This is a genomic window from Paenibacillus enshidis, from assembly GCF_042136365.1.
Taxonomy (GTDB): Bacteria; Bacillota; Bacilli; order Paenibacillales; family Paenibacillaceae; genus Paenibacillus; species Paenibacillus enshidis.
In genome coordinates, this window is the sequence record NZ_JBHHMI010000003.1 from 1 (window position 1) to 57,671 (window position 57,671).

A 57,671-nucleotide genomic window follows, 5' to 3' on the forward strand; every position below is an offset into this window, starting at 1 on the left:
CACCCCCGCATTCTGATCAAAAGGGATAATGGTGCAAGGCTGTATGGAGAGGCACCAAGCACCAAGCACCAAGCACCGGGCACCAGACACCACACACCAGGCACCACACCCAATAGACACCACCCAATAGACACCAATCTCACTCGGGCTACTAGACTCTGAGGGGGGAGAATCCCCTTCTTGCAAGAAAGCTAGCAAAAAGCGGTCTGCTTTGATTCAGCGTCAACTCCAGCAGTGGATCTCCGTTTTGCCCAGTTAAATCAAGGCCTGTTTGCCGATTTCATGCTGCGAAAGTTGAGATTTTAACAAGCGCGCCATCAGCCGCTGCGGACTGTAAAAGTTTCTCCGTTCTTCATCGTGAGTGATTTCGCCTCAATTTGCCCCATAGAGTGCCCTCCAATAAAATTTGTATCTTCACAAATTCTTCACTGGTTTTGGTTAAAATTTAATCAAACGGAAAAAAACTTAAACAAGGAGTGAAGTTGAATGTACATGAATAAGAAAAGTTATATAACTATCCTGCTTGCTACGGCAATGCTTGGATTAAGCGCATGCGGGAACAGTGCGGCCGACAATGCCTCGGGCAGCAACGCAGCAAATACATCTTCTCAGCAGGGAGAAACGAATCAATCCGGCATGAAAATGGATCACTCCGAGATGAACCACTCCGGCAGCGGTGAAGTTCCGGCAGGGCTCAAAGAAGCACAAAACCCGCGCTTTCCAGTGGGAAGCCAGGCTGTGATTCACGCGGACCATATGCCAGGCATGAACGGTGCGAAAGCCACCATCGTCGGAGCATATGATACAATAGCCTATACTGTCTCTTATACACCGACCACAGGCGGGGAGAGAGTCACTGATCATAAATGGATCATTCATGAAGAGATTGAGAATGCTCAAGCTGAAGCTTATGAGCCGGGTGCGGAAGTTACCATTACGGCCGATCATATGGAAGGCATGAAGGGCGCAGCCGCTACCATCGAATCCGCCGAGCCGACGACAGTGTACATGGTGGATTATATTTCAACGACCGATGGACAAAGGGTAACCAATCACCAATGGGTGACGGAAAGCGAGCTTTCAGCCAAATAAATACACAGAACGCGGCAGGATACCATCCCCCTTGAGCAGATTGAACGAGTAAGAAAGGCTTATCGGCAAAACCGATAAGCCTTTTCTGCGTTTGTTCATATTCAGTTCATAATTGTCAGTTACCCTCTCTATATAAATCGTTGTAGGGAGGAAATGAGAGTGGAACACGAAGACTGGGCAATTGAAGCACGGGGACTCGTTAAAACATTTGGCGATAAGCGAGCGGTGGATGGTGTCGATTTGAAGGTGCGTGCGGGTTCGATTTATGGTGTGCTTGGCCCTAACGGAGCAGGCAAGACGACCACCATCCGCATGCTGTCAACGTTATTGCGACCCGATGGGGGAGAAGCGCGTATATTCGGGCATGATGTAGCAAAAGAACCGCAGATGGTGCGCCAATTGATCGGGGTGACTGGCCAGTACGCGTCGGTTGACGAGTCGCTCAGCGCTACTGAAAATCTGATCATCTTTTCGCGGTTGCTCGGGCTGGGGCGCGCCGAAGCCCGGCAAAAGGCGGCTGAGCTGCTGGAGGAATTCGGTTTGACCGAAGCGGCCAAACGGCCCTTGAAGCATTTCTCCGGCGGCATGCGCCGCCGACTTGATTTGGCCGCAAGTCTCATTGCAAGGCCGCCGCTCATTTTCCTGGATGAGCCGACAACAGGACTGGACCCGCGCACGCGGGCACAGATGTGGGACACCATTCGCCGCCTGGTCAAGACAGGGTCTACCGTACTGCTGACAACCCAGTACCTGGATGAGGCGGATCAGCTGGCAGACCGCATCGCGGTTATCGATCATGGCCGGGTGGTGGCCGAAGGCACGGTCGATGAACTAAAATCGGCTGTGGGGGCATCCACTTTGCAGCTTAGAGTGCAAAATCAGCAGGACACGGAAAAGGCAGTAGGTATCGTGGAACAGGTGCTTACAGTCAAGTCCAACGTGTCGGCCGAGGCAGGAAAGATTATTTCTCCGATGGCCAATGCCGACCGGGTGGCAGACCTGCTTATCGAGCTGCGCACGGCAGGGATTGGCCTGGCGGTGGCGCTATCTCAGGAGATGTATTGAATTATTTGCCGGTCATTATTCCCGGTGTTCTCGTACAGACCGTGATCTCGTCTTCCGTCGTAACAGGCGTCCAGCTGCGTGAGGATATGGACAAGGGCGTGTTTGACCGTTTTAAGTCGTTGCCGATCGCGCGCATTGCCCCTTTGGCCGGAGCTCTGCTGGCTGACAGCGTCCGCTATACCATAGCGACTGTACTTACCTTTGCGATGGGGTATATTATGGGATATCGGCCAGAGGGAGGACTGGGCAGTATCGTCATTGCGGCGATCCTGGTCATCGCATGCGCCTGGGCTATTAGCTGGATCTTTGCCTTTTTTGGTGTGATTGCACGCACGGCTTCAAGTGTATCGGGCATATCGATGATTGTTCTTTTCCCGCTCACCTTTGCCTCCAACGCTTTTGTGCCTGTGGACACGATGCCTGGCTGGCTGCAGTGGTTTGTGAACATCAACCCGATTTCGCATTTAGTCAATGCCGTTCGGCAATTGGCGAATACGGGAACGATTGGCGGGGACCTGGCCATTTCTCTGCTTGGTGCCGCCGTCATTGTGGCGGTCTTCGCCCCGCTTACGGTGCGTGCTTATATGCGTAAAGCTTAGGATTTTGACTATTTTGGATTGATGGTGAAGGAACCATTGACAGGGCAGCTTAGAGGGGGATTGGAATGACACGGATATTGGTCGTCGATGATGATCCGCACATTCGTGAATTGGTCGGACATTTTTTGAGACTGGAAGGCCTCAATGTATCGGAGGCCGTAGATGGTCTGGATGCACTGCGCATTCTTGACGAAATCAAGGTTGATCTGGTTGTGCTTGATATTATGATGCCGGGCATGGACGGCTGGGAGCTGTGCCGCGAGCTGCGCGAGCGGACAGATCTGCCGCTGCTTATGCTTACGGCCAAGAGCGAGACGTCACAGATCGTGAAAGGTTTCGCGCTCGGAACGGATGACTATCTTGTCAAGCCGTTTGATCCCTTGGTGCTCGTCGCCCGCGTGAAGGCTTTATTGAAACGCTATCGTATTATGTCTTCCCAATCAGTGACGATCGCAGACCTTGTGCTGCGCAGCGATACATTCGAGTGTCGGGCTGGCGAGCAGGAGATTACGCTGCCGCGCAAGGAATTCGAGCTGCTTTTCAAGCTGGCCAGCTATCCTGGCAAGACCTTCACCCGCGAGCAGCTGATCGAGCAGATATGGGGTTATGATTATGAAGGCGACGAAAGAACGGTTGATGTGCACATCAAACGCCTCCGGGAACGGTTCCCGGAGGCAAGCCACTCCTTCCGGATCAGCACGATCCGGGGATTGGGCTACCGGCTTGAGGTGCAGCAATGAGGCGGGAACCGGGGTTTCTTGATGTCCTTGGGCGTACGGTGATGTTGTTATGCGCACTATATTTTAGCTGGGGCACCGCATTCTATATTACGAAGGCGATCTATGCGCGAATAGCGTGGGCTCCCCATGGACTGATCGATTTTTTTATTAATACAACTCTTGGTTTTGTCTTCTTCTTTATCATTGGCGTGATTGTAGTACGGTTATCCAAGGATAGAAATCAACACGTTTTTATGGAAATGATCGATGCGTTAAAACGCATTTCGCAAGGCGACTTCCACGTGAATCTGGATTGGGGCTTTGGCGACAGGAAGGAGAGACAGGGAAGGCCGCATCCGTATGCTCAACTGGCGAACAGCATTAATGATATGGCGGCAAACCTGAAAGCCATGGAAGAGCTGCGGGAGGAATTCATTTCTAACGTATCTCATGAAATCGGCTCGCCGCTGACCTCGATCATCGGATTTGCCAAGGCGCTCAAGGATGACCATCTGGATCGTGAGCAGCGGGATCGGTATTTGACGATCATCGAGACGGAGTGTACACGACTGTCCAAGCTAAGCGAGAATCTGATGAAGCTGGCGGTTCTGGATTCAGAGCGGCACCCGTTTCACCCATCTCCTTATCGGCTGGATAAGCAATTAATATCGCTTATTCTCGCCTGCGAGCCGCAATGGGAGGCCAAAAACATCGAGATGACCGTGGAGGCGGATGAGGTCGAGGTCAACGCGGACGAGGATCAGATGAGCCAGGTGTGGATGAATCTGCTTCACAATGCCATCAAATTTACGCCGGATAGTGGAAGGATCTCGGTTTCCCTTTCGCATAATGGCGAGGAGGCCGTAGTCCGCATCGCCGATACGGGGCCAGGCATCGATGAGTTGGATCAGCAGCGCATTTTCGAACGCTTTTATAAAGCGGACAAATCACGGATACGAACGGCGGGAGGCAGCGGCTTGGGACTTTCCATTGCACATAAAATTATTGAGATGCACCGGGGCACGATCTCTGTGAATAGCAGGCCGGGAGCAGGAGCGGTCTTTACAGTACAGCTGCCGTTGAACTGAATCGGATAGCCGAAAAGGCAGCAGCGACTACTGACTAAACCTTAGTCAACAGATCGCTGCTGCTTCTATCCATATATTCTCAATCTCGCTTGTTTTCCCGATACAAAATCATACCGGCATGATAGAGAATTCCGTCTCGAAACTCTCCGTCAGCGGTAAAGCCTGTATCATCGACATAATCGATATGGTTGCCCGTAATTGTATAACTGCCTGTGTAAGCACTTTTTCGGTTGCCGCGCGCCTCGTCATATCGTCCGTTCGGCAAAAGCTCATGGCGAATATATCCGTCTGCCGTTACCCACATCCCTACATACGGGTTGTTGTTCTCGGAGTTCATATTGTTCTCGGCGTGGATCTTCATAAGCGATCTTCTCCTTTGTGATATGTTGTCATTTACAGCCGTTATGGATATTATGGAGCATATGAGAAAATGACCGATAGAAGATTCATGGCAAAAGATTGCTCATTCCTCTCAAGCAACTAAACGAAACCGAATGAAAAGGTTATAATTACTGTAGCAAGTGTTCTGAGATGGAGGGTGGGGAAAACGTGGCGGAAACAACAAACCTTATACAAAAACAAAAAGAGCTCGCGGAGCTTATTGACCGGTTCTCACAAGGGGAAGGGGCTCACGCAACGGACATACCGTCCTTATACTGCATACGCGGTTCGAAGGTCACCGAGCCGATCTACATCGTTCACGAACCTGCTTTATGCATCATCGCCCAGGGAAAAAAAGAGGTCATGCTGGCAGAGGAGAGATATCAATACGGACCTGCGGATTATCTTGTGGTTTCCGTCGATTTGCCGGTATCGGGGCAGGTTATTGAAGCTTCATCCGAGGTGCCGTATTTGTGCTTCAGGCTTAATTTTAAACCTGCTCAAATTGTAGAGCTTCTGGAGGAAGCCGAGCTTCGCGCGGTTCAACCAGGGGATTCCAGGCGCGGGCTGTTTATCAGCGAAACCAGCTCTTCTCTGCTGGATGCGGTTATAAGACTGGTCCGGTTACTGGAAACACCTGAGGATATTAAAGCTTTAGCGCCGATGTACACCCGTGAAATCCTGTACAGGATTTTGAAAGGACAACAGGGGGTCATGCTGAAGCAGATTGCGGTGGAGGGAAGCAGCGCTTACCGGGTCAAGAATGTTATCGAGCAAATCAAGGAGAATTATGCTCAGCCGCTGCGGATCGAGGAGCTGGCCGAGCTGGCTAATATGAGCCCTTCGTCGTTGCATAGACACTTTAAAGAAGTTACAGCGATGAGCCCTCTGCAATATCAGAAAAGAATCAGATTGCAGGAAGCGCGGCGTTTGCTGTTAGCTGAAACTGCCGATGCGGCGGAAGCCGCTTTTCAGGTAGGCTATGACAGCCCGTCCCACTTCAGCCGTGAGTATGCCAAGATGTTCGGCCTGCCGCCAATCGCCGATATGAAGCGCCTGCGTGATGCTGTCACAGGAGAACAGCTTCATGGCTCTTTCGAGGCATTGTAGGTTTCGAAAGAAGTACCTCGGTGCAGTGAACCTTATTGGACAGCCTCTTCCTGAGCTTTTTTCCACTGCTCATGCAAGTGCCACACCCGTTTCCACAATTCATCCCTTTCTATTGGGCCATAATTCACCAGCTTCTCATGGAATATATCTCCCAATACCTCAAGCCACATCGATTTCGTTAAAATTTCTGTTTTCTCGATATGGTCCCCTTCCCTCTTTTTCCAAATGCATCCTCTCAGTTCATTGCTCCCTTCAGCGTGCCTGCTGCGAACGAGAAATAAATTAATCCAGGGGGAGTCCGGAGACAAGCTGTAGATTTCGTGGTTTGGTATAAACTCCTCGATCGTTTGCAGGCTTTCCCGTTCGTAATCCACACCGACAGATGAACCTAAAGGGTCGTGGACCATTCTCCACCCATTGGGGTCAATGGCGGAAGGGGTGACCTGGTATTGAAAAGGGCCCTGTGTATAAGAACCGGCGCGAATAGGAAGCGGTCCATATGGCATATCCCCAAGTCCCACGTCTGCAATCCAGATTTCCTCATCCTGCCGTTCATTTAATAAGGCTACTGTCAGACCAAGATGGAAGCCATTGATTCTCGGCTCCTGGCCGTGCGGCTGCACGCCTGCTCTATGCCAGGAAACCTGATAGCCAAGGGCCCGAAGAAGCTCGCCAAAAGCCCCGTTCAGATGAAAGCAGTAGCCGCTTCTATCATTGATCATGAGTTGTATGGAAGAATGAAGATCAATCGGTGCCGGGTTGCCGGATACGATATCGATCGTTTGCCAGGTGATATTTTCCACATGCGCTTGCTGCAATTTACACAGGTAAGAGAGAGTAGGCGGCTCTATTTCAGTGATGCCAAGTCTTTTTAAATAGGCTTGGGTTTCTTCCGGTTTTAACATCTGGTGTTCCCCCTTTTCATCATGCTCTTTGTCCGGATGCTATTCTATCCTGCTCGTGATCATATTAAACTGAACTCGTACTAAAAACCATTGATTTTTGTTCCATCTGTACCGGTACAGAAATGGTATTCTTGAACATGTATAAAAGTGGCACAAAGGAAGCAACTTACTTGTTATCTAGAATTGAAGGAAAAGGAGTCGTGATTTTGTGACAGATCAAACTCACAACAATCAGATGCGGAATTCCTGTGAAAATCAAAACAGCCGCCACTCCAAAGAATTAACTTCTTCACTTGAGCAGACTGTTTTGGTTTTGCAGCAAAAGATGGGGAAGAGCACAGACTTTATCATTCGGGAATTGAGCGCTCCTTTGTCATCTTCACCTAGCATTGCCGTCAGCTATATCGCTGGTCTTGTTGATCAGCAATTGTTGACAAAGCTCATGGAAGCTCTGGCACTTCAAGTAAGCGAAGGTGTGCCTTCAGTTCATATAGAAGCATGGTTAGGCACTCAGCTGCCAGTAGGAAGCTTGAAATCCATCTATTCAGAAGACGGTATGATCAGCTCTATTCTGGATGGAGAAACCATTATTATTGTTAACGGTTCAAACCGGGTTTTCGCTGTGGCCATTTCCGGCGGGGCCAAACGGGCCATTGAAGAGCCTACTTCCCAGACGGTGATCCGGGGACCAAAAGAAGGTTTTACGGAGGACATCGCCACCAATATCGCACTGCTGCGCCGGAGAATAAAATCACCTGATTTGTGTATTGAGTCACTCCGGATCGGCAAGTATACGCAAACGAAAGTTTACGTATCCTACATTCAGGGAATTGCTGATCCGGAAGTGGTAGCAGAAATCATGAAACGGCTGAATTCTATTGAGATTGACAGTGTTTTGGAAAGCGGTTATATCGAGGAATTTATCCAGGATGGGGGCATAGGCTGTTTTCCGACGATCTACAATACAGAACGGCCGGATTCCGTAGCCGGAGGATTGCTTGAAGGGGTTGTGGCTATATTTGTGGATGGAACTCCCTTTGTACTGCTGGCACCTGCGACATTCTTCAGATTCTTTACTTCAAGTGAAGACTACTATGAGCGATATGATCTATCCTCATTTTTGCGAATCATACGGCTTGCTTCATTTGCAGTCTCATTATTTCTGCCCGCTCTATATATCGCCACCACCACTTTTCAGCAGGAGATGCTGCCTACCACGCTGCTCATTTCATTGGCTGCCCAACGAGAAAACATCCCTCTCCCGGCGTTATTGGAGGCTCTGATTATGGAGTTGACATTCGAGGTCATACGTGAAGCGGGTATTCGCATGCCACGGGCCATCGGTCCTGCCATTTCTATTGTTGGAGCGCTGGTGCTTGGTCAAGCTGCTGTTCAAGCAGGGCTCGTGTCAGCGGCTATGGTTATCGTTGTATCTTTCACAGCCATTTCTAATTTTGTAATACCTTCCATTACGATGGCGGGCGTAGTGAGACTCCTCCGGTTTGTGCTTATGATCCTGGCGGGAAGTTTTGGAATGTATGGAATTCTGGTCGGCTTTGTGCCTATCTTATTCCGCATTGTCTCCGCTCAATCGTTTGGGGTTCCTTATTTTATGACCATTACCCCGATCAATAAAACGAATTTGAAAGACCTGGTGATTCGTGCACCGTGGTGGTTAATGAAAACACGTCCCAAGCTCATTGGGGATAACAACAGGCACCGGCAACCCGTCAAATCCAAACCCTACGCACAGCAAGCGATGGAGCATAAGCGTGACCCTTTGGAATAAGGAGTAATACCTATGCGAACAGTCAAATTTGTAACTACGCTTGTAATCATCATGCTTTTGTCCGGCTGCTGGAACCGCATAGAACTGAATGAACTGTGGGTTACTGTAGCTACCGGGTTAGACTACCGGGACGGCCAATGGGAGATCTCTTATCAATTCATCGTCCCCTCTGCCATGGCGAGTGGTACAGGCGGTGGCATGGGAAATGCTGCTCAGGCGGCTTCACATGTGCATACGGTAAGAGCAAAAACGATACATCAGGGATTAAATATAAGCAACCTGGAGACTTCGCGCCGTATTTATGTTGCGCACAACCGGGTCATCTTCATCGGAAAAAAAGCGGCAGAGAAGGGACTGAATCAACTCATTGATTATTATTACCGAAACAGCGAAGCAAGGGAAACGGTTCTGATGCTGTTCACAGAGGGGCGTGCTTCAGAAATATTAAAAAAGCTTGCTCCACCGGAAAAGCTGGCAGGGGCTGCTTATGCCGAGCTTATCAATAATGAGAACAAACGGGTCTCGATCTTCCCCTCCACCTCTGTGTATGATTTTTCACTCAGTTTGCATTCGGATGGCAAAGGAGTCGGTATGCCCGTAGCTGCTCTAATAGGTGAAAAGAGCGAAAAAAATCAAAAGGAGCTGGAGTCGCTGGATGCAGCCAAGAAAACTTCGACAGCGTTGAAAGTTGCATTGTCTAAACTGGCGGTGTTTCAAGAAGGGCGTTTTATCGGCTTTCTTAATCGTAAGGAAAGTCAGGGGCTTTCGTGGATCACCGACAAAATACAAAGTACGGAAATATCTTTTCCATGTGAGGATGAACATAAGAAAACACAGCTATCTACGTTGAGGATCAACCGTTCACATACTAAATTGATCCCAAGATATACCGGGTACCATTACACGATGCAGGTCAAGGTCAAGGTGGACGGGAGTTTGGTCGAAAGCGGTTGTAAAAAGGACCTGTCTAAACCTGAAGAAATTGAAAAGCTGGAAGAACAAATTGAAAAAGAGATTGAAAAAATCATTGAGGAGGGCTGGAAAGGAACTCAGAAGCTTGGTGTAGATGCAGTAGGCTTTGGTGATATCATACACAGAAAATTCCCGGAGAATTGGAAAAGCATGAAGCACAATTGGCCAGCTGAATTCAGAAAAATGGACATTGAGGTGCAAGTTGAAGCATTAATACGCCTTCCGGGATTGCTGCAAAAATAGTTCTTCGGAGGAGTCAAACAGAATGAAAAAAGCGACAACAGGATTGTCCCAACTTGCGTTTACATTGGCGGCATTTGAGATTGGCAGCACTACACTATTTTTGCTCGGAGCTAAAGCAAAACAGGATGCATGGTTAGCTATGCTTATAGGAGCTGCCGGTGGTTTCCTATTGCTTTTGTTGTACTTGGGGATCGTTCGCCTGGATTCCCAAAACGATTTGTTTGAATTGTGCAAGAAATATATGGGGAAATGGCTTGGCAGTGTCGTCGCCCTTGCTTTTGTTTTCTATTTTACATATGAAGCTTCCCGCAATTTGCGCGATATTGGTGATTTGGCTACCTTGACATTGCTGAATCAAACCCCTGAAGCCTTTGTAACTTTGTTAGCCCTGTTGGTCATGGCCGATAGTATTCACCTAGGTCCCAGAGCGTGGTTTCTGGCGGTTACGGTCCTTTTTTATTTGATCGTGCTCGGTTATGTCATGCTGCTCTTCATCATTTCATTCACAGGACTTGCTCACCTGCAATTTATGCTCCCCGTTCTGGAAAATGGTTTGAAGCCGGTGTGGGAGGCCGCAATTCCGGAAATTATTTCGTTTCCGTTTGGGCAAACCGTGTTATTTCTGGTTTTTTTTAAATGGGTTTCCCAACCCAGGAAACTGAACAGAAGCGTCATGTTTACCTACTGGCTGACTGCCATCTTTTTGACTGGGGTCAATCAATTATGCATCCTCGTTTTAGGTCCCGATCTTGCCTCAAACACGGTCTATCCGTTATTTGAAGTTACCCAACTGACCAAGGTGGAGAAGATTATTGAAAGAGCTGATCCGCTGTTTGTCATGATTTTATTTCTGGGAATAGGGATCAAATCTTCAGCCTTTTTTATAGGTGCTGTTATAGGAATGTCCAGAATTACTTTAATCAAGTACAAAGTATGGGTCATCGTTGTCGGTGCAGCCATATATTTGTTGACTTTTCTGTCGCCAACATTTACGGGGTTTCTTTGGATCGGCCTGCATGTTGCTCTGGAAAAAATTTGGCCGATATTTCAAATCGCCCTGCCGCTTTTGCTTTTCTTTACTCTGTTAATCCGTAAGAACAAACGGGCTTGAGAAATTCAAAAAATAATACCAGGGTCTATTAACAGCATTTTTACATTAGGCAGTGAAGCACTGTAAATGTATCTGTTGCCTCTCCATACAGCTTTGCACGATTATCCCTTTTGTTCAGAGGGCAGGGCTTAAAGAAAAAACGAGGCAGTTCAAATAGGATGTTTGACTTGTTTTCTGTTTTTCTATACCTGATCAAGCGGGATAATCGTGCAAAGCTTCAGAGCATACCAAAGGGGGAGCCCAGGTCAATAGACCTTTTAAGGCAACCCCTAATTATGTCATTGATGGAGGATGTCAGTTGGCGGGAAACACATCGATCAGATCAATCTCCCCGTATCCATTGCCTTTTGTAAATCGGACTATGTTTACTCCTGCCTGCAGGTGGACACGTTTGGTGGAGAGACCCCAGTTTTCCCAGCCTTTGTTGGTAATATAGAAGGGAGCGGGCTCCGCTCCGTTCACACTGATCATCAGGGTGGACCAGGCAAGATCCGTCGTTCCATTTGCCGTGCGGGCGGATAAAATATACTCTCCAGCGGAAGCAATGTCGATGCTGTATTCCACAAAGCTGTCTGCCGTATCAATATGGCCTGCCTTCATACCGCCCGAGCCGTTCGGACTCCCCGATGCGTAAGCCACGCCGCCAAACTGTCCTTCTTCTCCTTCAATCCGGATGCGCTCAGGCTCTCCGGAAGGAACGGGGATTTTGCTGTTCGGAGCCAGCGGGCTGCCCAAATTCGGCGTATTGTCGGCATTCCATGTAAATGGCTGCATGCGGATTTCCCGGTTCCAGCCTGACTGGTTATTTTTCGCGTTATGATACACGATCCAGTCCTCGGTGCCGTCCGGAGAGGTTGTAAAGGAGGCGTGGCCGGGCCCGTAGATTCCATTCGCTGATTTGAATATAGGTTCGCTGCGTTTATGCCAGGAAGAGCTTTGCAGCAGATCGGCATTGATATCTGCCGTGATCAGGCCAAGACAGTAATCATTGGTCCAGCTGCCGCTTGCGGAATAAATCAGGTTGATGACATTGCCGCGAATCACCACCTGCGGCCCTTCATTGACATGGGGGTTATGATTGGTCTCCCACGCATACTCCGGAGTTGAAATTTCCACACGGTCGGAGACGATCGTCCACGGATTGCTCATCCGCGCAATATACAGCTTTTGACTGACATTTTCATCACCTTCCCAGCCCGACCAAATGAAATAAAGCTGGTTGCCCACCTGCAGGACTGTGCCGTCAATCGCCCATTTATTGGTGTTGTCCTTTACTTGTCCCCGGTCTTGCCAGGTTCCCTGCAGCGGGTTCTGGGACTTGTTCTCCAGGACATACATGCGGTGGTTGGCGTTGTCCCCGTCATCCTTGGCGTAGTAGATATACCAGGCACCGTTCAGGTAATGAATTTCCGGAGCCCAAATATTTTTCCCTCCTGTTTCAACGCTTACGGATTCACCCGCATCCAGCCCGGATAATGTGCGTGATTTCCAGATCGTGACGTTGTTGCCGGTCGTTTTGGTAAAGTAGTAGTACCCGTCCGTATGCTTGTACGCCCATGGGTCGGCCCCGTCCTGAATCACCACGTTGTAAAAATCCTGCTGGATGGATGCCGCACCCGCATTTCCAGCCAGCCCCCAACTTAATAGCAGCATCAGCAGCAATCCTACGGTCCATTTTGATTTCTGTTTACGCATGGCATTCACTCCTTACTTGGAATATGAAGCGTTTACAAAATAAAGCTATCCTAAATGGATTTTTATAAAAAGGTCATATTTTTTGAAGCTGTGGGACATTTTTTTGGATGTGACGGGGATGGCAGCGGCATCCGTTTACAGAAGAAAGAAGAGAGAGTACATTAAATGTGAGCCAAGGAAAAAAGTAATGCCGGAAAGGAATGTAAGCGCATGCAATTCTATCGGATGGTCGTTGTAAAAATCGCAGCTTTTTTAATAGCGTCAATCTGTGCAGGATTAGCTGCAGGATGCGCGAACACTCCGGTTGAGAAGACAGATGGGGAAAAGAAGTCTGTTAGTCCTGTTACTATCGAGTTTTGGACACCGTTCAGCGGCGGGGACAGCTCTTATATGAATGAACTCGTCCAGCGCTACAACAAGGAAAATAAAGACGGAATTAAGGTCGTGATGAAAAATAACAAATCAGATGACTATTATATCAAGCTGTCCACGGCCATCGTCACCGAGGAGGGGCCCGACGTCGCCGTGGTGCATGCCTCCAAATTTGCACAATACGTGCCGGCAGGATTTCTGACGCCCATCGACGTAACGGATGCCGGGGCTCATATCCCGTGGGAGCAATATAATCCGGATATCGTGGAGCGGACGGCGGTCGGGGAACGCCATTATGCCATACCTCTTGATACCCACTTTACCGTTTTATACTACAACAAAAAATGGCTTGCAGCAGCCGGGCTGCTGCAAGATGGAAAAGTGATGATGGACCCGGGAGAAGATGGGTTCATGCAATTTCTGACTGCTCTGCGAGACCATATTCCGCCGGATGTTGCTCCGCTTGCCGTGCCCGATGTGCGGATTGATTCACTTTGGTTATGGTGGTCGCTGTATTCGCAGATGGACGGCGGCGGCGGTTTATATAGTGCGGACGAACATAAAGCCCGGGTGAACATGGCAGCTGCGGCCCAATCCTTGCATTTTGTAGCTTCCCTGTATGAAAGCCAGCTGATTCCGCCGGATATTTCCGATGCGGGCAGCCGCTTTATCAGCGGCAAAGCAGCCGTATTATGGTCAGGCACATGGTCCATAGGCTCATTCGAGAAGCTGGATGACCTGGATTTTGGCGTCATGCCCCTGCCGCAAATCTATGACAGACCCGGTACCTGGGGGGACGCCCATACCTTGGCCTTTCCATTCCACAGTGATACAGATCCGGCCAAGATGGAGGCTGCCGTCTGTTTTGCGGAATGGTTGTCCGATCAGGGGCAGGTGTGGGCACAGGCGGGCCACATTCCGGCTGAGCGGAACGCGCTGAATTCCGCGGCTTTTAAGGTGCTGCCCTACCGTTCGGATTATGCCGGTGCGGAAGAGGATGTGCGGTTTTTCCCAAGCCATCCGAAGCAGGGGGAAATCAACGATGCGCTGGTTTCCGAGCTGGAGAAGATTTGGCATGGCCAACAGACTGCAGATGACATGCTAAAACGTCTTGAGCCGCTGATCGACAGCATCCTGGGTGAATGAGATGAAAAAAAGAGCGTGGATGCGGCGGCTGATAGGCAAAAGACTTGCCGCCAAGCTGATCGTCGTCAACGTCCTTTTGATCACATTGGCTTTGACGATTGCCTCCATCATGGGTTATAAGGACTTTTCACAATCCATGCAGCGAAATGTCGGCAAATACCAGGCGGATGTGGTGCAGGGCCTTACAGCCAACATTGATGTATATATGAACGAGTTGAACCTGTTATCGGCGACGCCCTATCAGTCTTCCGAGATTATGGCCTATCTCGAGCAGCGAAGAGAAGGCGGACAGGTGCTAAGCTATGAGGAGAAGCAGAGGGTCAGTGGCTTCATGCGCAAAACGATGGCGAACGGCCGTGTAGACGTGGCAGGCATCACCTTGTACAGCTATCGCGGCCCTTCGTACAGGGAAATGGAGGACAGCCCCGGCCGGTTTATTACGGATTACGATGACAAGGAGATGTTCCTTCTTGCGGCACAGAGCGGGAAAGCCTATTTCAGAGGCCCGCACCCCCTCCATTCTTACTCTGGAGCGACCTATGAGGTGTTTTCGGTGGTCCGAAGAATTTCCAGTCTGGAAAGCGGAGGAATTCTGGGCTATTTCGTGATTGATGTGCCCCTTGCGTCCCTGACTCAGCGCATCGCGGGTTTGTCACAGCAAGGAAGCAAGCTGTTATGGATCGTTGACCAGACCGGACAGGACGTATATTACAGCGGTTCTTCGGCCTCGGCCAGAAATGAGGGGGAAGCAAGCAACTATCATGGAGAGGGCACCCTGACGATAGGAAAGGGGGTTGATGCCGATCTGCTGACCTATTATACGTCGCCGGTGACGGACTGGACCGTGATCCAGGCTGTTCCGCTGTCCGTACTGCTCAAAGATACGATGGTTATGAAAAACAAGACGATAGGGCTTGGTCTGTTCTGTCTCATGCTGGGAGCCGTTGTATCGGTATGGATATCATTGCGGATCACACGCCCTTTGCGCCTGCTGAGCAGTTCAATGAAAAAGGTGGAGCGTGGAGAGTTTGATGCGGCCATTCCAGTCGTGTCCGGGGATGAGGTCGGTCATCTCAGCCGCACCTTCAATGTGATGGTATCCAGACTTGAGACGTTAACCTACAGGCTGTATGAAACGGAAATCAGAGAGAAAAATGCCGAGATTGCCGCCCTGCAGAGCCAGATCAACCCGCATTTTCTGTACAATACGCTCGGATCTATCAGTCTGCACGCGGAGCTGCAGGATAACCGGGAGGTGGTGCAGATGACGAATCATTTGAGCGCATTGCTGCGCTACAGCATGAATGGCGGCAACAGCGAGGTCCGGCTGCAGCAGGAGCTTGAGCATATTCAAGGATATCTGGAAATCCAGCAAATTCGCTTCGAAGACAGGCTTATGTACCAGCTGAATGTGGAGCCTGAGCTGCTGGATGCGAGGATCGTTCGCCTTACCTTACAACCTATTGTGGAAAATTCCATTATTCACGGACTGGAAAAGGGGCGTGGTGATGTGCATATTGAGGTGAACGGCCGCAAGCTCGGCACAAGCATCTGTATTGAAATCACCGACAACGGGCCGGGAATGGCCAGGGAACAGCTCGAGCTGCAGATGAGCAACATGGAGGAAGGAATCATTCCCGGGTCCCCAGGAGGGCACGGTCTCGTGAATGTCCACCGTCGTCTGGTGCTCCGTTATGGAGCCGGATACGGGCTCCAACTGGAGAGTTCACCGGGCGAGGGGATGAAGGTAAAGGTGAACCTCCCGTCCGGAGCGACAGAAAACAAGTTACCGAGAGGGGAATAACATATGCCAACCATGATGATTGTCGATGACGAATCCATCTTCCGCAAAGGAATTGCCCATCTGGTCAATGGTTTTGATCTGGACTGGGAAGTGGTGGGGGAAGCCCGTGACGGGCTTGAGGCCTTGGAACAGGTGCAGCGGCTGCGGCCCGACCTGGTCATTACCGACATCCGCATGCCGCGGATGGACGGATTGGAGCTGCAGTCCGCTCTCGCTGAGAAAGCCCCGGATACGAAGTGTATTGTGCTTAGCGGTTATAATGATTTCAAATATGTACAGACTTCCATCCGGACAGGAGTACGGGATTATCTGCTGAAGCCGATCAACAAGGATGAGCTGTATCAGACCCTGGAACGGATGCTGGGTGAGTGGCGGCAAAGCCGGCGTGAAACGGATAAGGAATCGGTGCAGGCGGAGCTAGCCCTGCTCTCCCGTCTGACGGACGGGGGCAACCGTGTGCTGGCGTATGGAGAAGCCGCAGCGAATCCATCAGCAGTCCAGTCCGCGAAGAATTGGGATATTCCAGAGCTGATGATTGCGGAGGGCAATGCTGCGGTGCTGCGGCAGCATATTTGCAAGACTCTTCTTCAATGCTATGAAATGGCCGTTAACCGTGGCGTTGTGCAGGAATGGCTGGGCAACCGGGATATGATCAAAGTGCTGGAAGAAGCGTTATCCATCACTTCGCGTACAGAGCTCACCGGTTATTGCGAGCAGATGGTGCTTTCCCTGTCCGCCATTCTGCACGAGCAGGGGAGAGACCATGTCACACACGCCGTTGACAAGGTAGTGGCGTACATCGAAGCCCATTACGCCGAGCCTGTTACGCTCAGCATGATGGCCGACATGGTCTATTTGAATGCCTCATACTTGAGCAGCTTGTTCAAGGCCCGGCTCGGCCGCTCATTTGTGGAAGTACTGACCCGCAGACGCATCCGCGAGGCCTGCCACAGACTGGCACATACCGGCGAGAAGATCGTTCTTATTGCCGAAAGAACCGGATTTGCGAATCTCCGCCACTTCAATCGTGTATTCAAGACGGAGACCGGGCGCACGCCCAAGCAGTACCGTGAAGAGATGCAGAATAAAAACATGGCCTAAATATATGTCTACAGGTTCAAAAGAAGCGTCATGGGCGTGTGGTCCTCCTTCCTTTAAGCTATACATGTAAACGCAACCAACAAGGAGGTCTACTGATGAGAAAGACAAAAATCATCAAACTGTCCGCGCTTCTTCTGTCTTTTATGCTGATCTTATCTGCCTGTGCTGCAGAGAGCAGCACCGCGCCTGAAGGCGCTGGCGAAGGCAGCGGCGGAGAAAAAACCAAAATCACCTTCTGGACGCCATTCAGCGGCGGTGACGGCGAGTTTATGACCGCGATGATCGAGAAGTTCAATGCGGAAAGCACCGACATCAAGGTCGAACAGCTGAGCAACCGCTCGGAGGATTACTACACCAAGCTGCAGACCGCGCTCGCTTCCGACCAGGGGCCGGATGTGGCTGTCCTGCACTCCTCCAGAATGCCGCAGTACGTGCCTTCCGGTTATATGACCGAACTCGACGGTCTTGCGTCGGAAGCAGGCGTCAATTGGGATGATTTCAATCCGACCATTCTGGAATCCACCATTTATGACGGCAAGCATTATTCCATCCCGCTGGATACACATGCCATTGTCATGTATTACAACAAGAAATATCTCGAGGAAGCCGGTGTGCTGAAGGACGGCAAGCCGGTATATGAGCCATCGCCAGAGGGCTTCACCAAATTCCTGACTGCTATTAAAGATGCTGTTCCGGCAGATGTTGCACCTCTGGCCCAGCCGAATGTGCGCATTGACTCCTACTGGATGTTCTGGGGCTTCTACAACCAGCTGACAGACGGAGGTAAGTTCTATGATGCGAATGGCAAAGCGGAATTGAACAATCCGCAGGCGCTGCAGGCACTGGAATATGTCAACAGCCTCTATTCCTCCAAGCTGATTCCGCCCAACATCAACGATGCGGTAAAAATGTTCCAGGATCAAAAAGCGGCCGTATTGATCACCGGTGTCTGGAGCACAGGCTCTTTCGAAAATATTGACGGACTTGATTTCGGGGTCGTGCCGATGCCGCAAATTTATGACCAGCCTGCGACATGGGGCGATTCGCATACGCTGGCACTGCCGAAGCACAGCAAGGAAGATCCGGCGAAGCAGAAGGCAGCGCTTGTATTTGCCAACTGGCTCGCCCAGAACGGAGAAATGTGGGCCAAGGCGGGTCATATTCCGAGCGTAACGAAGGTGCTGGACTCCGAGGCCTTTAAAGCGATGGACTACCGCAGCGACTATGCGGAATCCGCCGATTTCGTTAAATACTGGCCACGCCACGAAAAGCAGGGCCAGGTGAACGACAATGTCGTCAAGGAATTTGAAAAAATGATGATGGGTCAGCAGGACCCTGCCACCACCTTGCAAAAAGCGGACGAAGTCATCAACAAAACAACGGGCAAGTGACGATGAAGGCCGGATCCGGAACCGACAAGGATCCGGCTTCTTCTCCTCTTTATGCAGACCTACCGGAAAGGAGAATAAGACATCATGCGTGTAAAATCGCTTGAAAGGCAAGGTTGGGCGGCAGGACTTCTGATGGTACTTCCTTATACACTGTTTTTTTTGGTATTTTCGCTGTTTCCCATTTTGTTCGGCTTGCGCATCAGCTTCTATGACTGGTCCTTGTTGGGAGATAAAACCTTTATCGGACTTGAGAATTACACCAATCTGTTAAGGGACGAGGAGTTCCGCAGCAATCTCCTGAATACGGTCCTGTTTACAGTCATCAGTGTGCCGCTGATCAGCGGAGCGGGGCTGCTGGCGGCTGTGCTTGTTCATCAGGTCAGAAGGGGGCAATCGTTTCTGCGGATATCGGTATTCATGCCGTATGTGCTGTCCGTATCCGTCATCTCCAGCATCTGGGTCATTTTTCTGCAGCCCTACAGCGGTTTGCTGAATCAGGTGCTTAAGGGGTTACGCATAATCAGCGCGGATATTTACTGGATTTCAGATCCGCAGCTTGCGTGGGTGTCCATTATTTTGGCTACCCTTTGGTGGACCGTCGGTTTTGTGTTTGTCCTCTTTCTCGCGGGACTGCAGGATATCCCCTCCTCCTATTATGAAGCGAGTCAGATCGAAGGAGCCTCCCGCTGGCAGACATTCCAGTACATTACATTTCCGTCCTTGTCCAAGGTCATCGTGTTGGTCATTGTGCTGCAGACGATCGCTTCCTTCAAAATTTTCGGTCAATCGAAGCTCATCACAGGCGGCGGACCGGCTGGAGCGACCAAAACGGTGGTGTTTTCCATTTACGAGAACGGCTTTCAGACGTTTGAGATGGGTTATGCCTCAGCCATTGCCTTTGTACTGATGATCGTGATTCTGGTCATTTCACTGCTGCAGACTCTGCTGCTGCGCAGATTGGACCGCTAGGAAGGAGAGAGGAGTAATGACGATGGACCGGTTGTATTATGTTTTTATCCGTGTGCTTGCCCTGCTGCTGGCCGTCCTGTTTTTGGTGCCGATCGTGTGGATGCTGCTGCTGTCGTTTATGCCTGAGGGACAGAATGTTTTCGGGGGCGGAGCGTTGCATTTTACATTGGATAATTATAAAAAAGTGCTGAGTCTTGCCCCCATTTTCGGCTGGATGGGGAACAGCATCATTGTCTCCACTGTCACGACGGTACTGGTGCTGTTGTTCTCTTCCATGGCTGCTTATGCCTTTTCACGCATCCGCTTTCCGGGCAGCAAGCTGCTGTTCTTACTGTTTCTGTCCGGCATGATGATTCCAGCGGAAGCGACGCTCATTCCCCTTTATTTGCTCATGCGTGATTTCGGGCTGCTGGGAACGCGCACATCGCTCGTGCTGCCGGCCGTTGCGGGCCCGATGGGGATTTTTATTCTGAAGCAGTTTTTTGACGGATTGCCAAAGGATCTGGAGGAGGCTGCACGTATGGACGGTGCCGGCTTTTTCAAAATCTGGTACAGCATTTTTCTGCCTCTGTCCAGGCCGGCTCTCGCCGCCCTTGGCATCTTCACGTTTATCGGCGCCTGGAACGATTTTGTGTGGCCGCTCATTTCCATCTCAGACAAAGCGTATATGACGATAACGCTCGGACTGCCCATGTTCCAGAGCTCGTATGTGCAGCAGTATGCCCTGCCGATGACAGCGAACGCCCTTGCCGCCATTCCGGTGCTGGTTGTGTTCCTTATTTTTCAAAAGCAGATTATTAAGGGTATTGCTTTTACCGGCGGCAAAGAGATGTAGCGATTAGCCCAGACGGTGCAAGGGGTCATCCTAACGGACTGTAATGCCGCTATTTAGGCGAAATCATCATTTGTGGAACATTAACGGACCCCATAGCCCTTATTTAGTATTTAAACGCAGTTTTCAGGCTGTTTTCGGGTAAATAAGATCTCTCCAGTCCGTTAGGACATTGAAATTCCGCCTTTTGGGGTAAATAAGAGCGCTCTGGTCCGTTAGCGGAAACGATGACGATTACTCATTCCAATGGCCAGTCGTCAAGCACCGATTTTCGGGTTGAGCCATCATCACTATAAGATTTCGCATGTAAAAATTCACATAGAAAGAGGAGAGAGCAATGAGTACCCAGCCAAGACCGGAATATCCGCGTCCGCAGTTCGCACGACAAGAGTGGTTAAATCTGAACGGGGAATGGGAATTTGCATTTGATGATGAGCTACGGGGTGACCGTGAGCGATGGTATGAGCCGGAGAACAGTGCAGCTTTCGATAAAAAAATTCAGGTTCCCTTTGCTTTTCAAAGCAAGCTGAGTGGGATCGGAGATCCGGACTTTCACGACCTGGTATGGTACCGCAAGCAGCTGACGCTGCCTGTGGAATGGAAGTCCAAGCGTATCCTGCTGCATTTTGGCGCTGTGGATTATTCCGCATCGGTATGGGTGAACGGCCGCTGGGCCGTGTCCCATGAAGGGGGGCACACTCCTTTTGAAGCAGACATCACCGATTTGCTTGCAAACGGAGAAAATACGATTGTAGTCCGCGTTGAGGATTTCAGCCGTGATGTAACGTTGCCGCGGGGCAAGCAGTATTGGAAGCAGGATTCGGCAAGCATCTTTTATACACGCACCACAGGCATCTGGCAGACTGTTTGGCTTGAGCCGGTCGATGAAGTGCGCCTGAACAGAGTGAAATTTACGCCGGATATCGACCGCAATGACATCCAAATCCGTATGTTTTATACGGCAGCAGCTGCAGAGCGCAAGGTGAGGGTGCGCATGACCATTTCCTTTGCAGGTGAGGCCGTATCAGAAGAGGAATTTACGGTCCGGCATACGGAAGAGGTGCGCACCGTCGGCCTGCATGACTTCAATGATCATGGACTGGGCCGCTGGTGGACCCCGGAGAAACCGAATTTGTACGACATCACTTTTGAGCTGTTGGACGGGGAGGAAGTTGCAGATACCGTGACCTCCTATTTCGGCATGCGCAAGGTTACGGTTGAAAATGGGCAGCTTCATCTGAACAACCGGCCTTATTTCCTGAGACTGGTGCTGGATCAAGGGTATTTCCCGGAAGGAATCTTGACGGCGCCTTCCGATGAAGCGCTCCTGCGCGATATTGAGCTGACGCAGGAGATGGGCTTCAACGGCGTGCGTAAACATCAGAAAACAGAGGATTCGCGCTTCCTGTACTGGTGCGACCGGAAAGGGCTGCTCGTCTGGGGCGAGGCGGCGAACGCCTATAATTATTCGGAAGAATATGTCCGCAAATTTACGAAGGAATGGCAGGAAATCATCGATCGCGACTACAATCATCCCTCCATTATCGTGTGGGTTCCGCTCAACGAAAGCTGGGGTATTCCGAACGCCCAGGTTGACGAGCGGCAGCAGCAGTATGGATTGACGATGTATCATTTGACCAAATCACTCGATGCGACCCGGCCTGTCATTTACAATGACGGCTGGGAAATGATGAGGACAGATATCGTGGCGATCCATGATTACGAATGGAGAGAGAAAGTGCTGACAGAGCGCTACGCATCGGTAGGGAGTTCGGTAAGCTCGCTGCCCGGCAGAAGACGCATTTTTGTGGGCGGAGCCGGATATGAGGGGCAGCCAATCATGATTACCGAGTTTGGCGGCATTGCCTATAAGAAAAGCGACTGGGACGGCTGGGGATATTCCGGCGCAAAGGACGACGAGGATTATCTGCAACGGCTGCAGGCTGTGATCCGGCCTATGTACATATCTCCTGTGATAGAGGGCTTCTGTTATACGCAGCTGACAGATGTGGAGCAGGAAATCAACGGTCTGCTGACCTATGACCGGGTACCAAAGGTGCCGCTGGCTGATATTCGTAAAATTGTTTGTCCAGAAGCTTACTAAGCCGCGCTTGCGTTTTCCTAAGTTAAAGAAGCAGCTCTTGGTGGCTGCTTCTTTGGCTTCATGAAGTTCTTAGCACATATAGCTGCGAAATCACCCGGTCGAGCCTTTCCTTGATAAGGATCGCTTCCGCATATCGGGCAGGTATGCCCTCGTATCCGTAATGTATACCTGCCAGTCCGCCAGCGATAGCGCCAATCGTATCGGAGTCTTCTCCCAGATTAGCCGCCTGCTGTACGACCTCTGCAAAATCCTGCGCATGGAGCAAAATATGCAGTACCCAACGGAAGGTATGTACCACAAAGCCGTTCGGCGGGCAATCCGGCTGTGCTTCAATGATATCTTCGTATTCACTTCCCGCCACCTCAGCCAGGATGGCTGCTCTTATGTTTTCGCCTTCCAAAAGGCGGTAGGCCATTCGGTTGTACATGACGCAGACTTCGGCGCACCTTGGATCGTAATGCGTCATTCGTGACTGCAGGACCGTCACTTGCTCCATTGCCGCCGGGTCCTTGTAAGCCATGACTGCCGGCAGGCATCGCATGAGGGAGCCATTGCCGCCGCTTTGCCCCAAATCCATGTGCGCAATAAAGGCAGCTTCGAACCAGTCTCCCTCGTACCTTTGAAAAACCTGACGGATGATATTGCCTATGTCTTTGGGCTGCGATTGGTACCATTCCATAAAAAAACGCCCGATTGCATCCATCGGCTCCACAGGATTGTCGAGAATCCCTTCCGCCACGCAAAGTGTCATCATCGTATCGTCGGTCACTTCCCCCGGCTGCAAGTGCCACACCCCGCCGCCGATGATCTCTGTCAAATAGCCATGCTTCGCCTCTATCTCCCGCGTGCTCATAAACTCGGTCGTTCCGCCAAGAGCGTCGCCCACAGCCACTCCGTACAGCCCGCCCTTAATGCGGTCCATTAAGTTGATCTCCATGCCAACACCTCTTTTTCTTTTAACTCTGTTAGATATCATTTCACTGGCTTTTACTCTACAAAACAAAAGACGCTTATCGCTTTTCGAGATACTATTATCTTACTTTAATTCATGTAGATTTTGGAATAGAGAAACCCCTGGGCAGTCTTCTTACAAGAGTTCCAGGGGCTGTTGACAATTAGACCAGATATTTATGCTGCAATACCGCTCTTTCATCCGCTGTGATGCCAAGTCCATCATGAAGATACCGGTCAAAGGAGCCGTAAGCTTCATCGATAGCTTCCAGCGAAGCCTGAATAAAGGCTGCTTTCATCAGCTCGGGAATTTCGTCGTCAAGATCGGGCATAATCCCGATATACTTGCCTCTATCCTTTAAGAAGCGCTGCATCAATCCGCCCACAGCCAGGTTGGTGAGCTCATAATCCTCAATGACAACGTCCTGCGGCACAATGGAATAACGCAGTATCACGCCCTTCGACTAACAGCTCGCGCAATATTAAAGCACATTTCTCTGTGTTCAGAATCATGGCTTTGTAACCAGCATTCAAATCCAATCCGGTGACTCGTTGCATTTCTTCCGGGTTAGCTTCAGCCATAAACGGAATGTTGGTATTGACCGCTTTGCCGATGGCTGGAGAAGGACGATCCACGACTTCAAAATCGCTGCGCAGATCACAGATCCAATCAATCCCCAGTGTATCCGCCGCCTGTATATCCCGCTGGCTCAGCTCATGAAGGTCGGCCGAGCGAAGCAGTGTCCCCCAGCGCACTGTACGCCCATCCCGGGTTGCGTAACCTCCCATGTCGCGAAAATTGATGATACCATCGGTACAGATCATCCGATCCGTTACGGTGGACACCAAGCCGTCTGTGAATTTTACATGATAATAATTGCGTCCATGAGATAACGGCCTCGTAAAAGATGCGCCACCCGGCTGAATTTGGGTATCCAGTAGCACGCTCTGGCTCTCATCAAATTCAGGTTGAGCGGAATGATAGACAGCAGCAATTTCGATATCGGCTGCAGTGTTCCACTGAAGGGTAATCAGGTTATTTTCGCTATACTTGGCCTGCACCAAGGGGCCTTGTTGTAATACAGGCTGTGAAGGTTGTGTTGACATGAGTAGCACTCCTATAAGTAATTTTTCAGTTTCATTTTGTACCTATCAGTTTCATTTTGTACCTATTAGATACATATTCCACACTGAACACCATAATGAAAATCACGAGCCACCTTTGATTCATTTAAGGATAAGCTGTGCATGTACTCCATGGTTCGGTTCAAGCTGACTCCGCATATCAAACATTACAGTGCGATTGGAGTCAATGGAGACATTCTTGCAGCTCTGGAGCGGAAAGACTACCGTGCAGCACAGGAGGTTGTCCTGTCGATGACTCGTTTCTCCAAGGAGAGAATGCTTGCTTTTGGACAGTTCTGATTGAGGCGGGAAGCGTAAGAGATCACGAATACATTCGGCATCAGGCTTGGGTGTGCAATCGTGGCCTTTTCTTTTCAGTTATGAGGGGAGGATCATTATGATTAAACCGAAAAAAATTATACCTGGCTCTAAAATCGCAGTCATATCTCCATCGAGCGGATAAAGTCCCTATCGTCGTTGACTTTGATTCCAGTCATACCGATCCCAAGCTCATTCTGCCGCTTGGCGGGAGAGTGGAACTGCGTCCCGGGACAAATGAAATTATCCTTTTGGATAGTCCGTGTACTGAATAATTCTTGCTAAGTTAAATATGAACGTCTTTTTAATGGGCGGTCTAATCACGATATTTCATTAGCGAAAGATTGCCTAGCTTTTTGAAATGTCCCTGCTTGTAATAAATCATGTATTCTTCTATCTTCTTAAAGTGCACCCCTATAATTGACATTGGACCCCCCTGGGTCAACCGATATAAGGGGTGTATTTTTCATGGAAACTAAAGCAAAAATGTATATCCTGATTGTCGAACTCTACATGCATTAATTTCCAATGTTCTTCCAGTTGGAGTGTTACTTTGAACAATTCGTAAATCATGGACCTACTATAGCGACGAAGCCCAATTATTGAAATCATTTTTCACTTGAAAACGCTCTCCGCCTCTTATATAATGTACTTACAATTTATATTAGGGTTGTTACTGCATTGCAGGCAAAGCCTAAACCAATCCGTGCTAGATTATATTTAGTTATGGATTAGTTTAGGCTTTTTTTTAGCAAAAAATATAAAGTGGGCGAACTCATGAGGATAAAAAAAATATTTAACAATAATGTTGCATTGGTTGAAGGACCTAATCGATCTGAGATCATTGTTATTGGAAAGGGGCTGGCCTATCAGAAAACTCCAGGTGAAGATATTGATCCATTAAAAATTGAGAAGACTTTTGTGATGGAGACCAAAGAATTATCTGAACGGCTATCTGCTTTACTTAGTGAGATTCCTCCCAAGCATCTAGAATTGACAGATCAGATCATCCGTTATGCAAAAAAAGATCTAAAGACCTCCTTTAGCAATAATATCTACCTGGCTCTTACAGATCATATTAGTTATGCAATCACTCGCTATTCACAGGGATTAAGTCTTAAGAATGCGCTGCTCTGGGAGATACAGAAATTCTATCCAAAAGAATATCACACGGCAATGCATGCTTTAGAGTTAATTGAAAAGGAAACAGGGGTCAAATTGCCTGTAGATGAAGCCGGTTTTATCGCAATGCATTTTGTGAATGGACAGCAGGATGGCCAGGAAATGGAACAAACCTTAATGGTAACCCAGATGGTTCAAGAAATACTTAATATAGTAACTCTCCACTATGGAATTAAGTTGGACGAAGAATCGTTAAATTATAGCCGCTTTGTGACTCACTTGAAATATTTTTCGTATCGCACGATGCGTCATGAATCCATTCCTTCAGAGGATGACGAGCTGTACGAACAGGTTAGTGCCAAGTATCCCGAAGCTTTCGCCTGCAGTGAGAAGGTAAGGGCTTATTTAAAGGATAAGTATCAAGTTGAGACAACCAATGGTGAAATGGTCTATTTCATGCTCCATATTAGGCGAGTGACCAGCAGATAATTAGCCTATAACAATAAATTACAGGGTTGTTACCATGAGTTGGGCAAAGCCTGGATAAGTGATAAGTGTACTGGTTCGTCCAGTGTGCTTTGTCACCTGTTCAGGCTTTTTTATTTCATATACAAGAACAGTCTAGAGGAGAGAGCGCAAATGAAATACGAAAATTTAGCCAAGGATATTGTGCAGAATATTGGGGGAGAGGAGAATATAACGAATCTGATCCATTGTGCAACCCGTTTGAGATTTAATTTGAAAGATAATCGATTACCCGATAAAGAGAAGCTGAAAAGCTTAGAGGGTGTCCTGTCAGTCGTAGAAAGTGGTGGTCAATTCCAAGTGGTTATTGGCAATGATGTTGCACACGTATATCAAGAGATTGTGAAAACCACTAAATTTGGAACAGGAAATTCTGTATCAGCGGATGCAGATCAACCTAAGGAGAAGATTCTGTCCAGAATTTTTGCGGTGATTTCCGGAAGCCTCTCTCCCCTTTTGCCTGCAATGGCCGGAGCAGGGATACTAAAAGCCTTTTTAACCCTGTTTACAACCTTTGGATGGGTATCTGCGGAAAGTGGGACCTACCTCATTCTGGCTGCAGCAGCTAATGCTGTTTTCTATTTCCTGCCTATATTTCTGGGCGTCACTGCAGCGACCAAATTTGGAGCCAATCCTTATGTAGGTGGAGTTATCGGTGCGGCATTAATGGAACCTAACTTTACGGGATTATTAGCTAACGGAGATACGCCCTCCTTTCTAGGCATCCCTGTAGTCTTGATGGATTACTCATCAACCGTCTTTCCGGTATTCATAGCAATTTGGATTTTCTCTTACGTGGAGAAATATCTAAAGAAAATCATCCATAAAGAGCTTCAAACGTTCTTGGTTCCATTGTTGTCTTTAGCCTTTATTGTACCACTTACTGCGATGATCTTCGGTCCGTTTGGTGTATATATCGGAAATGCGATAGCGGATGCCATCAATTACCTTATGGGAATAAGTGGGCTATTAACTGGTGCTGTTATTGGCGGGTTAATCTTCTTCCTTGTTGTATTTGGTCTTCATTGGGGCATTATTCCCATCGTGCTGGCAAATCTGACGAAGGGAACCGATCCAATCCTTGCGATGTGGGCAGCTTCTAACTTTGCAATGGCTGGGGTGGCACTGGGAGTATTCCTGAAATCCAGAGAAAAGACTCTGAAATCAATTGCTGGCTCCTCTACGTTAAGTCTGTTGTTAGCGGGTGTTTCTGAGCCCACTGTCTATGGTATCTTACTGCGCTATAAGCGCACAATACCATATGTTATTATTGCTGGAGCTATTGGAGGAGCGATTAACGGAGGATTCCATACGTATGCTACAGCATTTGTTTTCCAGAATATTTTCTCGATCGGTGCATTTGAACCTGTTAGTTATTATTTAATCGGCATTGCCGCTGCTATGGGCATCGGTTTGGTTCTGACGGTTCTTTTCGGATACCAGGACAAAAAAGCTGTTTCAGTGACTGAGGCAAGTGCTGAAGCTCCTGCTGTAGAAGTACAAGCTGTTCCAGCGAAAGCAAGTTCAAACCCTACAGGGGGGGCGCCGATCTTGAGGAAAGAGGTGCTTCTTAGCCCATTAACTGGAGCTGTGAAATCCTTGACTGAGGTTCCTGATCCTGCTTTTGCAGAAGGTGCTATGGGGAAAGGGGTTGCCATTGTTCCAAGTGTTGGCCAAGCCGTATCGCCAGTGAACGGTACGATTGGTACCATCCTTAAGTCAGGTCATGCTGTAATTCTGCTATCTGAGAGTGGTGCGGCAATACTTATTCACATTGGAATCAATACGGTGCAATTAAAAGGACAGTATTTCACCCCTCGGGTTAAGGTAGGCGATCAGGTCCGTGAAGGGGATCTGTTGATTGAGTTTGATCTGGAGAAAATTAAGGAAGCCGGTTACAATCCGATCACTCCAATTATTATCTCAAATACTGGTGATTACTTGGATGTAATTGAAACAACAAGCTCATCGGTTACTGCCCAAGATAAGTTGCTGACGCTTGTTGTCTAAGTAGGCAGAATAGAGCTGCGGCCTGGCGCCAATGAAATTATTCTTTTGGACAGCCCGTTTCTTGAATAATAGAATAAAGACAGAAATTCAGAAATTAGTAGAAGGGGAATCACGAGTCATTTATCCGGCTTGTGCTCGACATCAAACTGAAGATGTACAAGCTGTCCTTTTCCATTCTGCAAAGAGACGAGGATTGCGCCGATGCTATTCAGGAGACGATTCTGAAGGCGTATAAATCGCTTCATACGTTAAAGAAAGCGGAGTATTTTAACACCTGGATATTCAGGGTTTTGATCAACGAATGTCATCAAGTGCTGAGAAAGAAAGCGAGATTGGTCCCGGTGGATGATGTGGAGGATGTGTGCACACCGATGCACGTGTCTGATTATGACTCAGTTGATATCAGGGATGCGATGGATCAGCTGGAGGAGCAGCTTCGAATAACGTGCTTGTGCTGATGGAAAATGTTTTGGCAAGGTCATTAGGTTTCATATTCCTTTGCTTGTGTCTCCTTGTGATAACATTAAAGTTATTTGTAAAGTTTAATCGAAATTATAGCCTTATATCAAGGGGGGCATGGGTTAAAACGGATGGACATTCGTTCCTTCCTCTGGATTTCTCCCTACTCAGTTCGGTGAAATCCTCCGTTCAAGGTCTTGCGGAGCATCTGGATAAAAGAACCTGTGGCTATAAGCGGCGGCTGGAGTCCTTACTGCCCGCCCCACAAGTCATTCCGTGCATGGTGGAGCGTGCCCTTCAGGCAGGCGTCACCGCGACCTACGTCTTGATGGATAGTTGGTTTGCACAGACGCCGCTCATCGGGACGCTTCTTCAGCAAGGACTGGACGTCATCGGGATGGTGAAAAACGACAACAAGCGCTTTCGGGTAGAGGGGCGTCGTCTCTCCTTAGGAGACCTATACTACAAAGCCACGCCAGTACAGGGAGCGAATCGGGATATACTGCGTGTGATCTACACGGAATTGACCCCTGGGATTCCCGCCATGGTGGTGTTTATTCGCCATCGCTCCCACAAGAAGGAATGGCTGGCGTTACTCTCGACCGATTTGAACTTGGCGCCGGAGGAAGTCATCCGAATCTATCGGATGCGCTGGGACATAGAGGTCTTTTTCAAGTGCACCAAATCCTTGCTGCGCCTGCAAAAGGAGTTTCAAGGTCGCTCGTATGACTTGCTCATTAGTCACACCACCATTGTATTTGCCCGCTATATCGTTCTAGCCTGGCAGCACCGCACCAGTACCGACCCTCGTACACTGAGCGGCTTGTTTTATGAACTTTGCGATGAAGTGGCCACCCTAGATTGGGTGACCGCCCTTCAGCAACTGGTCGATATCCTAAACGATGTCGCGCAGAAAGCCAGCAAATAACTTTCGAAGCTTATTCAAAGTCAACTCCAGCACTGGATAGCCGATTTACCCAGCTACATCAAGGCTTACCTGCCTATTCCATGCTGAGGAAGTTGAGTTCAGTGAAAATAAAGTGTTTTGACTAGAAATTATCAAGACCTAAACTTAAGAAAATCAAATAAAGTAAAGGGTTCTACATATTATGCATGAGTAATATGTAGAACCCTTTATGTTTAACTATCGTTTCCCGTCATCCATCACTTATGCTGCATCACAAAGCTTGAAAGTTAATCCGTTCTTTCATGGTAGTTTACTATCAGTAAAGAATATATTCGAAAAATGATTCTTCAAGAATCCCGGCTTTTAGTTCTTCGATGCATTGCGTGCTATACGCTCAGAGAAGGCGGCCATAAATTTACGTGTGAAAAAGCGGCTGCTGTTGGCAATCCAGTAATTGCCGATACCGTCTACCACATAGCTGCGATTCTTCTCAAGTCCACGAAAGGCGGTCCTTACAACGGATTGAGGAGTACCCGTAACGCCTCCCGGCAAATCTGTAGTACCGACCACATCGAAAAATCCTGTTTTGGTCGCTCCCGGACACAGCGCCAGAACACGAATTCCCAAGTGCCGGTTCTCAGCCCAGAGCGATTCCGAGAAGGATAGCACAAACGCTTTGGTAGCGGCGTAAGCCCCCATATAAGGGAATGGATAAAAAGCCAAAAAAGAAGAGACATTAACAATGATGCCATCCTTCTGCTGCTGCATGTAGGGTAAAAACTGAGCAGTCATATCCATGAGTGAGGTGATATTCAGATCAACCATTTCCCGGTAACGATCCATGGGGATTTCTTCAAACCGACCGTGCGTGCCGAACCCTGCATTGTTAATCAAAATGTTCACCTTCAGGCCAAGCGCCTTAACTTGTTCTGCCAGTTCTCCAGCAGCCCCGGGCTTAGAGAGATCACTGACCAGAGCATAGGTGTTTACTCCATAGGCAGCTTTCAAATCCTTTGCGAGAACCTCCAGTTTATCCTTCGAGCGTGCAACCACAATGACATGGCTGCCTCTTGCGGCAAGCTCTCTTGCGTATGCCTCTCCTATGCCGGATGAAGCTCCTGTAACAAGTGCGACTTTGCCTTTATAATTGACCATTGATATGACCTCCTGATTTATAAAAAGTTGTATGAACGTTGCGAATTGCGTTTAGAAAATATTTTCTAATATCACTATAAGGACTGAAGGTGTAGTTGTCAATAATTTAGAATTACTATTCTATTTTTAGGTGATTTTTCTTATATCACAATAAAAATCAATGGATTATGACTGATTTAGCGGAATTATAATTCCAATATTGACATTGTGATGTTACAAAACTATAATAAACTAGAAAATATTTTCCGTAAAGGGAGGGGTAAACACGGGTAAGCGAGAGGATATTATGGTTGCAACGCTGGACTTGATCATTGAAGAGGGCATACAGTCCGTTACTTTTCCGAAAATCTTTAAACGAGCCAATGTCGGCTCCAGCACCTTCTATAATTATTATAATAACAAAGAAGAGCTGGTTAGTGAGCTTTATAAAAGTGTACTCATCCACATGGGAGAGGTGATCATGACCGGCTATGATCCTAATCTTACTATCTATGAACGATCCAGGGGCATTCTGAGACGCATGGTGGATTACGGGCTGAGCTTCCCCAAAGAAATTCTGTTTCTGGAAGGATACAGCGATTCTCCTTACATCTACGAAGAAGTGAGAAATATGATGAATCCTGCGATGATTGAGATTTTTGGAATTATCGAAGAAGGTCAGAGGCAGGGCATCGTCAACGAAATGGATCCAATGTTTTGCTGTCATCTCATCAAAGGCATGGTTGCTACTTCGATAAGGGGATATTTGGGAGGAAAATATCCTTTTGGTGAGGAGCAGATTCGGCAGACATTGGATGCGTGTTGGAGAGCTATTAAGGTGTAGGTCAGCAGACCTCTGGAAAACTTTGTGCTTCCAAAGGCAAGTGGACAACGGAAGGCTATTTAAAAAGGGAGAAATAAGTAAAGCAATCACCTCCGGAACTATTTTGGTTTCGGGGGTTGTTTTTTTGGTAACCGTTGCACTGTACGCCGATGAAGTTCGCGACTTGAATTTTTATTCTGCTCTTCAACAATTAATGGCCCTGTTTCTGCAAATGGCCGACACAACAACAAAACTGAGTAAGCAGTCTGTATTTTGTCAACTACAGGATTGGATTGCAGGTTTACCTCGTTATATCAAGGGTTTGTTCAAGGAGTTAAGCTGCGAAAGTTGAGTTAATAACTCAACTTTCATTATGCAATTGATTCACTTGTGAAATATAGAAAAAAGGGAACCATTAACCGTCGATGGTTCCTTTTTTCTATTATAGCGTCCTCAGTACGTGTTTGGCTTTCAACAAGCTTAAGGAATAAGAATTACTTGACAAAGACAACTTGGTTGTCTATATTAATGGACATCTAGGTTGTCTAATTGAGAAAACAAGGTTAACTAAATGGAGGAGGAACTAGAAATGAGCATCACAAATTCAAACACGTCGATTTCTGGAATCGCGCATCACACGACGCACGTCAACGGAACCACGATTCACTACGTATCCGCTGGCACCACCGGGTCTCCGATCCTATTGGTCCACGGTTTTCCGGAGACCTGGTGGGCGTTCCATAAGCTTATTCCTTTGCTTGCCCTGAACCACCGAGTATTTGCCGTGGACTTGCGCGGCTTCGGTGACTCAGGCAACGCTGAGGGTGACTACGACAGCACAACATCTGCCGAAGATCTGCATCATCTCATCAAGCAGCTCGACGTAGGTCCGGTGCACCTCACGGGGCAGGACATCAGTGGAGCCACGATCTTCCGACTCGCGGCCACGTATCCGGAAGATGTTCGCAGCTTCACCGCGATCGAGATGGGCCTCCCCGGATTCGGGCTCGAAGCCCTGGGTGACATCACTCACGGCGGCTCCTGGCATATTGGCGTCCTGGCAGCATCCGGTATCCCCGAGATGCTGCTCGCTGGTCGCGAACGGGAATTCCTAAGAGATTGGGCCTTCCCGGCCATGACCGCTGTTCAAGGGTCGATCACTGACACCGACATTGACGAGTTCGTTCGCACATATTCCCGCCCCAACGGCTGGCGCGGAGCGATCGGTCTCTACCAGTCGATGCTCACCGAAGGCGACAGCATCAAGGCACTCGCCGAAACGAACCCGCTGACCATGCCAATCCTGGCTATCGGTGCGGGTGGCGGACCGTTCACTGCGAGAACTGTGAGTCAGATCACGGGCGGCGGTATCAAATCCGTGCAACTCGAAGGCGTCGGCCACTACGTCGCCCTGGAGGCACCGGCAGCTCTGTCGACCGTGATCCTTGACTTCCTGAAGAGCATCGACACGGCTTGAGGTGCGGTGATGGCGCAAGCAACAGGCCTGCGCCATCGTCCATAAACCGGACGCCGAGCGAGAGCGGCTGGGGCAATTGAACACGAGCATGCCGAGGCTGCCAGGTGCCAGTCGGCGTTCAAATGAATATAAAAACAATATTTGTTCTGATTCTTTTTGCACAATGGTTTGCTTTTCTCATCCTCTGCAGGGTTACAGGACAAAAGTACCTTACATCCCCATCAATGAAGCAAGGGGGGATACGGTATTGAATTATAAGGCTGGAAAATGATCCTGCATTGGATTAGAATAGATGGAAACGTGTTTAACAAAGGAAGGAACAATATGTCTCGATCTGGCGCCGATCTCGCGCTCCTCCTCCTGGGCGGCTATCGCACGCTCGTAGACGCAGCGATGGTCGAACTGGCCGCTCGCGGGTATGACGATTTTCGTCCAGTCCACGATTTCGCGATGCGCGCTATCGCTGCAGGCGCCGATAGCGCCTCGGATTTGGGTCGTCGCATGTCTGTCTCGAAGCAGGCGGCATCGAAGACGATCGCAGTTCTCCTCGACCGCGGTTATGTATCACGCGAATCGGATCCCCACGATGCTCGTCGCAAACGGCTGCAGGTCACCCCTCTCGGATTTAACGTCTTGCGGCAGGGGGAAGCAATTTTTGATGAGCTGCGCAAGAAATGGGAACAGCAAATTGGTGTCTCTGAACTCGCAACGCTTGAGGCGCGGTTGAAGTCGCTTATCGGAGACGGAGCCGTTCGCATGGATGCGCCCGGCTGGGCTGCGCAGGACCTCGGTTGAACTCGGGTGGAACCAGGATGTGCGTCCGCGTCGATTACAAGGGAGTGCAGTCCATGGAGTGGAAATTGAAGACGTTCGACGAATTGACCGGACACTCAATTAATTTCAAACCTGCTTCCCCGCGCAAGGATGCGATCGATTCAGGGTGGAATTGTACTGCGCTGATCGGCAAGGTTTTATGCTCGATCCCCATCACTACTCCGTCTACTGAGACAGCATTGACATGTAAGCAGTCCGGTACTTCCTTCGCATATAAGGAATGATAGCGGCCGACATGGAATTCTCAAGGCAACCCATCCCACAGTGAGCTTGCTTCGTCCGTCCTGATTAAAGAAGATTTGCCGTGCTGCGGATAATCCAGAATATCCAGACTTCCCCCAAAATATTCAACAATGCCTTGCAAGCCCAAACATACCCCGAAGATCGGGATTTGCTTTTCAAGACAAAGGGCAATGGTCTCGTTTAAAGCAAATTGGGATGGCCGACCAGGGCCAGGTGAAAGCACGACCATATCGAAGGTTTTCTTTGTCAGCATATTGCGGGCCAGAATCCGGTTAACCTTTCCCTTTTCCGGTGTATTGGATTCGCGCACAGCTTGCACAAGGGCCGCCGCTTTGGTGAGCGTTTCCTGCTCTTCGGCTTCCGGTATCGAATCATATAGCAGCGTTGCCCCAACGCGAATTTGCGCAACCCCTTCTTTAATGCGAATCGTTCGTAAAGTCAGCCCTGTGTTCAAGTCCCCGTTAAAAGCGAAATAGCCAACTGATCCACGGTATGAATGAGGTGGGAATACATTTCAATTTGCCTTCTGCCAATCACGTTGACGGAACCAGGCTCGCAAACTCGTGATTTCATTTCGGTCGACATCGGTGCACATCGTCAGCTCGGATTCATCTTTGGCTGAATTTAATAGCTCTTTGATGCGGTCGGCATCTTCAATTGCATTTTCACCACGTTTAATCGTACCCGAAATCGGGCATGTCTCCACCTTACGAACCCGTATGGACTCGGATTAATACTTTGCAAGCGCGAAGATATTTGGGACGGCAGGCTGGAGCACGTTTCAAATAGCGTATGGGAGGGGACAACCTCGAATAAATCGCCGACCTTGAATGACTGAATGGCCTCTAATAAAATGTTTCCTCTCTCATTCTCAGCCGCATTGCGAAATGTATTTGCTTGTGCCCTCAGCTCCAGCGGCGGAGCTATAAAGCCAATATCCCAACGTGAATACCGCCGGGATATTCATACCCGTTGGAAAATAACGCTCCTTTTTTATAATCCATTTTCTTTAAAATGGCTTGATTTGCTTTTGTTACATCCATTTGCTTTAGATTGCGTACATGGGGAGCGGGGTCAAACGTTGACAAAATACTCATAACAAACACACCTCCTCTAATTTAGAGGAGAACAGGGGGACACCTAAAGGAAGTTCTCATCTGATCTAACCTGAAGTGTAACGGGAAATCCTGGATTTTTCAAATGAAACATGGAAGGCTCCTGTGAGCAGAGAGAAAGGTTTGTCGTGCGTTACGTAGAATACTTGTTATGAGCGCAGAATTGAAGAAGTTGTTAGGAGCTGTTTACGATGAGGGGAAAAACAGTATATTTGAGGCCGATCAGAAAAGAAGATATGGCCAGCTTTTATGAAGCCGTCTGTGATGAAGAAATTCGCTGCATGACGGGGACAAAAAAGACCTTTACCATGGAGCAGCTGTATGAGCATTTTGAGCGGATCACCAAGGATGAGACCAGGCATGATTTCGCCATCTGCTTAGTAAACGACGATACAATCATAGGCGATCTGTCGATATTGGACATCGACTCGGCTAATCGCAAGGCTTTCTTCAGAATTGCTTTGCATAACAAGCTCTATTTTAACAAGGGATATGGAACGGAAGCGGTGCGACTGGCGGTTGAGTTTTCCTTTGAGAAGCTGAAGCTGAACCGGCTGCAGTTGGAGGTGTTCTCTCATAATGTACGCGGTGTCAAAGCCTATGAGAAGGCCGGATTTAAAAAAGAAGGAGTCTTAAGACAATCTTTGCTCTTTAACGATCAATACACCGACGAGATTGTCATGAGCATGCTGAAAGAAGATTACGATAAACTAAAGGCAGGGGGAGATAAAATGACGGAAAGCATCATGATAAAAGAATATACCAGCGAGCATCAATCCCAAATTGTGGACCTGATCCTGAATATCCAGCAAAATGAATATCATATCCCCATCACGAGGGAGGACCAGCCTGATCTGTTGAACATAGAGGGCTTTTATCAAAATGGAGCAGGGAATTTCTGGGTCGCCCTGTATGGTGACAATGTGGTAGGTACGGTGGCACTGCTAGATATAGATAATCGTCAGGCAGCCTTAAGAAAAATGTTTGTGGCGCAGGAATACAGAGGAAAGGCTTTTGATACGGCGAGTCTGCTGCTGAATCATGCCAAAGCCTGGGCGAAGGAAAAGCGCATCAATGAAATCTACCTCGGAACGACTTTGCAGTTTACGGCGGCCCACAGATTTTATGAGAAAAACGGGTTTGAGGAAATACCCCTTAAGGCCCTGCCGGAGAGCTTTCCGGTCATGCAGGTGGATAAGAAATTTTACAAATATAGTTTTATTGTATAAATAACGTTTAAGAAAAATATTTGAGACGGAAAAGGTGAACCCTCATGCTCCGGAGATATCGCGTTCCGTTCAGATCGAACCCTCTGTTTGCCCTGCGGCGGCTTTCCATTAAAAACAGGCTGCTGGTCGCTTTTCTAATCACTTCGCTGCTGCCTGTTGTCATCGTGGCTTTGTTTTCGAATATGAAGTATGAAGCCGCCATTTCGGAAAAAATCAGCGCCTCCTCAACGCAAATCCTTGATGAGCTCACCCAGAATGCTTCCCGTGAGCTTGAGCAATACGAAACGTTAAGCGAAACGATTATCATGAACACGGCGATTCAGACCAACCTGCCGAAGTACGCAGAGATGACAGATTACGAGAAAAACGCAATGCAGAAGCGGCTCAGTGACGAGCTTGGCGAGCAAATTTTTCGGATCAGCAACATGGCAAGTGTACTTGTGCTCACGAATAGCGGGGAGGCCTTTTTTGATCTTGGTTATGACTCCTATTCTAAAAATTTGCCGGACATGCTCAAGGCCGTTAATGAATCGCCCGGAAATGCATATTGGACTTATCTCCGTACAGACCGTGGCTCGAACAGGATAGCGCTGAGCCGCAAAATTTACTCGGAGCACAATTTGAACCGCCAGTTGGGCTATTTAATCATTTTGATCGATGAAAAGGTCTTCTCCAGGAACATTTATCGTTTTGTCGATCTCGGGGAAGGAAGCCGCATTTATATTTCGGATGCGAATGGCATGATCGTCTCCTCTGTGGCGCAGGGCATTCAACAAGGCTCATTCTTTGCCAAACAAACCGTGTTTGACCCGATCCGATCCCAGGAATTGCAGGAGGGGCTGCAGCCTTTTTATGCAGACGTTGATGGCGGGAAAATGCTCGTTATAAGCTCATATATTCGGGCGGCAGACTGGTATCTGATCGGGCTTGTTCCGTATTCCTTTCTGGTGTCGGAGCTGACAGCCATGCGCGGAAGCATCGTGTTTTTTTGCTTTATTACCCTCTTGTTGTCCGGTCTGCTCGCAATGTGGATTTATTTCAGCATCCATTCCCCGATGCGCAATCTGCTGCAGTACGCCAAGCGTATTCGCATGGGCAAGCTGGAAACGACCATCAGCACGTCTTATGCCGATGAAATGGACAATCTGACCGAAACGATTAACGGCATGGTTGAGCAGCTAAAAAAACTGATCTATCAGGTGCAGTTCGAGCAGCAGGCCAAGCGGGAGGCGGAGCTCAAAATGCTGCAGGCGCAAATTAATCCGCATTTTATGTTCAACACGCTCAATTCGTTGAAATGGAGCGCGATGCTCAGCGGCCACACCACGGTTACGCAGGGTCTTGAATCATTATCCGAGCTGCTGCGCAACACGATTCTGGTGACAGATGAGCTTATTCCTCTGGAAAAAGAAATCGAAAATTTGCAGCACTATGCGACGATCCAACGTATCCGGTACGGGGATTCGTTTACGCTTGACTGCGATATCGACAGGGAGATCCATGACTGCCTTGTGCCCAAATTTATATTACAGCCAATTGTCGAGAACTCCATTCTGCATGGCGGCGGGGAAGATGGCCGTCGGGTTGATATCCGTGTTAGCGCTAAGCGGGAAGGCTCTGACATGCGTATCCGGATTGCGGATAACGGCAAAGGCTTCGACATCATGGAAGATCGGGTCATGAACCGGTCGTCCAGCAAGCTGTCGGGGATCGGCATTTCCAACGTGGATGAGCGGATTCGGCTGCATTTTGGCTCTCCTTATGGCCTGAGGGTAAAGAGCGAGGTCGGAAGCGGAACACAGACGGAGATTTCACTACCCATTACGATGAAAGAAGGTCGGGCATGTGTATAAAGTACTCATCATCGATGATGAAATCATTGTACGGCAGGCGGTAAAATCATTAATTCATTGGGACGACAGCGGGTTTGCATATGCCGGCGCCGCATCGAATGGGAAAAATGCGATAGAAATGCTGAACCGCACAGGCGCGGATATTGTGATTACAGATATTAAGATGCCTGAAATGGACGGCATTGAACTGATTAAACAGATGAAGGCCGAAGGCTTTGATGGAGAAACGCTGGTTCTGAGCAATTATAACGATTTCGAGCTGGTCAGAGAGGCATTAAAGCAGGGCGCTTATGACTATTTATTAAAGCTGACGCTCAAAACCGAAAACTTTATGAAAGTGCTTGGCGAAATGAAAGACAGGCTGGATAAACGGCGGTCGGGACAACCCAAGCGAATGGTTGAAGCACCAGGTCTGATCTCTGGGGCGCTGCAAAATGATGCCAGAGCGATACGTGCATCGCTTGCCGCGTTGGATAGGGAGGCGGAGACCCTTGCAAGCAGGGTGTATAGAGGCAATAGCCGGGAGGAAGGGATGGCCTGCTTCCTTGGGGAGGGGTTGCGTATCTACCCGTTTATTGTCCGAGTGCCTAAAGAGCAGCAGCCGGTGAGAGACCTGGATCAATCTTTGGAAACGCTTGCCTCGGCCCTGTTCACGGGCAGCAGCTGGGCGTATGCGGTACAGACTGCGGAACTTCGCTATTTCCTTGCTGTTGCCTATCCTGAAGGGGCGTCTGCAATAGACCCCCGTGAATCAGCAGACCGTCTTATCAGTCTGGCAGCCATGTATCATGGGGCATCCATCCATGCCGTGTATGCAGCTCCGGCTTCAAACCGGGATGAGCTGGTAAATGAACTGCACCGGCTGCGGGGAGCAGAGCCTTTGTTGTTCTATAAGGCATATAGAGAAGCGGCACTTGCATCTGACCGGCCGGCCGCAACCGGTGGAAATGAGGAGTTCCGCAAAGCGGAAGCACTGCTGCACGACACCGCTCCGGGTCCGGCGCAGGCGGATATTGAGGGCTGGGCTTATGCAGCTTACCGGCTTATGGATGCCGCTGCGGCTTGCCGGCTGCATCCTTTTGCGCTAAAGCGTGCGCTGAATGGCGGCATCTGGAGCGCGGTGAATGCAGCGGAGCTCCGCTGCCGGGAAGAGCTGAACACTTCGCCGTGGCTCGAGCGTGTGGAGGACGCGGGGGCAGATCAGGAGCTGAAGCAGGCTGTCAGCGAATTGGCCGCTGAGATGGCTGTGCTTGCGGACAAGGATATGACATCGTCCCCCCTGCTGCGGGAAGAGGTGCGCGAGGCGCTGCTTTATCTTGAAGCGCATTATGCGGATCGTGTGTCAATTGCGGGTGTTGCCGCGCATGTCGGCTTGTCGGAGCCTTATCTATGCCAGCTGTTCAAGGCTGAAACGGGGCGAAGCATGGTATCCCAACTGAATGAGATACGGATGGAAAAAGCGTACGAGCTGCTCGCTTCAGGCCGGTATCTGGTAAAGCAAGCGTCGCTGGAGGTCGGGATTCACGATCCGTTCTATTTTAACCGGCTATTCAAGAAACGTTTTGGCATTTCGCCCAAAAAAGTAAAGCAACCGTGACTGACAACTCCATGTTACATGTACAAAGCACAGCTGGATGATTTTAAGAAGAAACTGTACAATTTTAAGATTTGGTATGACATAGCATGTTGTTTTATGGAATAATCCATAAACTTCATGCTTTTTGTTTATTTTGCGGGCCCACTGCCGTTGCTATAATCGCAGTAATCTTTACCAAACATCAATCAGGGGGGGATGTATGAGTGAGAAAAAGGAAATGGTTGAAGGCCATAGGGGCTTCGGTGCTGGCTGCTTCAATGCTTGCCGGCTGCGGCACAAGCAGCAATGGAGGCTCTGAACCAAATGGCGCTGCCGGAGAAGGGCAGCCCTTTGAAAATATGGAGCTGGAAGTCGCCGTGTTCCAGGGCGGCTACGGCCGCGAGTATTGGGATGGCATAGCGGAAAGCTTTATGGCCGATCATCCGGGCACCAAAATAAACATCACGGCAAGCCCGAAGATCGCCGATATCGTACGGCCGAAAATTGTAGCCGGAAATCCGCCTGATTTCATGTACATATCCGGAAGTGATAACACGCCAATCCTGGACGGTCTGATTAAAGATCATGCGCTGCTGGATTTGACAGAGTTGTTTAACGAACCGGCCGCAGAAGGCGGGGAAGCCTTGAAGGAGAAAATTTTGCCTGGCGTGCTTGAATCACCGTCCATTTCGCCTTACGGTGACGGCAAAATTTATCTTGCGCCATTCAACTATGGTGTGATGGGACTTTGGTATAACAAAGCATTGTTTGACGGGAAGGGCATTAAAGCACCGGCGACCTGGGACGAATGGTTCCAACTGAACGCTGCCGCGAAGGAGAATAATCGTGCGCTTTTCACCTACCAGGGCTTGTATCCCGGTTATCTGGAGGAAATGATCGTGCCTGCGATTTACAGCGTAGGCGGTCAGGAAGCGCTGGACCAATTTTTCAACTACGATCCTGAATTCTGGAAAAGTGAAGCGTTCACCACCGTCTGGGGCAACCTTGAACGGATTGCAAGTGAGGATAATGCGCTCATGAAAGGAACGGTCGCGCTCAATCATACCCAGGCGCAGACGGCGTTCATGCAGGGGCAGGCCATGTTCATTCCGAACGGCACGTGGTTTGAAGACGAGATGAAGGATGCGCCACGGGAAGACGGCTTCCAATTTGGCTTCCTCGGTGTACCGGCATTCCAATCCGGCGACCCTGTACTGGCTTTGACCAACGTCGAACAGATGGTCATTCCGGCGAAGGCGAAAAATCCGGAGCTGGCAAAGGAATTTCTGAAATATGTATACACGGATAAAAGCGTGCAGCTGAACGCGGAGAAATCAAAAGCGGTCATGGCCGTCAAGGGAGCGCCGGATTTGGCGAAAAGCAGCCTGTCCGAGACGACCTACAATGTGTACAAAGCGGTGGATAACGGTATGATGGCCGTAGCCGGAACCTTCAAGCCGGTAGCGAAGGGCAGCAAATATAATCCGAGCGAAGAAGTGTACTCGCCGATTTCCTCGCTGATGAACAAGCAGATGACACTGGAGCAATACAGCAGCAAAATGGTTGAGATCTATACCGACATTCAAGCTGAGCTAGCACAAAGCGGCACGGAGTCATGAGGCAAAGGATGAACCAATCATGAATATGAGAATAAGAAGGCGACTGTTTATCGCAGCCTGTCTCATTCCAGGCCTGGCGATCTTCGGTCTGTTTAAAGTGTACCCGACGATTCAAGTGTTTGAAAAATCGCTGTTTCTATGGACGGGGATCGGTGATGAGCCCAAGTTTATCGGTCTCAAAAACTTCACGGATCTGTTCCATGATGACGTCTTCCTGCTTTCGCTGCGCAACACGGGCTTCCTGATGCTTGTTGTGCCTGTCTTAACGATTTTGATTGCGCTTATCAATGCTTCGATATTGACCCGGTCCAAGCTGAAGGAACGCGGGTTATACCGGACGCTGTTTTTCTTTCCCAGCGTACTCTCCTTTGTCGTCATTGCGATACTTTGGTCGTTCATCTACCACCCGACGATTGGTTTTGTCAACTCCGGTCTTGAGCTCATGGGGCTGAGCGATTGGGCTATGGCTTGGCTGGGCGATCAGCGGACAGTATTGTGGGCGCTGGCGGTTACGCTTGTCTGGCAGGCGGCCGGCTATTACATGGTGATGTATATGGCGGGCATTGACGGGATTTCACCCGAATTGTACGAGGCGGCCAGCATGGACGGAGCCACCCCCATCCAGCAATTCCGGAACATTACCGTGCCGATGCTGTGGGAAATTATCCGCGTCACTATCGTATTCAGCATCAACGGGGTGCTGACCATTTCCTTTGTCGTTGTGTCGATCATGACGGCAGGCGGTCCGGACCGCCACTCGGAGGTTGTGATGACCTACTTATACGGTCAGGCGTTTACGAATTCGAACTTCGGTTATGCGATGGCAATCGGTGTCGTCATTTTTGTGCTGTCCCTGCTGCTGGCGCTGATCAGCAACAGATTGACCGAGAGGAGGGTGAATTAGATGCCAGGGCTGTTCTCTGCGGCGGGCCGCTCTCTTGGCTTTGCCGGGCGTTTATTGCTGCGTGTTTTTCTGATCGTACAGTCACTCGTGGTAGTTTATCCCCTGCTCTGGAATGTGCTCGCTTCCTTTAAAACGAATGAGGAAGTGATGGAAAGTCCGTGGACGCTCCCGGCGTCGCTCAATTGGGACAATTATGTCCGTGCATTCACAACAGCACGCATGGGCGATTATATGCTGAATTCCGTACTTGTCGTCATCATTTCCATGTTGTTCCTGCTTGTCATGGCCGTGCCTACCGCTTATGTGCTTGGCCGGATGGCGTTCCGGGGGCGGGGCTTCATCACCAATGTCTATATGGCGGGATTGTTCATTGGCGGTGTGTACATTATCGTGCCCTTGTTTATTTTGATGAACAATCTGAATATGCTTGACAACCGGTTTTGGCTGAGCGCCGTTTATGCTACAGGCAGCCTGCCGTTTTCCGTATACCTGTTGATCGGGTTTATGAAGTCGATCCCGCATGATTTCGAGGAAGCGGCGATGATTGACGGGTGCGGGTATTTCAGCACTTTGTTCCGGATTATTATGCCGATGACACGCCCGGCGCTCGTAACGCTGATCGTCTTCAGCTTCTTTGATTTCTGGAATGAATATGTGCTGGCGCTCACGCTCATTACGGATGATGCGAAGAAGACGATTCCCATCGGTCTTGCCAATCTTATGCAAATTCAACAGTATGCCACGGATTGGGGTTCTCTGTTTGCAGGACTCGTCATCGTGCTTGTACCGACGGTCGTCATTTATACACTGCTCCAGAAAAGGCTTACGGACGGCATGATGCTTGGGGGCGTCAAGGGTTGAGGAATTTAATGCTGCTACAGAAACGGGGTGCAAAATAATGCCGGTGCTCGAAATCCGTGGAGACCAGTTTGTGTATGGAGGACAACCGCTTCAGATCTTGTCCGGCGCGGTACACTATTTCCGTATCGTGCCGGAATATTGGCGGGATCGGCTGCTGAAGCTGCTGGCATGCGGCTTGAATACGGTGGAAACCTATATTGCCTGGAACGTGCATGAGCCGGAGGAGGGCCGCTTCAGGTTCGACGGCATGGCCGATGTGGAAAGCTTTATCCGCCTAGCGGGTTCGCTGGGTCTGCATGTGATCGTACGGCCCAGCCCATATATATGCGCGGAATGGGAATTCGGCGGTCTGCCGGCCTGGCTCCTGGCTGACCGTAACATGCGGCTGCGCTGCTTCGACCAGGCATATTTGGCCAAGGTGGACGCCTACTACGACGAACTGCTGCCGAGGCTGCGACCGCTTCTGTGCACGAACGGCGGGCCTGTCATTGCCATGCAGATCGAGAATGAATACGGCAGCTATGGCAATGACAAGACATATCTTGAATACATCCGCAACGCGATGCGCAGCCGGGGCATGGACGTGCTGCTGTTCACCTCGGACGGGCCGGAGGATCACATGCTGCAGGGAGGTGCGGTCGAAGGTGTGCTGGCCACCGTTAATTTTGGCTCCCGTGCGAAAGATGCGTTCTCCAAGCTACGCGAATACCGGCCTGCTGGTCCGCTCATGTGCATGGAATTCTGGAACGGCTGGTTTGACCACTGGATGGAGCCGCATCAAGTCCGGCCGGCGGCTGAAATAACCGCCGAACTGGAAGACATGCTGGAAATGGGCGCGTCTGTTAACTTCTACATGTTTCATGGCGGGACGAATTTTGGTTTTATGAATGGGGCCAATCATATTCAGCGTTATGAGCCTACGGTATCCAGCTACGATTACGACGCGCTGCTTAGTGAAGACGGCGAGCCGACGGAGAAATTTTATGCAGTGCGGGATGTTTTGCAGCGGCGTCTTGGTTTGCCCGCACCGGAGCTTCTGCCACCGCTTCCCAAACGGGCATATGGAACCGTACGCCTTGACAAGCGTGCGGAGCTGTTCAGTCAATTGGACCGGCTCTCTTCCCCGATCCGCACAGCCTGCCCTGAACCAATGGAGAAATTGGGCCAGGCCTACGGGTTTATTCTCTACTCCACTTTCATTACCGGTCCGCGTACAGGCATGGAACTGGTACTGCAGGAAGTGCGGGACCGGGCGCTTGTATTTGCAAACGGAGTGCATATAGGGACAGTTGAACGCTGGAATCCGCAGCCCCTGCCGCTCGATGTACCTGCAGAGGGATTGAAGCTGGATATCCTCGTCGAAAATATGGGACGGATTAACTATGGACCGCTGCTCTGGGACCCAAAAGGCATCACGGAAGGGGTACGGCTTGGCAATCCATTTTTGTATGACTGGACGATCCACCCGCTGCCGCTCGACAAGCTCGACCCATTGACGTTTTCGGAAGTTGGGGCTGAAGCTGAAACCGAAAGTTCAGTTGGAATTGGCCCCGCATTTTACCGTGGTATATTCCATGTGGACGAACCGGCGGATACTTTCGTGCGCACGGACGGCTGGACGAAAGGCGTTGTATATGTAAATGGTTTTATGCTCGGCCGCTATTGGAATGCCGGCCCCACCCGCACTTTGTATATCCCCGCACCGCTGCTGCAGAAAGGCGACAATGTGCTGGATGTCTTCGAATTGCACGGCACCTCCAGCCTATCCGTTGAACTGACGAGCCAGCCTGATCTTGGCTAAGAGAAAGGAGTGCAGCCTAAATGAATATGGAACAAATATTCAACATTACACCGTCTCGCAGGCAATATGAATGGCAGAGGCTTGAATTCTATGGTTTCATCCATTTTGGCATCAATACGATGACGAACCGCGAGTGGGGCTTGGGGCATGAAGACCTCTCCCTCTTTAACCCGGAAAAGCTGGATGCAGCCGAATGGGCAAAGGTATTTAAGACTGCGGGCATGAAAGCGATGATACTAACCTGCAAGCATCATGATGGATTTTGCCTGTGGCCTAGCCGTTATTCACAGCATACGGTTGCTCAGACGCCATGGAAGAATGGCAGGGGAGATCTCGTAAAAGACCTTGCGGAGGCATGCCACCAACAGGGCCTGAAATTTGGTGTGTATCTCTCGCCCTGGGACCGGACGGAGGGCAGCTACGGTGAAGGCAGGAAATATGATGATTTCTATGTGAATCAGCTGACAGAGCTGCTGACGAATTACGGAGAAATCGGTTGTGTATGGCTGGATGGCGCCAATGGTGAAGGCCTTAACGGCAAAAAGCAGTACTACGACTGGGACCGCTATTATGAAACGATCCACCGCCTGCAGCCGCAGTGTGTCATCAGCGTCTGTGGCCCGGATATCCGCTGGGTTGGCAATGAAGCCGGGCATACCAGAAAAGAAGAATGGAGCGTTGTCCCCAAGCTTTTGCAGGATGCAGAGAAAGTCGCTGAAAAATCCCAACAGGCGGATAACGGTCAATTTTCGCGCTCGCTGAACTCGATGGAAGAAGACCTGGGCAGCCGGGAGGTTATGGCCGATTATCGCGGAGAATGGGTCTGGTATCCCGCAGAAGTAAATACCTCGATTCGTCCAGGCTGGTTTTACCATGAAGAAGAGGATAGCAAGGTCAGAAGCGACCGCGAATTATTTGATATCTACTTGAATGCCGTCGGCGGCAATGCGACCTTTCTGTTGAATGTCCCTCCTGACAAGGAAGGGGTAATCGTACAACAGGATCAGGAGGTGCTAACAAGGCTGGGCAGCAGAATCACTCAGCTGCAGAACAACTTCCTTGTACAAAATGTCACATTAACCGCATCCAGCTCCAAGCATCAGCCGGAATCAATGAATGAGCTGACCAATGGCAGGCTGGAAGGTTATTGGCAGCCAGCTGAGGATGACCGGGAGCCCTGGATTCAAGTGATATTGCCCGAGACGATTGAGCTAAACACCGTTATTCTGCAGGAACAGATTTTACAGGGGCAGCGGGTCGAAGCGTTTGAGGTATGGACTGCTGATCACAGGGAATGGAGCAGGATCGCGGAAGGAACCGTTATTGGCTACAAGAAAATCGTCAGCGTTCCGCACATGCGCGCAGATCGGGTGAAAATTGTGTTTAAGAAATTCAGGGGTTTTCCTACCTTGGCCCATATCAATCTTGTGAAATTAGAGGATTAAATATGCGAAAACAAACGGCAAATAAAAGAAACCGGCGTGTCGTTGTGATTTCCGTTTTGTTGGCGTTATGTGTTCTTTCTCTGACAGCATTTCTTTCAATCCCCAAGGCGAACCGGGTAGCCTCCATCGGTCCATATGAAATCACAGCTGCAGAGCTTTCTTTTCACATGAAAAGGCTGCAGGCTCAAGTGCAAAACGAATTCCAAACCCAATACGGCATCACACTGAGGAAAAACGATTGGGACAAGGAGTTTGACGGCAGGAAGCCGTTGCGCGAGCTGCAGGAAAAAGCGCTGGCAGAAATCCAGCGGGACAAAACCATCTTTATTCTCGCAAAGGAAGAGCATCTGGTCGACTATGTAGATTATTCCGCTTTTCTGAAAGCAATGGAGAAGGACAACCAAAACCGGAAAGCAGCTGCGGCCAGTGGGGAAATCGTGTATGGACTGCTGAATTTTGCGGCTGAACCGTATTATTCCCACGTACTCAGTTCTTTGAAAACCGCATTAAAAACAGCTTTAAGCGACAGTGAAAGCGATCCTTTATATCTTGAAAGGGGGGAAGTCGAAGCCTATTTTCAGGCGAATAAAACGGATTGGGCGGTTAAAGGCACAAGCTACAAGCTGACCAAACTGTCCATTCCTGTTGCACAGGAAAACAAAGCTGCAGTACAAGCTGAAATTAATCAACTGATATCGAACAAAGCCGGTTTTGCTGAAATTCGCAGTAAATTCAGTGATGTACAGGCATCCGAAGAGGTATTGACAGAAGAAAGCGTTTCCTATCAGAATCCGTTTGATTACGAGCTGCTGATGAAGCTGAAGGATTTGGCTGCCGGTGACATGACATCGCCAATGGAAACCCGCCAGGGTTTGACGGTATATCGGCTGGACGACATTTTGTTTGATGAACAAAAAGCGTTAAACGAGTACCGTTACCAAATTACGCAGCAGCTGTTGGAAGAAAAGCTGGATGAATATACGGATAGCTATCGAAAATCAATGCCCGTCAAGGTGGATGAAAAAAAGCTGTCCTCGGTCACAATTACAGGCTAGTAAAAGCAGTCCAGGTGCGAGACATTTCCTGATGGAGGTTGGATCATGTCAACAATAAGAAGAAGCTGTTTTTTCATGATTTTCTTGTCATTGTTCGTTTCGTTGCTTCCCTTTGCTGTTTTCGCCGCTCCTGCTGCTGAGTCCAGTAAAGCAGCAACTCTAAACGGAAATCTGCCCAATCCATACGGCGGCACCGATTATTATATCGATGCTACCAACGGCAATGATGCCAATGTCGGCAAATCTGTTGGCACACCGTGGAAAACGCTGGGCAAAGTGAACCATACCACGTTTTCTCCAGGCGACCGAATTCTGCTGAAAGCCGGTGAAACCTGGAATGACGAGCAGTTATGGCCCAAAGGCTCGGGCGCGCCCGGGAAACCGATCACCATTGATATGTATGGCGATGCTCAGCTTGGAAAGCCGTATATCGCCACAAACGGAAAGGTTGAGAACCCTGTCAAGTGGAATGGCAGTGATTTTGTAAAGAATAAAAATCTGGTCGGATTAACAGGGGCGGTTGTCCTGCGAAATCAGCAGTATTGGGAGATTCACAATCTGGAGCTTTCGAATGATGATGATTTTAATACGGATATCAATGTTTCTGCGAAGACCCGATCGGTTGTGCGTGACGGCGTTTCCATTACGATTAATGCAGACCTGCTGGGGGGGAACGACGACAAGATCATGGACTATTTCCGCATCAGCAACTTGTATGTTCATGATATTGACGGACCGACAGACTGGCAAAAAATTCATTACGGCGGCATCGTGTTTCAGGTGTTCGGTGAGAAAAGCTATAAGGCATATGACAAAAGCGCTTATTACTTCCAGGACGTCAAGATCGAGAATAACCGTTTCTACAAAACCGAGCTGCATGCGATCCAGTTTGCCTTTAACTGGTTTTATGACCGTGACAGCAGTGCCGGTGAATATGATGAAACAGGGAAATATCATGAGGGCTGGGAGCAGCTTTGGGTGAAAACCCGCGATTTGTACAGCCGTAATGTCTATATCGCCCATAACTATGCCGAGGACATCGGCCAGGGCGCGATTCAATTGGCCAATACGAAAGACATGATCGTGGAATTTAATGAAGTCAACGGATATTTGCAAAGATATAACGCCGTTTCCTGCGGACTGTACCTGTGGGCCGGGGCGGATTCGGTCATGCAGTATAACGAGGTTTACGGCGGACCCTACGGGGAGTATGACGGAACGCCATGGGACCTGGAATACACGAATTTTAATGTCACCTACCAATATAATTACTCCCACGACAATGCAGCCGGCTGGATGGCGTATATGGGCAACAGCTCCAATTCCATTGCCCGCTATAATTTGAGTGTCAACGATAACGGTGTGCTCGTCAAAAACATGCTGTCCACGAACTATTCTCCTACTTATATCCTAAACAATGTGTTTGTATATGATGCTGAAAAAATGGACTGGTTCCATGATGAAGTGTTCAAGGATAAGGTCTATTTCATGAACAATATTTTCTATAATATGTCGGAAACGACACCAACCAAATGGTACAGAAGAGATAACGCCTTGGACAAAGCCGTATTCTCGAATAATGCGTATTACGAAGCAGGCGGAGTTTACTCGGAGCAGCAGCCGGAGGATGCAAATGCCGTCTTCGGAGATCCGATGTTTGTTGAAGATCCGGCACAATACAAAAAGAATAACGGTGTCATCAATATCGTGGATTCGGCTTCCAATTTTCAATTGCAGGAGAACTCGCCGTTAATTGATGCCGGACGCTACAACCCGCATGTGGGAGATGAGGACTTTTTTGACACACATCTCTATTACGGTGACAGCATAGATATCGGCATTCATGAAAGCAAAATCGGCGAAAAAGTGGAAAATCCGGTAGATAACAACCCGATTGAAGAAGAGGGCCAATCCGATCGTGTGAATTTGGCTCTGAACAAAAGCATTACGGCCAACTATACGCACCCCAGACCCGGTCTGGAAGCAGATAAGTTGGTGGATGGCGACACAACCACTCGTTGGGCCAGCGCCGATCCGGACGATATGACGGACGGTTACCCGATTATCATTACGATCGATTTCGGTGAGCAGACTACGTTTGATGAAATCTACCTGGATGAATATACGGACGGAGCGACGAATCCGAGAATCCAGGAATACGAGCTGCAAAAATATAACGATGAGCTGCAGCAATGGGAGACGTTTAAAGCTGTAACAGATGGTATGGGGCATGATGTGACGCTGGATGATTTCGGCAAGGTGACCAGCGGCAAGCTCCGCTTATTAATTACGAAACAGAAAGAGACAGAGTACTGGACGCCGACCATGACGGAAATTCAGGTGTATAACGATGGCGGAAGCGGGGAGGAAACGAATCCTGCGCTGTCTATCGATCATGCAGCCTATGATTTAAACGAATCCAGGATTAACGATCCGAGCAATTCGGTGACAGTTGATGTCTATTTGAATAACGATGTGCTTAAAACGATCCGGTATATCGGTACAGAAGGAAACGTGTTATCCAGCTTGACCGAGGGTGAGGACTATATCGTTGAAAATAGCTTAACCTATGTGCTTTTGCCAGCTTTCCTGCAGAGCCTGCCTGTTGGTCAATCCGGTTTGCAATTCGAGTTTACCTCCGGCAAAAAGCTGAAGCTCGATTTGAACATTAGCAATTCCTCAGCAATCGCAGAGATTTAAATGAAAAGGCGATCTTTCCCCGGCTTAAGAGGGAGGGGTCGCCTTAAAATATGACAATACCCATAACGGCCGAGCCTGCGATAACTGTAAGGGGATGAATTTTATATTTGGTAATGGCTACAAAAGCCAGCACTCCGATGAGCAGCGTGGCAAAGGTCGTCCAATGAAAGATGGCCTCCGAGCTGCCGGAAAATCCGAAGTGGATGGCTGCATACACGATCAGCCCGGTGATGATCGGCCGCAGCCCATAAAATGAAGATTTCACCCACGGGTAGGAATGGATTTTAAAGAAAAATGCCGCAATCAAGATGACCACAATAAGACTGGGAAGAACCATGCCGGTGGTGGCGACAATGGCTCCTGGCAAGCCTGCCGTATTATAACCGATCAATGTTGCACTGTTGGTTGCAATCGGTCCGGGCGACATGCCGGCCAGCGAAACGATGCGCTGGAATTCTTCTGTGGAAAGCCAATGGTATTTCTCCACTTCAAACTGGATCATCGGCAGAATGGCATAACCGCCGCCAAAAGAAAGAAAGCCGATCTTCAAAAAGGAAATAAATAATTGCCAGAACAGCATAGAGACCACTCCTAAATATAGTATTCGATAACTGGCTGTGGTTGGTCGTGGTACTCTTTTTCGGTTCGGACAGAGAGTCCAAGCAGCTTTTTCACACGCACGATGACAACGCCGATCCCGAGCCCTATCAGAATCATGATCGTCGGGTTTATGCCAGTCAGAAGAAGCACAATCAGGGTACAAACGGCCACGACAACGGTGGTCCGGTCGAACAAAGCGCTTTTGCCCATTTTGTAGGCGGCCACCGCGATCAGGCCGATAATGGCGCCATGAATGCCTTTAAAGGCGGCCTGTACTTTCGGTTCATGCTGGAATAAGGAATAAAATGCGCTGAGCGCAAACACGATGATGAAGGTGGGAAGCGTTATACCCAGCGTTGCAGCGATCGCCCCCGGCACCTTGCCCATTCTGTAGCCCAAAAATGCGGCAGCGTTTACGCCCACACCCCCTGGAGCTGAACCTGCCAAAGACATCAGGTCGTTCATTTCCTGGCTTTCAATCCACTTCTTTTTATCCACAAATTCCCGTTCAATCAGTGAGATCATCGCATATCCGCCGCCAAAGGTGGCAGGCCCGATTTTGAAGAAAATCCAGAACAGTTCCGATAAAAGCGATAGTTTTGACATGGTGCTTGATTGCATGTTGGCTCACCTCGTTATTCTTGTCCCCATCATAGCATCTTTTTTCCAAAATGATAATTAGTTATAGCTGATAAAATAGATTATTTTCATTTATAGGCTGGATACGGGCCTAATTCGCCCTTTTTCAGGATTATTCGGATGGGTTTGGTCTGGATTGAAGGAGTGGGTGTATACTTTTATCCATTTTAGTTAAAAGTGTCTGTACAAAGTGAGTGGAGGGCAATTGGATGTAGCAATCTGAATCACAAAACGCTATAATAATTCTAAATCCTACTATAATAATAGGAATAAATGGAGCGAAAACATGGTTAAAGCGAATCCATCACCGGCGAATATACGAAAAGCGGTTTATGAACGAATTGCGCAGCAGGACGATATCTCCAAAGCCGAGCTGATGGCGGAATTCACCCTGACCAGCAGCAGCCTGACCAGACTGTTGGAAGAGCTTGTACATGAAGGCTGGATCAAAGAATCGGGGCTGGGGCAATCTACCGGCGGCAGAAGACCGATTCTGTATCAGGTCAACCCTGCGCACAGGTACATATTCGGACTGGAAATATCCAGGTTGTATTCTTCGCTCGGTTTATTTGATATGAAACTGAATACACTGAAGCACAAACGCTGGACAATGGACGAAACCATGACACCGGAACGTCTGATTCAATACGTGCAGGAACAGGTTGAAGTTATGCTTGAAGCCTGCCATGTTCCCAAGGAACAGGTACTCGGCGTGGGAGTAGGTGCTGTAGGTCCGCTGAACCGCGAACAGGGAGTGATCCTGAACCCTCTCTACTTTCCGGCTGAAGGCTGGTCCAATGTGCCGATTTGCTGGCTGATTGAAGAGAAGACGGGAATACCGGCGTACCTCGATAACGGAGCGAACGCGGCCCTGGTCGGTGAACATTGGGCGCTGCGTGGCGAAAATTTGCAGCATATGTTGTACGTGCACGTCGGCACGGGCTTGCGTTCCGCCATGATGTCCGGCGGGCAGCTTGTGTATGGGGCAGTGGACATGGAAGGCTCTATCGGTCAGATGATTATTCAGGCCGACGGTCCACGGCTGCATGGCACAGGCAATTACGGAGCGCTGGAGGCGTTTGCCTCCGTGCAAGCACTAGAACAGCAGGTAAGAGCACAGGTGAAGATGGGGCGCAACCAGCTTAATAGTGCGGACGGCGTGCAGCCGGAGGCCTTACATTTCGCCATGCTGGTGGAAGCGCTCCGGAATGGCGAAGCGTTTGTGCAGGAGCTGTTCTCCCAGTCGGCTGCTCAGATGGGGATCGGCCTGGCCAATCTGATCAACATTCTGCACCCCGAAATGGTCATTCTCGGCGGGGCACTGATCAGCGCGAGTGGCCAGTATTATGATACAGCGGTATCAGTAGCGCAGAAAAATATCTATTATTATCCCGAGTATCAGCCTGTATTTTCGAAAGGCAATCTGCAGGAAAATGCGGTGGCTGTAGGAGCCGCTGTGCTGGTGCTCAAGCAACTGTCGATATGAAAAAAGGCAGATAGGTATGGTTTGTTTGACATGCTTGGATTTTTTTGTGGTCTTCTCTGCTTCTTGTCTTTGACTATCTTCGCGCTGTACTCATTTCTCGAAGCCTTAAAGGTGTCTGGAGAATCGTGAAGAGGAACTCAATCAGGGTAGGTTATTGATTCTAAGTATTATTGATATTATTGCTATATTTCTCTATGACGTATGGTGAAATTATTTTGGTGATGAACTATGGCAGAAATCAGACGTGGCAGAGGATATGTTTACGCTCTCGAATACCATATTGTATGGTGTGTGAAGTATCGACACCAAGTGCTTTCGGATGAAGTGGACACCAGACTTAAGGAAATTCTCTGCAGCGTGCGTGTTTCAGGGGAAAATGCTATCATGGAAATGTAAGATAAACCTGTTGGAGGTGTAGATGATGAAATGGGAGGAAGTCCGTAGACTATACCCAAACCGTTTTGTTAAGCTCCGCATCTTGGAGGGGCGCATCGAAAACCAAGTCCGATATGTTGACGATATGGCAATCATTCAAGCTTTTGATGATAATATGGAAGCCACAAGAGAGTTAATTCGAGCAAAAGACGACGTTCTCGTCTACCATACAGGCAAAGAAAAAATTGAAGTTCCCATCAAACGCTAGGGCCTGTGAATCTTAGCAATGTAAAACTGGATTTCGGCGTTATTGATCCTCAGGGGCGTATCAACGGATTGCTCGGACTCGATCTTCTTATGAAATTAAATACAGTTATCGATTTGAAGCATCTAACGCTATCATTGGATGCTCCATGATACTAGATGATAGAGAGCAGGGGCCTGTGGCTTCTGCTCTTTTATCATTGAAGTTGTGGCTTCAGTGGTCTTTTTTTAGATTAGCCGTTTTTGATACCTATTTACAGAAAGGTTTGTTTTCCCCGCGACTTTAACATAACCTCTCCTTCCTCCTGAAGCGCCGATAACATTCGCCCTTTATATTCATAGATGTAAGAGATTTAGACGTCTAGACTTCTTTGAAAGGGATGAATGGTGATCTGGTATTTACGTTCACTCGGCAAACGCAAAATCCTTGAATTTCTGGTCCTGATCGTTTTTGTCGTATTTTTTCTCGTTCCTTTATTGAACCTGCTGATTTTGGCCGTCTCCGGAAAATGGCAGTATCCGGCGCTATTGCCGCAGAGCTTTTCCCTGGAATGGTGGAGGTTCGTGTTAAGCCAGGACGATGTGCTCAGCTCGATGTGGCTCTCGTTCCTGATCGCTGTAGTGGTCACGGCAAGCTCGGTCATTTTGTGTGTACCGGCTGCTTATGCTTTTGCGCGGATAAAGTTTCCGCTCAGCCGCTGGTTTCTGTTTTCCTTTTTGCTTACACATGCCTTTCCCAAAATGGGACTGTATGTGTCTATCGCGGTGCTGTTTTACAAGTTCGGGCTGATGAATACGTTCGTGGGCATCGTACTGATCCATATGGTCAACACGCTCATGTATATGACCTGGATTCCTGCGGCTTCCTTTCGCAGTGTGCACCGGGCGCAGGAGGAGTCGGCGCGGGACGCGGGGGCGGGACCGCTGCGTGTGTTCTGGAAAATTACGCTTCCGATGGCGATGCCGGGCATTATGGTGGCTTCCGTGTTTACCTTCCTCGCTTCGCTCGATGAGGCGCAGGGAACGCTGCTGGTCGGCATACCTGACTACAAAACGATGCCAGTCATCATGTATTCCATCATAGCCGATTATCCGAATACCACCGGTGCGGTCTTTTCGGTCATTCTTACCTTGCCGACAGTCATCCTGCTGCTTGCCGCAAGGCGTTTTGTCAGTGCGGATGTGCTGGCAGGCGGCTTCCAGGTCAAATGATTTTTCTGAAGTAAAGGGGCTTGAAGTATGTCGATTCAATTATCCATTCGTGATCTGAGCAAACGATTCAAGACAGGGGACGGAGTAAAGGGCATTTCTCTCGATGTGATGAAAGGGGAGCTGGTGACGCTACTCGGCCCATCCGGCTGCGGCAAAACGACCGTGCTTCGCTCCATCGGCGGCTTTCTGGATCCGGACAGCGGGGATATTCAAATCCGGGGCAGCAGCATTCTGCATCTTCCTCCGGAAAAAAGGCCAACAGCCATGGTTTTCCAAAGTTACAACCTGTGGCCGCATATGACTGTGTATGAAAATCTCGCCTTTGGACTCAAGCTGCGCAAGAAGAAAAAGGACGAAATCCGCGGTCTTGTGCAGGAGGCGCTGAAGCTGGTCCAGCTGGAAAGTGCGGAGCGCAAATTACCAGGACAGTTGTCCGGCGGACAGCAGCAGCGGGTGGCTCTGGCGCGGGCATTGCTGCTGGAGCCGGAGGTGCTGCTGCTGGACGAGCCCTTCTCGGCGCTGGATGCCAAGCTGCGCATGGAGATGCGGGAAGAACTGCGCGACATCCAGCGGCGGACCGGCATGACGATGATCTTCGTCACCCATGACCAGGAGGAGGCTTTGTCCATCTCCGACCGCATCGTCGTCATGCGGGCAGGCGAAATTGAGCAGCTGTCCACACCGCAGGAGATTTACGATCAGCCGCAGACGTTGTTCGTGGCGGGCTTCATCGGGCGCATCAATCTGATCAAGGGGTTCAGTACCGGCCGCAGCGTAGCTGTGGGGGATGCGCGGTTCGAGCAGGAGCGCGAGCGTGACGGGGCAGTCATTGCGGCCGTGCGCCCCGAGGATATCTATCTGACGGCGGAGCTGGAGCCAAATTCCTTGCCAGGCACGATCCGGCAAATCATGATCCTCGGGCATTATGCGGAAGTGTCTGTGGAAAGCGGAGAACAGGTGCTTAAAATGTTCGTTCCCCGTGAACAGTCAGCCCGGCTCAGCAGCGGGCAGCAGGTGCGTATTGGCTTCAGCAGAGTGGTGTCGTTTCCTGCACCCGAAGCCTAAAACCCGGGTGCGGCATTGCCTTCATCGCTTTGTTCATTCAATATAGACTTCATTTGAGGAGGAGAAAGGATGTCTGTGAAAAAGAGATTCAGCATGATGTTGGCGGGGGTGCTCAGTCTGGGGCTGTTGGCGGGTTGCGGCAGCGGTGGCGGAGGAGCGGATTCCTCTGCAGCGGCAGGCGGTGAAGCGGAGAGTGCAGTACCGGAGAGTGCTGTAACAGAAATCTCCCTCTACACCTCAGGATCACTTAACGTCAAGGAGCTGTGGGAGACACTGATTTCGGATTTCGAGGCCAAAAACAAGGATGTCAAGGTTAAGCTCGTTTATTTGCCATCAGGCACCGGGGGAGCTACGACGATGGACCGGCTCATTGCAGCGAAGCAGAGCGGCCAGTCGGAAAGCGATATCGATCTGTATGAAGGAAGCCTGGACGATATTACGCGTGGAGGCAAAGAAGGGCTGTGGGAAACGCTGGATAAGACCAAAGTGCCCAATCTCGCCAATGTGGACGAAGCTTACCTGAAGCAGGTTAACGACCAAGCAGTACCTTATCGCGCCTCTTCCGTCGTGCTTGCCTATAACAGCGCGAACGTGCCTGAGCCCCCGAAAACAGCGGACGAGCTGTATGAGTGGATTCGTCAGCATCCGGGTAAATTTGCCTACAACGATCCGTCCACGGGCGGTGCGGGCAGCTCATTTGTGAACACGGCCATTTATAATTTCCTTCCACCCGAGGCCATGAACAGCAGTGACCCCGCGAACATGGAAAAATGGGGTCAAGGCTTCGCCCTGCTGAAAGAGCTGGGACCATCTATGTATGAAAAAGGCGTGTACCCGAAGAAAAATCAGGGGACGCTCGATCTGCTCGCCAGTGGAGAGGTGGACATGATTCCGGCCTGGTCTGATATGGCCCTGGAGCAGCTGAATAAAGGGACGCTGCCGGACACTGTGAAGCTGGCGCAGATTGAGCCTGCCTTTACGGGCGGACCGTCCTATCTGATGGTGCCTGCCCTCTCGACCAAGAAGGAAGCGGTGCAGAAGCTGCTGGATTACGTGCTTTCTCCTGAGGCTCAGACGACGGTCATTAACAAAATTTACGGTTATCCGGGCATTAAATGGGACCTGATGCCGGCTGAGCTGCAAAAGCAATTTGAAAGTGTGTCCGGCGGCTACCGCAGCTTCAACAGCGGCGATCTGCAGCAGGAAATCTACAAGCGTTGGCAGAGTGAAGTGGCGGGCGGTTAATGATGAGTACATCATTTAAAAGAGGGATGCTAGGGCTGCTCCTGGTCATCCCCTCTTTTCTCATTCTGCTCGTCGTTGTGATTATCCCCATTCTGTACGCGATCAGGGAGAGCCTGATCGACGAGAACGGGACCGGTTTTGGCTTGGCGAACTACATCCGTCTGTTCACGGATGCCGCCATGCGCAAAAATGTGCTGTATACGCTCAATCT

Annotated in this window: 48 protein-coding genes and 6 pseudogenes (1 of these 54 running past the window's edge); 43 read left to right on the forward strand and 11 right to left on the reverse strand. The window is 49.5% G+C overall.

The annotated features are described in order from the left end of the window. Positions 1-486 precede the first annotated feature (486 nt). The 5 genes and pseudogenes from ACE41H_RS04460 to ACE41H_RS04480 all read left to right on the forward strand — a co-directional run bounded on the left by ACE41H_RS04460 (position 487) and on the right by ACE41H_RS04480 (position 4,563). A complete protein-coding gene (locus ACE41H_RS04460) occupies positions 487-1,092 on the forward strand; it encodes a YdhK family protein (protein WP_375353610.1) in 606 nt (201 codons plus the stop codon). Between the two features lie 153 nt (positions 1,093-1,245). After that, positions 1,246-2,157 carry an ATP-binding cassette domain-containing protein gene (locus tag ACE41H_RS04465; RefSeq protein WP_375353611.1) on the forward strand — a complete coding sequence of 304 codons (912 nt, stop codon included), beginning with the start codon at positions 1,246-1,248 and terminating at the stop codon, positions 2,155-2,157. Continuing rightward, a pseudogene (locus ACE41H_RS04470) lies at positions 2,130-2,756 on the forward strand (ABC transporter permease); the annotation flags it as partial. The gene ACE41H_RS04465 and the pseudogene ACE41H_RS04470, both read left to right, overlap by 28 nt. A 65-nt stretch (positions 2,757-2,821) precedes the next feature. Then, complete coding sequence (locus ACE41H_RS04475) at positions 2,822-3,496, forward strand: response regulator transcription factor (RefSeq protein WP_375353612.1); 675 nt, start codon at positions 2,822-2,824, stop codon at positions 3,494-3,496. Continuing rightward, positions 3,493-4,563: a sensor histidine kinase gene (locus tag ACE41H_RS04480; protein ID WP_375353613.1), complete on the forward strand. Its 1,071-nt coding sequence runs from the start codon at positions 3,493-3,495 to the stop codon at positions 4,561-4,563. The genes ACE41H_RS04475 and ACE41H_RS04480 overlap by 4 nt, the downstream gene beginning before the upstream one ends. Positions 4,564-4,642: 79 nt before the next feature. Here ACE41H_RS04480 and ACE41H_RS04485 read toward each other — a convergent pair whose 3' ends face one another. Beyond that, on the reverse strand, positions 4,643-4,924 hold the full coding sequence (locus tag ACE41H_RS04485; RefSeq protein ID WP_375353614.1) for an Atu4866 domain-containing protein: 282 nt from the start codon (positions 4,922-4,924) through the stop codon (positions 4,643-4,645). A 170-nt stretch (positions 4,925-5,094) separates the two neighbouring features. Between ACE41H_RS04485 and ACE41H_RS04490 the strand changes: the two genes are divergently transcribed. Then, entirely contained in the window at positions 5,095-6,054 is a 960-nt protein-coding gene (locus tag ACE41H_RS04490) for an AraC family transcriptional regulator (RefSeq protein ID WP_375353615.1), read from the forward strand. A 32-nt stretch (positions 6,055-6,086) separates the two neighbouring features. Here ACE41H_RS04490 and ACE41H_RS04495 read toward each other — a convergent pair whose 3' ends face one another. Continuing rightward, entirely contained in the window at positions 6,087-6,959 is an 873-nt protein-coding gene (locus tag ACE41H_RS04495; RefSeq protein WP_375353616.1) for an arylamine N-acetyltransferase family protein, read from the reverse strand. Between the two features lie 235 nt (positions 6,960-7,194). Here ACE41H_RS04495 and ACE41H_RS04500 point away from each other — a divergent pair, with 235 nt between their 5' ends. Genes ACE41H_RS04500 through ACE41H_RS04510 form a run of 3 tightly spaced genes read left to right on the forward strand, consistent with a single transcriptional unit; the run spans position 7,195 to position 11,074 of the window. After that, complete coding sequence (locus ACE41H_RS04500; RefSeq protein WP_375354015.1) at positions 7,195-8,748, forward strand: spore germination protein; 1,554 nt, start codon at positions 7,195-7,197, stop codon at positions 8,746-8,748. A 12-nt stretch (positions 8,749-8,760) separates the two neighbouring features. Beyond that, positions 8,761-9,963 carry a Ger(x)C family spore germination protein gene (locus ACE41H_RS04505; protein ID WP_375353617.1) on the forward strand — a complete coding sequence of 401 codons (1,203 nt, stop codon included), beginning with the start codon at positions 8,761-8,763 and terminating at the stop codon, positions 9,961-9,963. 22 nt (positions 9,964-9,985) lie between these two features. Next, positions 9,986-11,074, forward strand: a complete 1,089-nt coding sequence (locus ACE41H_RS04510) for a GerAB/ArcD/ProY family transporter (protein WP_375353618.1) — start codon at positions 9,986-9,988, stop codon at positions 11,072-11,074. 294 nt (positions 11,075-11,368) lie between these two features. On the opposite strand, the gene ACE41H_RS04515 is transcribed toward ACE41H_RS04510, so the two are convergent. Beyond that, on the reverse strand, positions 11,369-12,769 hold the full coding sequence (locus tag ACE41H_RS04515; RefSeq protein ID WP_375353619.1) for a family 43 glycosylhydrolase: 1,401 nt from the start codon (positions 12,767-12,769) through the stop codon (positions 11,369-11,371). Positions 12,770-12,979: 210 nt separating this feature from the next. Between ACE41H_RS04515 and ACE41H_RS04520 the strand changes: the two genes are divergently transcribed. The 7 genes from ACE41H_RS04520 to ACE41H_RS04550 all read left to right on the forward strand — a co-directional run bounded on the left by ACE41H_RS04520 (position 12,980) and on the right by ACE41H_RS04550 (position 22,488). Next, positions 12,980-14,287 (forward strand): extracellular solute-binding protein, encoded by a 1,308-nt coding sequence (locus ACE41H_RS04520; RefSeq protein WP_375353620.1) that lies wholly within the window; start codon positions 12,980-12,982, stop codon positions 14,285-14,287. A gap of 1 nt (position 14,288) precedes the next feature. After that, the gene (locus ACE41H_RS04525; protein WP_375353621.1) at positions 14,289-16,091 is read left to right on the forward strand and encodes a cache domain-containing sensor histidine kinase; all 1,803 of its coding nucleotides are present in this window, start codon (positions 14,289-14,291) and stop codon (positions 16,089-16,091) included. Positions 16,092-16,094: 3 nt separating this feature from the next. Further along, positions 16,095-17,192 carry a response regulator transcription factor gene (locus ACE41H_RS04530; RefSeq protein ID WP_375353622.1) on the forward strand — a complete coding sequence of 366 codons (1,098 nt, stop codon included), beginning with the start codon at positions 16,095-16,097 and terminating at the stop codon, positions 17,190-17,192. 95 nt (positions 17,193-17,287) lie between these two features. Beyond that, positions 17,288-18,583: an ABC transporter substrate-binding protein gene (locus ACE41H_RS04535; protein WP_375353623.1), complete on the forward strand. Its 1,296-nt coding sequence runs from the start codon at positions 17,288-17,290 to the stop codon at positions 18,581-18,583. Positions 18,584-18,667: 84 nt separating this feature from the next. After that, a complete protein-coding gene (locus ACE41H_RS04540) occupies positions 18,668-19,552 on the forward strand; it encodes a carbohydrate ABC transporter permease (protein WP_375353624.1) in 885 nt (294 codons plus the stop codon). A gap of 22 nt (positions 19,553-19,574) precedes the next feature. Next, positions 19,575-20,387: a carbohydrate ABC transporter permease gene (locus ACE41H_RS04545; protein WP_375353625.1), complete on the forward strand. Its 813-nt coding sequence runs from the start codon at positions 19,575-19,577 to the stop codon at positions 20,385-20,387. A gap of 334 nt (positions 20,388-20,721) precedes the next feature. Next, entirely contained in the window at positions 20,722-22,488 is a 1,767-nt protein-coding gene (locus ACE41H_RS04550; RefSeq protein ID WP_375353626.1) for a glycoside hydrolase family 2 protein, read from the forward strand. Between the two features lie 58 nt (positions 22,489-22,546). On the opposite strand, the gene ACE41H_RS04555 is transcribed toward ACE41H_RS04550, so the two are convergent. Next, positions 22,547-23,425, reverse strand: a complete 879-nt coding sequence (locus tag ACE41H_RS04555; RefSeq protein WP_375353627.1) for an ADP-ribosylglycohydrolase family protein — start codon at positions 23,423-23,425, stop codon at positions 22,547-22,549. A 178-nt stretch (positions 23,426-23,603) separates the two neighbouring features. Continuing rightward, positions 23,604-24,546: pseudogene (locus ACE41H_RS04560) on the reverse strand (tyrosine-protein phosphatase). A 141-nt stretch (positions 24,547-24,687) separates the two neighbouring features. Here ACE41H_RS04560 and ACE41H_RS04565 point away from each other — a divergent pair. The 5 genes and pseudogenes from ACE41H_RS04565 to ACE41H_RS04585 all read left to right on the forward strand — a co-directional run. Further along, positions 24,688-24,864 (forward strand): hypothetical protein, encoded by a 177-nt coding sequence (locus ACE41H_RS04565; protein WP_375353628.1) that lies wholly within the window; start codon positions 24,688-24,690, stop codon positions 24,862-24,864. A 795-nt stretch (positions 24,865-25,659) separates the two neighbouring features. Then, on the forward strand, positions 25,660-26,493 hold the full coding sequence (licT, locus tag ACE41H_RS04570) for a BglG family transcription antiterminator LicT (protein ID WP_375353629.1): 834 nt from the start codon (positions 25,660-25,662) through the stop codon (positions 26,491-26,493). Positions 26,494-26,643: 150 nt separating this feature from the next. Then, positions 26,644-28,539, forward strand: coding sequence for a beta-glucoside-specific PTS transporter subunit IIABC (locus ACE41H_RS04575; protein ID WP_375353630.1), 1,896 nt, complete (start codon positions 26,644-26,646; stop codon positions 28,537-28,539). 131 nt (positions 28,540-28,670) lie between these two features. Beyond that, positions 28,671-28,997 carry a sigma factor gene (locus tag ACE41H_RS04580; protein WP_375353631.1) on the forward strand — a complete coding sequence of 109 codons (327 nt, stop codon included), beginning with the start codon at positions 28,671-28,673 and terminating at the stop codon, positions 28,995-28,997. 119 nt (positions 28,998-29,116) lie between these two features. Beyond that, positions 29,117-30,013, forward strand: a pseudogene (locus ACE41H_RS04585) (IS4 family transposase); the annotation flags it as partial. Between the two features lie 255 nt (positions 30,014-30,268). Here the strand turns inward: ACE41H_RS04585 and ACE41H_RS04590 are convergent. Next, positions 30,269-31,060, reverse strand: coding sequence for an SDR family NAD(P)-dependent oxidoreductase (locus tag ACE41H_RS04590; protein ID WP_375353632.1), 792 nt, complete (start codon positions 31,058-31,060; stop codon positions 30,269-30,271). Between the two features lie 286 nt (positions 31,061-31,346). Here ACE41H_RS04590 and ACE41H_RS04595 point away from each other — a divergent pair, with 286 nt between their 5' ends. The 4 genes and pseudogenes from ACE41H_RS04595 to ACE41H_RS04610 all read left to right on the forward strand — a co-directional run bounded on the left by ACE41H_RS04595 (position 31,347) and on the right by ACE41H_RS04610 (position 34,134). Then, positions 31,347-31,883: a TetR/AcrR family transcriptional regulator gene (locus ACE41H_RS04595; RefSeq protein ID WP_375353633.1), complete on the forward strand. Its 537-nt coding sequence runs from the start codon at positions 31,347-31,349 to the stop codon at positions 31,881-31,883. A gap of 139 nt (positions 31,884-32,022) precedes the next feature. Further along, positions 32,023-32,214 (forward strand): annotated as a pseudogene (locus tag ACE41H_RS04600) (IS4 family transposase); the annotation flags it as partial. A gap of 237 nt (positions 32,215-32,451) precedes the next feature. Beyond that, a complete protein-coding gene (locus ACE41H_RS04605) occupies positions 32,452-33,339 on the forward strand; it encodes an alpha/beta fold hydrolase (RefSeq protein WP_375353635.1) in 888 nt (295 codons plus the stop codon). Between the two features lie 324 nt (positions 33,340-33,663). Continuing rightward, complete coding sequence (locus tag ACE41H_RS04610; RefSeq protein ID WP_375353636.1) at positions 33,664-34,134, forward strand: MarR family winged helix-turn-helix transcriptional regulator; 471 nt, start codon at positions 33,664-33,666, stop codon at positions 34,132-34,134. Between the two features lie 34 nt (positions 34,135-34,168). Here ACE41H_RS04610 and ACE41H_RS04615 read toward each other — a convergent pair. From ACE41H_RS04615 to ACE41H_RS04625, 3 genes and pseudogenes are all read right to left on the reverse strand, one after another. After that, positions 34,169-34,870 (reverse strand): annotated as a pseudogene (locus ACE41H_RS04615) (glutamine amidotransferase-related protein). Between the two features lie 60 nt (positions 34,871-34,930). Next, complete coding sequence (locus ACE41H_RS04620; RefSeq protein WP_375353637.1) at positions 34,931-35,122, reverse strand: chorismate-binding protein; 192 nt, start codon at positions 35,120-35,122, stop codon at positions 34,931-34,933. A gap of 217 nt (positions 35,123-35,339) precedes the next feature. Next, positions 35,340-35,513: a hypothetical protein gene (locus tag ACE41H_RS04625; RefSeq protein ID WP_375353638.1), complete on the reverse strand. Its 174-nt coding sequence runs from the start codon at positions 35,511-35,513 to the stop codon at positions 35,340-35,342. Positions 35,514-35,722: 209 nt separating this feature from the next. Between ACE41H_RS04625 and ACE41H_RS04630 the strand changes: the two are divergent. The 11 genes and pseudogenes from ACE41H_RS04630 to ACE41H_RS04680 form a co-directional block, all read left to right on the forward strand. After that, positions 35,723-36,244: pseudogene (locus ACE41H_RS04630) on the forward strand (GNAT family N-acetyltransferase); the annotation flags it as partial. An 18-nt stretch (positions 36,245-36,262) separates the two neighbouring features. Further along, positions 36,263-36,760: a GNAT family N-acetyltransferase gene (locus ACE41H_RS04635; protein ID WP_375354016.1), complete on the forward strand. Its 498-nt coding sequence runs from the start codon at positions 36,263-36,265 to the stop codon at positions 36,758-36,760. Positions 36,761-36,804: 44 nt separating this feature from the next. Then, a complete protein-coding gene (locus tag ACE41H_RS04640) occupies positions 36,805-38,613 on the forward strand; it encodes a sensor histidine kinase (protein ID WP_375353639.1) in 1,809 nt (602 codons plus the stop codon). Next, positions 38,606-40,210 (forward strand): response regulator, encoded by a 1,605-nt coding sequence (locus tag ACE41H_RS04645; RefSeq protein ID WP_375353640.1) that lies wholly within the window; start codon positions 38,606-38,608, stop codon positions 40,208-40,210. The genes ACE41H_RS04640 and ACE41H_RS04645 overlap by 8 nt, the downstream gene beginning before the upstream one ends. Positions 40,211-40,413: 203 nt before the next feature. Further along, positions 40,414-41,808 (forward strand): carbohydrate ABC transporter substrate-binding protein, encoded by a 1,395-nt coding sequence (locus ACE41H_RS04650; RefSeq protein WP_375353641.1) that lies wholly within the window; start codon positions 40,414-40,416, stop codon positions 41,806-41,808. Between the two features lie 19 nt (positions 41,809-41,827). After that, a complete protein-coding gene (locus ACE41H_RS04655) occupies positions 41,828-42,712 on the forward strand; it encodes a carbohydrate ABC transporter permease (protein WP_375353642.1) in 885 nt (294 codons plus the stop codon). Then, positions 42,713-43,573 carry a carbohydrate ABC transporter permease gene (locus ACE41H_RS04660; RefSeq protein WP_375353643.1) on the forward strand — a complete coding sequence of 287 codons (861 nt, stop codon included), beginning with the start codon at positions 42,713-42,715 and terminating at the stop codon, positions 43,571-43,573. 37 nt (positions 43,574-43,610) lie between these two features. Continuing rightward, positions 43,611-45,374 carry a glycoside hydrolase family 35 protein gene (locus ACE41H_RS04665; RefSeq protein ID WP_375353644.1) on the forward strand — a complete coding sequence of 588 codons (1,764 nt, stop codon included), beginning with the start codon at positions 43,611-43,613 and terminating at the stop codon, positions 45,372-45,374. Between the two features lie 20 nt (positions 45,375-45,394). Then, positions 45,395-46,819, forward strand: a complete 1,425-nt coding sequence (locus tag ACE41H_RS04670) for an alpha-L-fucosidase (protein ID WP_375353645.1) — start codon at positions 45,395-45,397, stop codon at positions 46,817-46,819. 2 nt (positions 46,820-46,821) lie between these two features. Further along, entirely contained in the window at positions 46,822-47,874 is a 1,053-nt protein-coding gene (locus ACE41H_RS04675; RefSeq protein WP_375353646.1) for a peptidyl-prolyl cis-trans isomerase, read from the forward strand. Between the two features lie 45 nt (positions 47,875-47,919). Continuing rightward, on the forward strand, positions 47,920-50,574 hold the full coding sequence (locus ACE41H_RS04680) for a discoidin domain-containing protein (RefSeq protein ID WP_375353647.1): 2,655 nt from the start codon (positions 47,920-47,922) through the stop codon (positions 50,572-50,574). 43 nt (positions 50,575-50,617) lie between these two features. Here the strand turns inward: ACE41H_RS04680 and ACE41H_RS04685 are convergent, their stop codons facing one another. Together ACE41H_RS04685 and ACE41H_RS04690 are read right to left on the reverse strand one after the other, a co-directional pair. Further along, positions 50,618-51,154: a chromate transporter gene (locus ACE41H_RS04685; protein WP_375353648.1), complete on the reverse strand. Its 537-nt coding sequence runs from the start codon at positions 51,152-51,154 to the stop codon at positions 50,618-50,620. 11 nt (positions 51,155-51,165) lie between these two features. Beyond that, the gene (locus tag ACE41H_RS04690) at positions 51,166-51,795 is read right to left on the reverse strand and encodes a chromate transporter (RefSeq protein WP_375353649.1); all 630 of its coding nucleotides are present in this window, start codon (positions 51,793-51,795) and stop codon (positions 51,166-51,168) included. A gap of 304 nt (positions 51,796-52,099) precedes the next feature. On the opposite strand from ACE41H_RS04690, the gene ACE41H_RS04695 reads away from it, so the two are divergent. From ACE41H_RS04695 to ACE41H_RS04725, 7 genes are all read left to right on the forward strand, one after another. Beyond that, on the forward strand, positions 52,100-53,299 hold the full coding sequence (locus ACE41H_RS04695) for an ROK family protein (RefSeq protein ID WP_375353650.1): 1,200 nt from the start codon (positions 52,100-52,102) through the stop codon (positions 53,297-53,299). Between the two features lie 228 nt (positions 53,300-53,527). After that, positions 53,528-53,695, forward strand: coding sequence for a transposase (locus tag ACE41H_RS04700; protein ID WP_375353651.1), 168 nt, complete (start codon positions 53,528-53,530; stop codon positions 53,693-53,695). A gap of 22 nt (positions 53,696-53,717) precedes the next feature. Next, positions 53,718-53,942 (forward strand): hypothetical protein, encoded by a 225-nt coding sequence (locus ACE41H_RS04705; protein ID WP_375353652.1) that lies wholly within the window; start codon positions 53,718-53,720, stop codon positions 53,940-53,942. A gap of 383 nt (positions 53,943-54,325) precedes the next feature. Then, positions 54,326-55,150 carry an ABC transporter permease gene (locus ACE41H_RS04710; RefSeq protein ID WP_375353653.1) on the forward strand — a complete coding sequence of 275 codons (825 nt, stop codon included), beginning with the start codon at positions 54,326-54,328 and terminating at the stop codon, positions 55,148-55,150. Between the two features lie 27 nt (positions 55,151-55,177). After that, entirely contained in the window at positions 55,178-56,215 is a 1,038-nt protein-coding gene (locus tag ACE41H_RS04715; protein WP_375353654.1) for an ABC transporter ATP-binding protein, read from the forward strand. Positions 56,216-56,284: 69 nt separating this feature from the next. After that, positions 56,285-57,460, forward strand: coding sequence for an extracellular solute-binding protein (locus tag ACE41H_RS04720; protein WP_375353655.1), 1,176 nt, complete (start codon positions 56,285-56,287; stop codon positions 57,458-57,460). A gap of 2 nt (positions 57,461-57,462) precedes the next feature. Further along, positions 57,463-57,671, forward strand: the start of a protein-coding gene (locus ACE41H_RS04725) for an ABC transporter permease (RefSeq protein ID WP_375354018.1). The gene runs 634 nt beyond the window's last position; 209 of the gene's 843 nt are visible here — the first part of the coding sequence; the start codon lies at positions 57,463-57,465; the stop codon falls past the right edge of the window.

What these genes read in the sequence shown, in the direction of transcription:
- ACE41H_RS04555 (WP_375353627.1), bottom strand. Translation starts at nt 23,425, where the DNA reads ATGGAGATCAACTTAATGGACCGCATTAAGGGCGGGCTGTACGGAGTG.
- ACE41H_RS04660 (WP_375353643.1), top strand. Translation starts at nt 42,713, where the DNA reads ATGCCAGGGCTGTTCTCTGCGGCGGGCCGCTCTCTTGGCTTTGCCGGG.
- ACE41H_RS04515 (WP_375353619.1), bottom strand. Translation starts at nt 12,769, where the DNA reads ATGCGTAAACAGAAATCAAAATGGACCGTAGGATTGCTGCTGATGCTG.
- ACE41H_RS04610 (WP_375353636.1), top strand. Translation starts at nt 33,664, where the DNA reads ATGTCTCGATCTGGCGCCGATCTCGCGCTCCTCCTCCTGGGCGGCTAT.
- ACE41H_RS04495 (WP_375353616.1), bottom strand. Translation starts at nt 6,959, where the DNA reads ATGTTAAAACCGGAAGAAACCCAAGCCTATTTAAAAAGACTTGGCATC.
- ACE41H_RS04525 (WP_375353621.1), top strand. Translation starts at nt 14,289, where the DNA reads ATGAAAAAAAGAGCGTGGATGCGGCGGCTGATAGGCAAAAGACTTGCC.
- ACE41H_RS04680 (WP_375353647.1), top strand. Translation starts at nt 47,920, where the DNA reads ATGTCAACAATAAGAAGAAGCTGTTTTTTCATGATTTTCTTGTCATTG.
- ACE41H_RS04480 (WP_375353613.1), top strand. Translation starts at nt 3,493, where the DNA reads ATGAGGCGGGAACCGGGGTTTCTTGATGTCCTTGGGCGTACGGTGATG.
- ACE41H_RS04715 (WP_375353654.1), top strand. Translation starts at nt 55,178, where the DNA reads ATGTCGATTCAATTATCCATTCGTGATCTGAGCAAACGATTCAAGACA.
- ACE41H_RS04665 (WP_375353644.1), top strand. Translation starts at nt 43,611, where the DNA reads ATGCCGGTGCTCGAAATCCGTGGAGACCAGTTTGTGTATGGAGGACAA.
- ACE41H_RS04685 (WP_375353648.1), bottom strand. Translation starts at nt 51,154, where the DNA reads ATGCTGTTCTGGCAATTATTTATTTCCTTTTTGAAGATCGGCTTTCTT.
- ACE41H_RS04510 (WP_375353618.1), top strand. Translation starts at nt 9,986, where the DNA reads ATGAAAAAAGCGACAACAGGATTGTCCCAACTTGCGTTTACATTGGCG.
- ACE41H_RS04655 (WP_375353642.1), top strand. Translation starts at nt 41,828, where the DNA reads ATGAATATGAGAATAAGAAGGCGACTGTTTATCGCAGCCTGTCTCATT.
- ACE41H_RS04670 (WP_375353645.1), top strand. Translation starts at nt 45,395, where the DNA reads ATGAATATGGAACAAATATTCAACATTACACCGTCTCGCAGGCAATAT.
- ACE41H_RS04485 (WP_375353614.1), bottom strand. Translation starts at nt 4,924, where the DNA reads ATGAAGATCCACGCCGAGAACAATATGAACTCCGAGAACAACAACCCG.
- ACE41H_RS04475 (WP_375353612.1), top strand. Translation starts at nt 2,822, where the DNA reads ATGACACGGATATTGGTCGTCGATGATGATCCGCACATTCGTGAATTG.
- ACE41H_RS04545 (WP_375353625.1), top strand. Translation starts at nt 19,575, where the DNA reads ATGGACCGGTTGTATTATGTTTTTATCCGTGTGCTTGCCCTGCTGCTG.
- licT (WP_375353629.1), top strand. Translation starts at nt 25,660, where the DNA reads ATGAGGATAAAAAAAATATTTAACAATAATGTTGCATTGGTTGAAGGA.
- ACE41H_RS04460 (WP_375353610.1), top strand. Translation starts at nt 487, where the DNA reads ATGTACATGAATAAGAAAAGTTATATAACTATCCTGCTTGCTACGGCA.
- ACE41H_RS04540 (WP_375353624.1), top strand. Translation starts at nt 18,668, where the DNA reads ATGCGTGTAAAATCGCTTGAAAGGCAAGGTTGGGCGGCAGGACTTCTG.
- ACE41H_RS04520 (WP_375353620.1), top strand. Translation starts at nt 12,980, where the DNA reads ATGCAATTCTATCGGATGGTCGTTGTAAAAATCGCAGCTTTTTTAATA.
- ACE41H_RS04505 (WP_375353617.1), top strand. Translation starts at nt 8,761, where the DNA reads ATGCGAACAGTCAAATTTGTAACTACGCTTGTAATCATCATGCTTTTG.
- ACE41H_RS04675 (WP_375353646.1), top strand. Translation starts at nt 46,822, where the DNA reads ATGCGAAAACAAACGGCAAATAAAAGAAACCGGCGTGTCGTTGTGATT.
- ACE41H_RS04605 (WP_375353635.1), top strand. Translation starts at nt 32,452, where the DNA reads ATGAGCATCACAAATTCAAACACGTCGATTTCTGGAATCGCGCATCAC.
- ACE41H_RS04625 (WP_375353638.1), bottom strand. Translation starts at nt 35,513, where the DNA reads ATGAGTATTTTGTCAACGTTTGACCCCGCTCCCCATGTACGCAATCTA.
- ACE41H_RS04700 (WP_375353651.1), top strand. Translation starts at nt 53,528, where the DNA reads ATGGCAGAAATCAGACGTGGCAGAGGATATGTTTACGCTCTCGAATAC.
- ACE41H_RS04720 (WP_375353655.1), top strand. Translation starts at nt 56,285, where the DNA reads ATGTCTGTGAAAAAGAGATTCAGCATGATGTTGGCGGGGGTGCTCAGT.
- ACE41H_RS04705 (WP_375353652.1), top strand. Translation starts at nt 53,718, where the DNA reads ATGATGAAATGGGAGGAAGTCCGTAGACTATACCCAAACCGTTTTGTT.
- ACE41H_RS04590 (WP_375353632.1), bottom strand. Translation starts at nt 31,060, where the DNA reads ATGGTCAATTATAAAGGCAAAGTCGCACTTGTTACAGGAGCTTCATCC.
- ACE41H_RS04575 (WP_375353630.1), top strand. Translation starts at nt 26,644, where the DNA reads ATGAAATACGAAAATTTAGCCAAGGATATTGTGCAGAATATTGGGGGA.
- ACE41H_RS04640 (WP_375353639.1), top strand. Translation starts at nt 36,805, where the DNA reads ATGCTCCGGAGATATCGCGTTCCGTTCAGATCGAACCCTCTGTTTGCC.
- ACE41H_RS04595 (WP_375353633.1), top strand. Translation starts at nt 31,347, where the DNA reads ATGGTTGCAACGCTGGACTTGATCATTGAAGAGGGCATACAGTCCGTT.
- ACE41H_RS04565 (WP_375353628.1), top strand. Translation starts at nt 24,688, where the DNA reads ATGTACTCCATGGTTCGGTTCAAGCTGACTCCGCATATCAAACATTAC.
- ACE41H_RS04465 (WP_375353611.1), top strand. Translation starts at nt 1,246, where the DNA reads ATGAGAGTGGAACACGAAGACTGGGCAATTGAAGCACGGGGACTCGTT.
- ACE41H_RS04635 (WP_375354016.1), top strand. Translation starts at nt 36,263, where the DNA reads ATGACGGAAAGCATCATGATAAAAGAATATACCAGCGAGCATCAATCC.
- ACE41H_RS04500 (WP_375354015.1), top strand. Translation starts at nt 7,195, where the DNA reads ATGCGGAATTCCTGTGAAAATCAAAACAGCCGCCACTCCAAAGAATTA.
- ACE41H_RS04690 (WP_375353649.1), bottom strand. Translation starts at nt 51,795, where the DNA reads ATGCAATCAAGCACCATGTCAAAACTATCGCTTTTATCGGAACTGTTC.
- ACE41H_RS04490 (WP_375353615.1), top strand. Translation starts at nt 5,095, where the DNA reads ATGGAGGGTGGGGAAAACGTGGCGGAAACAACAAACCTTATACAAAAA.
- ACE41H_RS04530 (WP_375353622.1), top strand. Translation starts at nt 16,095, where the DNA reads ATGCCAACCATGATGATTGTCGATGACGAATCCATCTTCCGCAAAGGA.
- ACE41H_RS04550 (WP_375353626.1), top strand. Translation starts at nt 20,722, where the DNA reads ATGAGTACCCAGCCAAGACCGGAATATCCGCGTCCGCAGTTCGCACGA.
- ACE41H_RS04695 (WP_375353650.1), top strand. Translation starts at nt 52,100, where the DNA reads ATGGTTAAAGCGAATCCATCACCGGCGAATATACGAAAAGCGGTTTAT.
- ACE41H_RS04535 (WP_375353623.1), top strand. Translation starts at nt 17,288, where the DNA reads ATGAGAAAGACAAAAATCATCAAACTGTCCGCGCTTCTTCTGTCTTTT.